The 56846-nt window shown below is 39.0% G+C and carries 61 protein-coding genes (2 of these 61 cut by a window edge); 39 read left to right on the top strand and 22 right to left on the bottom strand.

All coding sequences use genetic code 11. From position 1 onward, the window contains the following. On the top strand, nt 1-522 hold the 3' portion of the coding sequence (locus tag AOG27_RS15340; protein ID WP_419177739.1) for an endonuclease/exonuclease/phosphatase family protein. The gene continues 603 nt to the left of window position 1, outside the view; only the last 522 of its 1125 coding nucleotides appear in the window; its start codon lies beyond the left edge, outside the window; its stop codon occupies nt 520-522. A 105-nt stretch (nt 523-627) separates the two neighbouring features. Further along, a complete protein-coding gene (locus AOG27_RS15335; RefSeq protein ID WP_054553882.1) occupies nt 628-3120 on the top strand; it encodes a prolyl oligopeptidase family serine peptidase in 2493 nt (830 codons plus the stop codon). A gap of 71 nt (nt 3121-3191) precedes the next feature. Here the strand turns inward: AOG27_RS15335 and AOG27_RS15330 are convergent, their stop codons facing one another. Continuing rightward, nucleotides 3192-3785 (bottom strand): hypothetical protein, encoded by a 594-nt coding sequence (locus AOG27_RS15330; protein WP_054553881.1) that lies wholly within the window; start codon nt 3783-3785, stop codon nt 3192-3194. A 51-nt stretch (nt 3786-3836) separates the two neighbouring features. Continuing rightward, on the bottom strand, nt 3837-4421 hold the full coding sequence (rrtA, locus tag AOG27_RS15325) for a rhombosortase (protein ID WP_054553880.1): 585 nt from the start codon (nt 4419-4421) through the stop codon (nt 3837-3839). A gap of 85 nt (nt 4422-4506) precedes the next feature. Here rrtA and ggt point away from each other — a divergent pair, with 85 nt between their 5' ends. From ggt to AOG27_RS15310, 3 genes are all read left to right on the top strand, one after another. Then, nucleotides 4507-6264 carry a gamma-glutamyltransferase gene (gene ggt, locus AOG27_RS15320; protein WP_054553879.1) on the top strand — a complete coding sequence of 586 codons (1758 nt, stop codon included), beginning with the start codon at nt 4507-4509 and terminating at the stop codon, nt 6262-6264. Between the two features lie 174 nt (nt 6265-6438). Then, complete coding sequence (locus AOG27_RS15315; RefSeq protein WP_054553942.1) at nt 6439-8133, top strand: NAD-dependent malic enzyme; 1695 nt, start codon at nt 6439-6441, stop codon at nt 8131-8133. A gap of 133 nt (nt 8134-8266) precedes the next feature. Next, entirely contained in the window at nt 8267-8983 is a 717-nt protein-coding gene (locus AOG27_RS15310; protein ID WP_054553878.1) for an SIMPL domain-containing protein, read from the top strand. Nucleotides 8984-8989: 6 nt separating this feature from the next. Here the strand turns inward: AOG27_RS15310 and AOG27_RS15305 are convergent, their stop codons facing one another. Then, nucleotides 8990-10342, bottom strand: coding sequence for a DUF2254 domain-containing protein (locus AOG27_RS15305; protein WP_054553877.1), 1353 nt, complete (start codon nt 10340-10342; stop codon nt 8990-8992). 119 nt (nt 10343-10461) lie between these two features. On the opposite strand from AOG27_RS15305, the gene AOG27_RS15300 reads away from it, so the two are divergent. The 5 genes from AOG27_RS15300 to AOG27_RS15280 all read left to right on the top strand — a co-directional run bounded on the left by AOG27_RS15300 (nt 10462) and on the right by AOG27_RS15280 (nt 13558). After that, nucleotides 10462-10836, top strand: a complete 375-nt coding sequence (locus AOG27_RS15300) for an MAPEG family protein (protein WP_054553876.1) — start codon at nt 10462-10464, stop codon at nt 10834-10836. Between the two features lies 1 nt (nt 10837). Beyond that, nucleotides 10838-11743: a substrate-binding periplasmic protein gene (locus AOG27_RS15295; protein WP_054553875.1), complete on the top strand. Its 906-nt coding sequence runs from the start codon at nt 10838-10840 to the stop codon at nt 11741-11743. After that, entirely contained in the window at nt 11740-12372 is a 633-nt protein-coding gene (locus AOG27_RS15290; RefSeq protein WP_054553874.1) for a sulfotransferase, read from the top strand. The genes AOG27_RS15295 and AOG27_RS15290 overlap by 4 nt, the downstream gene beginning before the upstream one ends. A gap of 45 nt (nt 12373-12417) precedes the next feature. Then, on the top strand, nt 12418-12990 hold the full coding sequence (locus AOG27_RS15285; protein WP_054553873.1) for a tRNA-(ms[2]io[6]A)-hydroxylase: 573 nt from the start codon (nt 12418-12420) through the stop codon (nt 12988-12990). Between the two features lie 196 nt (nt 12991-13186). Beyond that, a complete protein-coding gene (locus AOG27_RS15280; RefSeq protein ID WP_054553872.1) occupies nt 13187-13558 on the top strand; it encodes a hypothetical protein in 372 nt (123 codons plus the stop codon). Here the strand turns inward: AOG27_RS15280 and AOG27_RS15275 are convergent. Next, nucleotides 13550-14257 carry a metallophosphoesterase gene (locus tag AOG27_RS15275; protein ID WP_054553871.1) on the bottom strand — a complete coding sequence of 236 codons (708 nt, stop codon included), beginning with the start codon at nt 14255-14257 and terminating at the stop codon, nt 13550-13552. The genes AOG27_RS15280 and AOG27_RS15275 overlap by 9 nt on opposite strands. A 245-nt stretch (nt 14258-14502) precedes the next feature. On the opposite strand from AOG27_RS15275, the gene AOG27_RS15270 reads away from it, so the two are divergent. Beyond that, entirely contained in the window at nt 14503-16080 is a 1578-nt protein-coding gene (locus AOG27_RS15270; RefSeq protein WP_054553870.1) for an ATP-binding cassette domain-containing protein, read from the top strand. Nucleotides 16081-16639: 559 nt separating this feature from the next. Here AOG27_RS15270 and AOG27_RS15260 read toward each other — a convergent pair. Together AOG27_RS15260 and AOG27_RS15255 are read right to left on the bottom strand one after the other, a co-directional pair. Next, a complete protein-coding gene (locus AOG27_RS15260; RefSeq protein WP_054553868.1) occupies nt 16640-17269 on the bottom strand; it encodes a hypothetical protein in 630 nt (209 codons plus the stop codon). Nucleotides 17270-17595: 326 nt separating this feature from the next. Further along, nucleotides 17596-17988 carry a hypothetical protein gene (locus tag AOG27_RS15255; protein ID WP_235523706.1) on the bottom strand — a complete coding sequence of 131 codons (393 nt, stop codon included), beginning with the start codon at nt 17986-17988 and terminating at the stop codon, nt 17596-17598. A gap of 135 nt (nt 17989-18123) precedes the next feature. On the opposite strand from AOG27_RS15255, the gene AOG27_RS15250 reads away from it, so the two are divergent. The 21 genes from AOG27_RS15250 (at nt 18124) to AOG27_RS15165 (ending at nt 30342) form a co-directional block, all read left to right on the top strand. After that, nucleotides 18124-18363 (top strand): hypothetical protein, encoded by a 240-nt coding sequence (locus AOG27_RS15250; RefSeq protein ID WP_054553866.1) that lies wholly within the window; start codon nt 18124-18126, stop codon nt 18361-18363. Continuing rightward, nucleotides 18360-18596: a hypothetical protein gene (locus AOG27_RS15245; protein WP_054553865.1), complete on the top strand. Its 237-nt coding sequence runs from the start codon at nt 18360-18362 to the stop codon at nt 18594-18596. The genes AOG27_RS15250 and AOG27_RS15245 overlap by 4 nt, the downstream gene beginning before the upstream one ends. Further along, nucleotides 18593-18826 (top strand): hypothetical protein, encoded by a 234-nt coding sequence (locus AOG27_RS15240; protein WP_054553864.1) that lies wholly within the window; start codon nt 18593-18595, stop codon nt 18824-18826. The genes AOG27_RS15245 and AOG27_RS15240 overlap by 4 nt, the downstream gene beginning before the upstream one ends. Then, complete coding sequence (locus AOG27_RS15235; RefSeq protein ID WP_054553863.1) at nt 18816-20942, top strand: hypothetical protein; 2127 nt, start codon at nt 18816-18818, stop codon at nt 20940-20942. Before AOG27_RS15240 ends, AOG27_RS15235 begins: the two co-directional genes overlap by 11 nt. Continuing rightward, nucleotides 20935-21123 (top strand): hypothetical protein, encoded by a 189-nt coding sequence (locus AOG27_RS15230; protein ID WP_054553862.1) that lies wholly within the window; start codon nt 20935-20937, stop codon nt 21121-21123. Before AOG27_RS15235 ends, AOG27_RS15230 begins: the two co-directional genes overlap by 8 nt. Then, on the top strand, nt 21113-21610 hold the full coding sequence (locus tag AOG27_RS15225; RefSeq protein WP_054553861.1) for a hypothetical protein: 498 nt from the start codon (nt 21113-21115) through the stop codon (nt 21608-21610). The genes AOG27_RS15230 and AOG27_RS15225 overlap by 11 nt, the downstream gene beginning before the upstream one ends. Next, the gene (locus AOG27_RS15220) at nt 21534-22046 is read left to right on the top strand and encodes a hypothetical protein (protein ID WP_161804358.1); all 513 of its coding nucleotides are present in this window, start codon (nt 21534-21536) and stop codon (nt 22044-22046) included. The genes AOG27_RS15225 and AOG27_RS15220 overlap by 77 nt, the downstream gene beginning before the upstream one ends. Further along, complete coding sequence (locus AOG27_RS15215) at nt 22046-22864, top strand: hypothetical protein (protein WP_054553859.1); 819 nt, start codon at nt 22046-22048, stop codon at nt 22862-22864. The genes AOG27_RS15220 and AOG27_RS15215 overlap by 1 nt, the downstream gene beginning before the upstream one ends. 31 nt (nt 22865-22895) lie before the next feature. Next, a complete protein-coding gene (locus AOG27_RS15210) occupies nt 22896-23081 on the top strand; it encodes a hypothetical protein (protein ID WP_054553858.1) in 186 nt (61 codons plus the stop codon). A gap of 265 nt (nt 23082-23346) precedes the next feature. Continuing rightward, nucleotides 23347-24156: a major capsid protein P2 gene (locus AOG27_RS15205; protein WP_054553857.1), complete on the top strand. Its 810-nt coding sequence runs from the start codon at nt 23347-23349 to the stop codon at nt 24154-24156. Between the two features lie 9 nt (nt 24157-24165). Then, complete coding sequence (locus tag AOG27_RS15200) at nt 24166-24558, top strand: hypothetical protein (protein ID WP_200909111.1); 393 nt, start codon at nt 24166-24168, stop codon at nt 24556-24558. A gap of 124 nt (nt 24559-24682) precedes the next feature. Further along, nucleotides 24683-24844, top strand: coding sequence for an LPXTG cell wall anchor domain-containing protein (locus tag AOG27_RS21630; protein WP_200909110.1), 162 nt, complete (start codon nt 24683-24685; stop codon nt 24842-24844). Beyond that, on the top strand, nt 24841-25203 hold the full coding sequence (locus AOG27_RS15195; protein WP_054553856.1) for a hypothetical protein: 363 nt from the start codon (nt 24841-24843) through the stop codon (nt 25201-25203). Before AOG27_RS21630 ends, AOG27_RS15195 begins: the two co-directional genes overlap by 4 nt. Continuing rightward, nucleotides 25196-26203, top strand: a complete 1008-nt coding sequence (locus tag AOG27_RS15190) for a hypothetical protein (protein WP_054553855.1) — start codon at nt 25196-25198, stop codon at nt 26201-26203. Before AOG27_RS15195 ends, AOG27_RS15190 begins: the two co-directional genes overlap by 8 nt. Then, on the top strand, nt 26203-27696 hold the full coding sequence (locus AOG27_RS15185) for a hypothetical protein (RefSeq protein ID WP_054553854.1): 1494 nt from the start codon (nt 26203-26205) through the stop codon (nt 27694-27696). The genes AOG27_RS15190 and AOG27_RS15185 overlap by 1 nt, the downstream gene beginning before the upstream one ends. Next, entirely contained in the window at nt 27696-28175 is a 480-nt protein-coding gene (locus tag AOG27_RS15180) for a virion protein (RefSeq protein WP_054553853.1), read from the top strand. The genes AOG27_RS15185 and AOG27_RS15180 overlap by 1 nt, the downstream gene beginning before the upstream one ends. Further along, complete coding sequence (locus AOG27_RS15175) at nt 28168-28560, top strand: hypothetical protein (protein ID WP_054553852.1); 393 nt, start codon at nt 28168-28170, stop codon at nt 28558-28560. The genes AOG27_RS15180 and AOG27_RS15175 overlap by 8 nt, the downstream gene beginning before the upstream one ends. 3 nt (nt 28561-28563) lie before the next feature. Continuing rightward, nucleotides 28564-28725: a hypothetical protein gene (locus AOG27_RS21625; RefSeq protein WP_180310834.1), complete on the top strand. Its 162-nt coding sequence runs from the start codon at nt 28564-28566 to the stop codon at nt 28723-28725. Then, nucleotides 28722-28877, top strand: a complete 156-nt coding sequence (locus AOG27_RS21620) for a hypothetical protein (protein WP_200909109.1) — start codon at nt 28722-28724, stop codon at nt 28875-28877. Before AOG27_RS21625 ends, AOG27_RS21620 begins: the two co-directional genes overlap by 4 nt. 105 nt (nt 28878-28982) lie before the next feature. Beyond that, entirely contained in the window at nt 28983-29891 is a 909-nt protein-coding gene (locus tag AOG27_RS15170; RefSeq protein ID WP_054553851.1) for a DUF6731 family protein, read from the top strand. Nucleotides 29892-29895: 4 nt separating this feature from the next. After that, nucleotides 29896-30342 carry a hypothetical protein gene (locus AOG27_RS15165; RefSeq protein WP_054553850.1) on the top strand — a complete coding sequence of 149 codons (447 nt, stop codon included), beginning with the start codon at nt 29896-29898 and terminating at the stop codon, nt 30340-30342. A gap of 20 nt (nt 30343-30362) precedes the next feature. On the opposite strand, the gene AOG27_RS15160 is transcribed toward AOG27_RS15165, so the two are convergent. Beyond that, nucleotides 30363-30836 (bottom strand): DUF3653 domain-containing protein, encoded by a 474-nt coding sequence (locus AOG27_RS15160; RefSeq protein WP_054553849.1) that lies wholly within the window; start codon nt 30834-30836, stop codon nt 30363-30365. Nucleotides 30837-31247: 411 nt separating this feature from the next. On the opposite strand from AOG27_RS15160, the gene AOG27_RS15155 reads away from it, so the two are divergent. The 5 genes from AOG27_RS15155 to AOG27_RS15135 are packed head-to-tail and all read left to right on the top strand — an operon-like array spanning nt 31248 to nt 36781. After that, nucleotides 31248-31643, top strand: coding sequence for a response regulator (locus tag AOG27_RS15155; RefSeq protein ID WP_054553848.1), 396 nt, complete (start codon nt 31248-31250; stop codon nt 31641-31643). A gap of 7 nt (nt 31644-31650) precedes the next feature. After that, nucleotides 31651-32544: an AAA family ATPase gene (locus tag AOG27_RS15150; protein WP_054553847.1), complete on the top strand. Its 894-nt coding sequence runs from the start codon at nt 31651-31653 to the stop codon at nt 32542-32544. Between the two features lie 3 nt (nt 32545-32547). Then, on the top strand, nt 32548-33507 hold the full coding sequence (locus AOG27_RS15145) for a DUF58 domain-containing protein (protein WP_054553846.1): 960 nt from the start codon (nt 32548-32550) through the stop codon (nt 33505-33507). Nucleotides 33508-33509: 2 nt separating this feature from the next. Then, nucleotides 33510-35450, top strand: coding sequence for a transglutaminaseTgpA domain-containing protein (locus AOG27_RS15140; RefSeq protein ID WP_054553845.1), 1941 nt, complete (start codon nt 33510-33512; stop codon nt 35448-35450). 8 nt (nt 35451-35458) lie between these two features. Beyond that, complete coding sequence (locus AOG27_RS15135) at nt 35459-36781, top strand: Na+/H+ antiporter family protein (RefSeq protein WP_054553844.1); 1323 nt, start codon at nt 35459-35461, stop codon at nt 36779-36781. A gap of 41 nt (nt 36782-36822) precedes the next feature. Here AOG27_RS15135 and AOG27_RS15130 read toward each other — a convergent pair whose 3' ends face one another. Further along, on the bottom strand, nt 36823-38796 hold the full coding sequence (locus AOG27_RS15130) for a response regulator (protein WP_054553843.1): 1974 nt from the start codon (nt 38794-38796) through the stop codon (nt 36823-36825). Nucleotides 38797-38962: 166 nt separating this feature from the next. On the opposite strand from AOG27_RS15130, the gene AOG27_RS15125 reads away from it, so the two are divergent. Beyond that, nucleotides 38963-39868: a gluconeogenesis factor YvcK family protein gene (locus AOG27_RS15125; RefSeq protein WP_054553842.1), complete on the top strand. Its 906-nt coding sequence runs from the start codon at nt 38963-38965 to the stop codon at nt 39866-39868. Here the strand turns inward: AOG27_RS15125 and AOG27_RS15120 are convergent. Further along, complete coding sequence (locus AOG27_RS15120; RefSeq protein WP_054553841.1) at nt 39833-40165, bottom strand: Hpt domain-containing protein; 333 nt, start codon at nt 40163-40165, stop codon at nt 39833-39835. The two genes, AOG27_RS15125 and AOG27_RS15120, sit on opposite strands and share 36 nt — an antisense overlap. 20 nt (nt 40166-40185) lie before the next feature. Here AOG27_RS15120 and AOG27_RS15115 point away from each other — a divergent pair, with 20 nt between their 5' ends. Further along, nucleotides 40186-41220: a glycosyltransferase family 4 protein gene (locus AOG27_RS15115; RefSeq protein ID WP_054553840.1), complete on the top strand. Its 1035-nt coding sequence runs from the start codon at nt 40186-40188 to the stop codon at nt 41218-41220. Here the strand turns inward: AOG27_RS15115 and AOG27_RS15110 are convergent. The 13 genes from AOG27_RS15110 to AOG27_RS15050 form a co-directional block, all read right to left on the bottom strand. Beyond that, entirely contained in the window at nt 41189-42637 is a 1449-nt protein-coding gene (locus AOG27_RS15110) for a sigma-54-dependent transcriptional regulator (RefSeq protein ID WP_054553839.1), read from the bottom strand. The genes AOG27_RS15115 and AOG27_RS15110 overlap by 32 nt on opposite strands. A 100-nt stretch (nt 42638-42737) precedes the next feature. Continuing rightward, nucleotides 42738-44195 (bottom strand): SpoIIE family protein phosphatase, encoded by a 1458-nt coding sequence (locus tag AOG27_RS15105; RefSeq protein WP_054553838.1) that lies wholly within the window; start codon nt 44193-44195, stop codon nt 42738-42740. Nucleotides 44196-44202: 7 nt separating this feature from the next. Further along, on the bottom strand, nt 44203-44907 hold the full coding sequence (locus tag AOG27_RS15100; RefSeq protein WP_054553837.1) for an AAA family ATPase: 705 nt from the start codon (nt 44905-44907) through the stop codon (nt 44203-44205). Further along, a complete protein-coding gene (locus AOG27_RS15095) occupies nt 44904-46970 on the bottom strand; it encodes an SLBB domain-containing protein (protein WP_054553836.1) in 2067 nt (688 codons plus the stop codon). Before AOG27_RS15095 ends, AOG27_RS15100 begins: the two co-directional genes overlap by 4 nt. 1 nt (nt 46971) lies before the next feature. Next, on the bottom strand, nt 46972-47829 hold the full coding sequence (locus AOG27_RS15090) for an OmpA family protein (protein WP_054553835.1): 858 nt from the start codon (nt 47827-47829) through the stop codon (nt 46972-46974). A gap of 8 nt (nt 47830-47837) precedes the next feature. After that, on the bottom strand, nt 47838-48158 hold the full coding sequence (locus tag AOG27_RS15085) for an STAS domain-containing protein (protein WP_054553834.1): 321 nt from the start codon (nt 48156-48158) through the stop codon (nt 47838-47840). A gap of 158 nt (nt 48159-48316) precedes the next feature. Beyond that, nucleotides 48317-50152 (bottom strand): sugar transferase, encoded by a 1836-nt coding sequence (locus AOG27_RS21915; protein WP_327077889.1) that lies wholly within the window; start codon nt 50150-50152, stop codon nt 48317-48319. A 9-nt stretch (nt 50153-50161) separates the two neighbouring features. Then, on the bottom strand, nt 50162-51238 hold the full coding sequence (locus AOG27_RS15075) for a glycosyltransferase (RefSeq protein ID WP_054553832.1): 1077 nt from the start codon (nt 51236-51238) through the stop codon (nt 50162-50164). Beyond that, complete coding sequence (locus AOG27_RS15070) at nt 51235-52710, bottom strand: GumC family protein (RefSeq protein WP_054553831.1); 1476 nt, start codon at nt 52708-52710, stop codon at nt 51235-51237. The genes AOG27_RS15075 and AOG27_RS15070 overlap by 4 nt, the downstream gene beginning before the upstream one ends. Before the next feature lie 153 nt (nt 52711-52863). Further along, nucleotides 52864-53988, bottom strand: a complete 1125-nt coding sequence (locus AOG27_RS15065) for a glycosyltransferase (RefSeq protein ID WP_054553830.1) — start codon at nt 53986-53988, stop codon at nt 52864-52866. Further along, on the bottom strand, nt 53985-54695 hold the full coding sequence (locus AOG27_RS15060) for an acyltransferase (protein WP_054553829.1): 711 nt from the start codon (nt 54693-54695) through the stop codon (nt 53985-53987). The genes AOG27_RS15065 and AOG27_RS15060 overlap by 4 nt, the downstream gene beginning before the upstream one ends. After that, nucleotides 54688-56052, bottom strand: a complete 1365-nt coding sequence (locus AOG27_RS15055) for an O-antigen ligase family protein (protein WP_054553828.1) — start codon at nt 56050-56052, stop codon at nt 54688-54690. Before AOG27_RS15055 ends, AOG27_RS15060 begins: the two co-directional genes overlap by 8 nt. Continuing rightward, nucleotides 56036-56846, bottom strand: partial view of a lipopolysaccharide biosynthesis protein gene (locus AOG27_RS15050; RefSeq protein WP_054553827.1) — the 3' portion only. Its footprint extends 605 nt past the window's final position; only the last 811 of its 1416 coding nucleotides appear in the window; its start codon lies off the right edge, out of view — the gene reads right to left on this strand; its stop codon occupies nt 56036-56038. The genes AOG27_RS15055 and AOG27_RS15050 overlap by 17 nt, the downstream gene beginning before the upstream one ends.

The following is a 56846-nucleotide window of genomic DNA, read 5'->3' as shown; positions in this document are numbered from 1 at the left end:
ATAGATGTAAAAGGTAAAACGTTTCACTTGCTTGCATCGCACCCAACGCCGCCTGTTTTTGATGGTGACGAAGACCGTAACGGTAAGCGTAACCACGATGAAGTACGCCTAGTTGCAGATTACATCAACAATGCTAACTACATTTACGATGATAAAGGTCAAAAAGGTGGCTTAAAAGCGAAAAGCCGTTTTGTTATTGTTGGTGACTTAAATGCTGCGCCAGAAGGAGGTAAGGCACGCCCGAATACAACAGACCAAATTTTAAAAAATCCATTAGTGAATACCTCTTTTACGCCAACAAGCAAAGGTGCAAAAGAATCGTATAAAGAAGATTACGCTAAAAACTATACCGCTTATTGGCAGGCTCGTGCTGATTACGTTTTACCTTCAAATTATGGTATTGAGATAAACGATGGTGGCGTTTTTTGGCCACAGAAAAACTCTGAACTGTTCCGTTTAATTAAAGATCGTAACGCATCATCTGATCACCGTATGGTATGGCTTGATATCAGCATAAAATAAGCTGTTATTAAACGGAAAAGTTTGGCTGTTTATCCTATAAAAATTGCTATTTCATCAGTGCTTCTGCTTAAATAGGGCGAATTATAATAACCCGTAAGAAGCACTATGAAATTCAAAACCACTGCTAATAAAACGTTAGTGGCTCTCGCAGTCGCATCTAGCTTCATGCTAGCAGGTTGTCAATCAACCGCCTCAACGCCTTCTGAAGAACAAGTTACCAATGTAGCACCAGTAGTTGCTACTCCTGCTGATACAGGTTCAGCTGAAATCACGTTAGAGCAAGCAATGGCTCACCCTGATTGGTTAGGCCGTCAACCTGAGCGTGCTTTCTGGAATGGTGATTCTAACAGCATCGTTTATGCACAAAAGCAACAAGGCAATGAGTTACGCGATTTATACGTTCAAGCGGTAAATAGCCAATCTGCATCACAATTAGCGTTAAACAAACTACACACTGTAGGCGCTAAAAATGCCGTTTACTCGGCAGATAAAAAACAACAGGCTTATGCATTTGAAGGTAATATCTTCGTTAAAAACCTAAGCAATGGGCAAATTACACAAATCACTCACGATAGCGCACAGCAATCAAAACCACAGTTTTTAACTGATGGTAGCCTTGCATATCGCCAAGGTAATGCATTTTATAAAGTTGATTTAGCAACGGGTCGTCAAGTTGAATTAGTTAACTTACACCTAGACGATGCACCTAAAGGTGTACAAGAGCCAGACACTTACATTGCAAAAGAGCAGCACAAACTAATTGATTACATTGCGCTTACGCACAAAAACAAAAAAGATAGTGAAGAGCGTAAAGCACAAATCAACGAGCAAAACGACAGCATTGCTAATGCACAATTTTATTTAGGTAAAGGTAAGCGTTTAGCAGATGTACAGCTTTCACCAAATGGCCAAGCACTTGTTGCAGTAACCACAGAAAGCCGTTCATGGCGCGATGAAGGCGATATCATGCCTAATTACATTGCCGATGATGCACGCGTAAAAGCAGAAAAAGTACGCCGTCGTGTTGCTGATGAAAAACCAATCAGCTCAGACGTTGTTTACATCGACCTTAAATCAGGCGAGCAAACAACGCTTGCATTCGATACCTTACCTGGTTTTGATGAAGACGTACTTGCAGCTGTTAAGAAAGAAAACTACGCCCGTGATGGCAAAACTTATAAGTCTGAAAAAGCACCACGTGCCATCAACTTAATGATGGATTGGGGTTGGGACCAAAGTGCAATCCAATGGAACACAGATGGTTCACAAGTGGCTCTTATGCTAGAAGCATGGGACAACAAAGACCGTTGGTTAGCGACTGTTGATACACAAAACAATAAACTTGTTTCACAACACCGTCTGCATGACGATGCGTGGGTTAACTATGCATACAATGATTTTGGTTGGTTGAACAACTCAGACACGCTTTACTTCTTATCTGAAGAGTCTGGTTACAGCCACATTTACAAAAAGCCTTTAAACGGTAAAGCAACGCAGCTTACTAAAGGCCAATTTGTTGTTTCTAACTTAACGTTAACAGCTGATAACTCAGCGATTTACTACAAAGCCAACGTTGAGCACCCAGGTCTTTACGAAATCTATCGTGTAAACCCTGCAAACGGTGAATCTGAGCAAGTAACCAACCTTGATGGTATGACTGATTACCAGTTAAGCCCAGATGAAAGCAAACTATTGCTAACTCATTCAAAAATTATGTCGCCGCCTGAGCTTTATGTTGCTGATGCAAAAGCAAACACCCAAGCAACTCAGTTAACGCATACAGTATCTAATGAGTTCTTAGCGAAGAAACTAATTGCACCTAAGATTGTTGCTGTGCCTTCAAGCCATACTGATCAGCCAATTTACGCAAAAGTATATTACCCAGCTGATTATAAAGAAGGCGAAACAGGTAAAAACCGTAAAGCAGTTATCTTTAACCACGGTGCTGGTTACCTACAAAACTCACACATGGGTTGGTCTGGTTACTTCCGCGAGTTTATGTTCCACTCACTACTGGCTTCAGAAGGCTACGTAGTAATGGACATGGACTACCGTGCATCAAAAGGTTACGGCCGTGATTGGCGTACAGCTATTTATCGTCAAATGGGTACACCTGAAATCCAAGATTTAGCAGACGGCGTAAGCTGGATGGCAGACAACGCAAACGTAGATACACAAGCTGTAGGCACTTATGGTGGCTCTTACGGTGGTTTCATGACGTTTATGGCGCTATTCACGCAACCTGATTTATTCAAAGCAGGTGCTGCACTTCGTCCGGTAACTGATTGGGCTCACTACAATGGTCCTTATACGTCTAACATCTTAAACCACCCAGATGTTGACCCAATTGCCTATGAAAAGAGCTCACCAATTTACTTTGCTGAAGGGCTTAAGAGTCGTTTATTAATTAATGCGCCTATGGTTGATGACAATGTATTCTTCCAAGACTCAGTTCGCTTAGTACAACGCTTAATTGAGCTTGAAAAAGAAAACTTTGAAACAGCGATCTTCCCAGTTGAGCCGCATGGTTTTGTACAACCATCAAGCTGGTTAGATGAATATCGCCGTATTTATAAGTTATTTAAAGAAACGCTTTAATTCAATAGCATAAATTAAAAACAGCCACTTTAAGTGGCTGTTTTTGTTTGCAATAGGATTTATATATAGGGTTATTTGCAGTAAAATTCACTCACATCGAGTACTGTCTTACCTTCTTTTGAGTCGTTTTCAAAAATTAAACTATCACCCTCTAAACTCATTTTATAGTCTTTCATCCATGATAGATTAGCTATTAACTCCAATTCATAGCGATTAAACGAAACAGGGCACTTTAAATACACATAATGGTGAGCAGTTCCAAAAGCTCCAGGGTCTGATGTGTAGACATAAAAGGTGCGATATTCAAATGCTTGTTCTTGGTGAACGTAATCAGTATTTGAGTTAAACATGATGTTGAATAATATAAGTAAACCAATGCCAAAGAACATTAAGCATGAATACAAAATACTAAGAATAAGGGTCAAATGAGCAATAATTTTATTCTTAAACGATTCTTTAACGATACTGTATTTTGCTAACAACAGACAAAACCCAATACAAAGTGAGCAAAATACTATGATGTAATAAATATTATCAAGGCTTGCCATAAACGTTGGTGAAACAAATTTTAAGTTTACCAACTGGCCAAATAGCCCAGCCAATAGAGGCCCGTAAAGGCAAAATAGGATAATGCGAAGGTAAATATCTCCTTTATTTTCATTCATCTAAAATTCCTTTTCTAGTTAACAAAGAGCAGTTGTAAATAGCGAGTAAGGTTACCCGCGCTTTTTTATTATTTTAATGAAGACAGGCAAAGTCAACAGTGTGCCGCCAACTGCGCCGATAAAGTGGGCGTCAATGGCAACATTAGACGCGATTAGTTGACTCACCGATTCACTTGGGCCTGCTATTTGCTCCCAAATCACTTTAGCCCAAGTACCAGCGAACAATAACCAGCCTGATAGCATGCCTGCTTGTACATCTTTAACTGCTCCCCAAATGATCACACCGTGTAGTAGGGCACTTAATCCGGTGTAAATTTGGATATCTGGGCAAAATAGCCACACACCTATGCCACACCATAATGCAAGAATGGCAATATTAAACGCATAGCGAGCAGGGCTTGTATGCTCAGCGTGTAGAGCCCAAACTAATAAAATTCCGGCGCAATTTAAGCCTAAATGTGGCCAATTAGCATGCACAAATTGGCTAGTGAAAATACGCCAAAATTCACCATTTGCAACTAACTCACGGTTAAATTCAAGATATTCATTTAAGTTAAACGTAGCAAATGAGGAACTTAGTATTACTAAACACAGTGGCGGCAGAATATATTCTAGTTTCAGGGGCAGGTTTATCATGTTATTTTTGGTGTATCTGAGATTGTCGCCTATTGTGCACGTTTAATTTTAAGATGCCAAATACACTACGGGATTAAGTTTATTTATGTTATTCAAAACCAAAGCGCTGTTAGCTCTGTCCACCTCATTAATTTATTCAACTGCTATTTTCGCAGCCCCTGCAAAAGTTGAAACTCGCGAACCTGAAGCTGCAACGGGCTTTGCTCATAAGCAGGTTGTTGAAGGCGATAAGTACATGGTCGCAGCAGCAAACCCTTATGCAGTAAAAGCAGGGCAAAAAATGCTTGAGCTAGGCGGCTCAGCGGTTGACGCTGCCATTGCAACGCAATTAGTACTGACACTGGTAGAGCCGCAATCGTCGGGGATCGGTGGCGGTACATTTATGATGTACTTCGACAACAAAACCAAAAGCCTAACTAGCTTTGATGGCCGTGAAACGGCTCCAAGCAATGCTGATGAAACACTATTTTTAGATAAGCACGGTAAAGCCGTAAAATGGATTGAAGCCGTTGTAGGTGGTCGTTCTGTTGGTGTACCGGGTATTTTAGATGCCTTTGCCACTGCCCATAAACGTTATGGCAAGTTAGAGTGGCAAACCTTGTTTGCCCCTGCCATTGAATTGGCTGATAAAGGCTTTATTGTGTCGCCGCGTTTACATCAATTATTGGCTAAAGAATTAAACCCAGGGGTTACTAAGCTACCTGTTATTCGTGACTACTTCTTCCCTGATGGTAAACCGCTTGCTGTAGGTACCGTGAAAAAGAATCCTGAACTAGCCGCGCTTTATAAAGATATAGCGAAACAGGGCATTGATGCATTTTACAAAGGTGAAAACGCTAAAGAGCTTGTGCATGCAGTGCAAAACTCAGTTGTTGCACCGGGTACATTAACGGTTGAAGACTTAGCCAATTACAAAAGCAAAGAGCGCGCACCTGTGTGTGTTGATTATCGCCAGTACGAAGTGTGCTCAATGGCACCACCTAGTAGCGGTGGTGTAGCTGTGTTACAGATTTTAGCCTTACTTGAACATAAAGATATGGCTAAACTTAAACCAAACTCTGTTCAAGCTCTACATTACTTTACCCAAGCATCACGTTTAGCGTTTGCTGATCGCAACGTGTATATGGGCGACCCAGATTTTATGACAATCCCGACACAAGGATTACTCGATAAAAACTACATTGCTGGTCGCGCAAAACTTATTTCTGAAAAAGATACTCACGCAGAAGCAGGCACACCGCCAAACTCAGTTGCATACGCGCAAGATGATGCATACGAGCTGCCATCAACGACCCATGTTTCGATTGTCGATAGCCAAGGTAACGCTGTGTCGATGACAAGTTCTATCGAAATGGCGTTTGGTTCAACAGTAATGGTGAACGGGTATATTTTAAACAATCAACTAACCGACTTTGCTTTATCGCCAACTAAAGATGGTAAGCCATTGGCTAATCGTGTTGAAGCAGGTAAACGTCCGCGTAGTTCCATGTCGCCAGTCATGGTGTTTAACAAAGACGGCAGCTTACGTTTAGTGGTTGGTTCGCCGGGTGGTAGCCGTATTATTGATTATGTAGCTCAAGTGGTTGTAGGAGTGCTTGATTGGAACCTAGATGCGCAAACAGCCATTAACTTACCGCGCATTACTAATCGTAATAATTACACAAGCCTCGAAAAGGGCACTGAACTTGCCAACGCCGAAGCTGATTTTGTTAACCGCGGACACACAGTTCGTATCCTAGATTTAAACTCTGGTTTACATGCTGTTGAAGTTAAAAACGGTAAACTTTATGGCGCAGCCGATCCGCGCCGCGAAGGCATCGCTTTAAGTGATAAAAGCCACTAAAAACAAGCTCAGCAGCCTTAAAGCTGCTGAGTTTTCATGTATACTATCTGCTATGCTATTTAGAGCATAAAATTCATTTTCTTCAATGGTCTGACAAGGTGAATTGTCATTGCAATTTCGCCTTCAAGAGTAATAATGTCAGGTCATAATTATGACGCATCAAAGCTTGGAAATATGACTACAAATACCGATCCAAATTATCTTTATATTCCTTATTCAGGCCCAGGTCTGATTGAAACGCCACTATTAAATAAAGGCAGTGCTTTTTCACAAAAAGAAAGGGAAAATTTCAACTTAGCCGGATTACTGCCACCGCGTTATGAAACGATCGAAGAACAAGTTGAGCGTTGTTACCAGCAGTATTCAAGCTTTAGCGATAATTTAAATAAGCACATCTACCTACGTGCTATTCAAGATAACAACGAAACACTTTACTACCGTTTAGTGCGTGATCATCTTGAAGAAATGATGCCTATTATCTACACGCCAACGGTAGGTGACGCTTGTGAAAAGTTCTCAGACATTTACCGCAGTGCCCGTGGTCTATTTATTTCTTATGAAGATCGTTTCCAAATTGATGATATTTTACGTAATGCCACTAAAGGCAAAGTAAAAGTAATCGTTGTGACTGACGGCGAGCGTATTCTTGGTCTAGGTGACCAAGGTATTGGTGGTATGGGTATTCCAATTGGTAAGTTATCACTTTATACAGCGTGTGGTGGTATTAGCCCTGCATATACGTTACCAGTGATGCTTGATGTTGGTACGAATAACGAAAAACTACTTAACGACCCTATGTACATGGGTGCTCGCCATAAGCGTATTTCGCAAGAAGAATATGACGAATTCTTAGATCTATTTATCAAAGCCGTTAAACGTCGTTGGCCAAGTGTTTTACTTCAGTTTGAAGACTTTGCACAACCAAATGCCATGCCATTACTAAAACGCTACCGTGATGAAATCTGTAGCTTTAACGATGACATTCAAGGAACTGCTGCGGTTACTGTAGGTTCTTTACTTGCTGCATGTCGTGTTAAAGGCGCGAAACTTTCTGAGCAAAAAGTTGTGTTTGTTGGTGCAGGCTCTGCAGGCTGTGGTATTGCTGAGCAAATTATCAGTACTATGGTTGCTGAAGGCATTAGCGATGAGCAAGCGCGTTCGCAAATTTTCATGGTTGACCGCTTTGGTCTACTTACTGAAGGTATGGAAGGCTTACGTGATTTCCAACAAGCACTTTGCCAATCTAAAGATGGCTTAAGTGAGTGGACTTACAGCGGTGAGTACGCATCACTATTAGATGTAATGCACTGTGCGCAACCAGACATTCTAATTGGTGTATCTGGCCAACCTGGTTTATTCACTGAACAGGTTATTCGTGCAATGCACGCATCTTGCCCACAACCGATTATCTTCCCGCTAAGTAATCCGTCTAAGCAAGTTGAAGCACTTCCTTCTGATGTTATTGAATGGACAAACGGCCAAGCGATTGTTGCTTCTGGTAGTCCATTTGATCCGGTTGAGTATAACGGCCAAACATTCCCAATCCCACAATGTAACAACAGTTATATTTTCCCGGGTATTGGTTTAGGCGTTATCGCTGCTAAAGCAACGCGCATCACTGATGCAATGCTAATTGTATCAAGTGAAACACTGGCTGAGTCTTCACCACGTGCAAACACTGGTAAAGGCAGCTTATTACCTGCACTGACTGAAATCCAAGCGTTAAGTAAACGTATTGCATTTGCGGTTGCGAAAAAAGCGATGGAAGAAGGTGTGGCACTTGAGCTGAGCGATGAAGCGCTATGGGCAGCAATCGAGAAAAACTACTGGCTTCCAGAATATCGCAACTACAAGCGCCGTAGTATCTAAGCTATAACGCTTTTAGTGAATGAAAAAACAGGCTTTTTATGCCTGTTTTTTTATATCTGTAAAATGGCTTGTTCATATTCAATTAACCCTTTAAGGTGATAATGAACGGAGTTTTAAATTAAGGAACAGTATTATGCGTAAGTTAGTTTTTACCGCTATGGCGGCAGCACTTAGTTTTAATGTGTTAGCACAAGCAACACCTGATGCGCCACATATTTATATACAAGGTAATGCAACGGTTAAAGCGATCCCTGATAACGTTAAACTGACAGTAGGTATTGTTGAAGTAGATAAAGATTTAATTGCCGCGAAAAACAAAGCCGATGCAACCATGGCGAAAGCGATTAAGCTCGCTAAAAACCAAGGCGTAGAAGAAAAGGGCATTTATGCGTCTAATATCTCGATTAATCGCCAAACAGAATATAACCGTGAAACGGGTAAGCAAGAGTTTGTAGGTTATAGAGTAACGCGTAGCCTGTCTGTAACTTTAACTGATATAAAAAAATACCCAATTATGCTTCAGCAACTAGTGAATTCGGGCATTAATGAAATTAATCAAACGCAATTTGTATCAAGCAAGTACGAAGAGCTACAAAAGCAAGCGCAAAAGCTAGCCATTAAAGATGCCCGTGCTGCAGCGAAAGAATTTGCCAATGACTATGGGGTAGAGCTTAAAGGTCTTTATACAGCTTCAAGTAGCCCACTTGATACAGGTAGCCAACCTTATATGCGTGCCAGCAAAATGGTTATGGCAGAAGCTGCACCAGATAACTATGTACCTGATGCATACAATGGTGGTGAGCTTACGATTACCGCAAGCAGCTATGCGGTTTATTTAATCGAAAACTAAGTTAACTTATTGATTGCTGGCAAACCTTGCCAGCAATTTTTCACCTTGTTGCTCTGAAATACGAGCAATCGCTTTTAGCATATTAATGATCTGCTCACGGTCGTACTCATTACTAATATGCTTATCTATATCTTCAATAATTGCCCCTAAATAAACAAATAGGCTATCAGTTGCTTTATTGTTATCAGATGCTCTAAACAATATGTTTTTAAATGCCTCAAGCACGTTAACCATTACATAGGCGTCATTTTTTGCGTAGTTACGAATTGGTGTGAAGTTATCATGCAGCAGCTCATCGAATGAGGTTTCGTGAATAAACAGGTGTGGTTGATTGTTCTCACAACGTTTAAGCGAGTAGTTCACATCGTAAATATCTAAGCGCAATATCAGTAAAATACTCAACATATCTATGGCTTTTACCGCAGTACCGGGATCGTTAATACCCGGGCTCATAGCTTTAACAGCGATTTCTGAAATTTGTGTCATACCGTAGCGGTAATGGTCACTAATATATTCTTCGATATAAAAGATAAAGCAGTCTAGTAATTGTTCTACCAGTTCAGGTTTGTCAGATAAGTCCGTATCACACTTTAAAAACGGGTATCCCTTTACTGTAAAGAAGCCTTGTTTAACCGAAATATAAATTTTAATACCGTGCTGTTGGCATAACGCACACAACTTATCGCTATGTGCCCCTTTAAAGTAACCTTCTGTTTTACTTTTAACACTATGCCAGTCATTAAACTCAGGAAAATGCTCAACAGGATTTTGTTGTTGCATGTCAATTATGCATTTAAGCTCGCCTTTGGTATTTTTAAATAAGTCGTTTAGTACATTATCGACTTGAATTGCTTTTGAAATTGAGTGAATAAAAAACACAAAAAAACCAAGCGAAATTAAACCAAACACCAATGAAAAGAAGATACCAAGTGATGGAATACCCATATCTCCATCACCAATGGTACGTATGTTTATCAGCATTAATATGGTGTAGATAATACTACCAAGATAAAACCCCAGTACTAATTGGTGCGACTTACGGGTAATAAGGCCCGGCAACACACGCGGCGAAAGACTGGCGCTAGCACTATTAAGCACCACCATAACCATAGAAAAACTAAAAACCGTTAATGATATAATGCTGCCGGCAAGCGTGCTGAGGATGGTACGGGCATTCTCTTCGCTATCGACCAATAACACACCAATCAGCTTTTTAAATTCCATTGATAATGACGAGTACTCGACCGCAGTAGTAATTAATCCAAAAACTAAAAACACCACAGAGAGCATTGATGGGTAAAATCCGATACTACTGATCATTTCGCGGTAGTTATCGGCGATTTTTCTTGGCGTAAACATGCACTTCCTTAAGAACTGTTAGACATTAAATATCATACTGAGCTAACCTAACTACTTACTTAACAGCCTAGCAATAAATTATGCTAAGCGTCTAACTTTAAATAAAAATTGGAAAAACTGTGATTGTTTCAACGTTTGCTGCCATCTTGGCCATTTTATACATTCAACTTAGCTTTCGCGTGATCAAACTACGTAGAGCAAAACGCATTTCACTTGGTGACGGGGGAGACGAAAGCCTACAAGCAGCTATACGAACTCATGCAAATTTCATTGAATATGTGCCTTTTTCGTTGATCCTGCTATTTTTATTAGAGTACCAAGGCCTCCCAAGCCATTATTGCTATATTTTAGGTGCAATGCTGGTTGCTGGTCGTTTTTGTCATAGTTACGCACTTGCTGATAATCTGATGAAATTACGTGTATTAGGTATGATGCTTACTTTCATTACTATTTTGATTAGCGCTGTGATGTTATTAGTTACACAGGTTTTCTGATATGCTAAAAATTGTTTTTCCATGTTTGTTGTTCTTATTTTCAACTTGTTTATTTGCCAATGTAAAAACAATTAATGCCAAGAAAAATCGCGTAACACCACCAACCACTTTACATGTTGTTTATCCTAAAACAATGGATAGCTTAGACGAAGAAGTACTTTATCCTTTAATACTTCTTCGTACAGCTTTAAAAAGAAGTGGTTATAAGTTTACCTTATCACCCGCACCTGAATTATTAAGCCAAAATCGTGTTTTAAAAGAAATTGAAACGACTGGATCTATCAATGTTACTTGGAGCATGACAAACCAAGAGCGTGAAAACACTTTGCTCCCTCTACGAGTTCCTATATTTAAAGGCTTGTTTGGTTGGCGATTAATGTTTACTACAGAAGATAAGTTACCGAGGTTGAAACAGCTAAAATCTCTTGATGATTTAAAATCGATTAACTTAGTTCAGGGTGCAGATTGGCCAGATACACGAATTCTAACAAGTAACGGTTTAACAGTGGCAACGGCAATGGACTTTGAATCATTGTTTGTAATGTTAGATAGAGGAAGGGGGGATTTATTTCCTCGTTCAGTATTAGAGATCCAAGATGAACTTGCGTATTTTAAAGAAGGAATGCCGTTGGTCGTTCTGCCGCATCTAATGCTCAAATACAAAAGCCCAATCTATTTCTTTTTTAATAAACATAATACTAATATTGCTAAAGCCGTTTCTCAGGGGATTAAGGTTATGCAGCAAAGTGGTGAATTTGACGAGTTATTTTTTAAGTACAACGGAAACTTTATAAAAAACGCCCACCTACACGACAAAATTGTTATAGAATTGCACAATTATGATTTACCAAGGTTAACCCCAGTCAACGACAAATCGCTGTGGTTAGCATTTGATCAGGTGCCATGAGCTCTAAAATTTTTATAATCGGTTTACCACGAACCGGCACAACTAGTATCTGTAACAGCTTTTTACAACTCGGTTATAAAACCGCCCACACAGCCTATACCCAACAAGCTATTACAAGTGCAGATGTTATTGCTGATACTCCAGTTTTTAGTGAATACGCCTTGCTTGATGAGCACTTTGCAAATAGCCGTTTTATCAACCTCGAGCGCGATTTAACTAAATGGTTGCCATCTATAAGGCAGTTATTAGCACGCATGCACACTAATTTAATGCGCCCTGATGGTGGTTTTAATAGCCATTTAAAGCGCTGTTATTTTGATGTGTTTGGTCAGTATAGCTTGGCTGAGTTAGAATCTGATGAATACTTAACAGCGTGTTATCAGCGTCACCAACAGCAAGTGGCAGACTACTTTAAACGGCGTACAAACCAGTTATTAACGCTTAATGTAGCAGACTCAAACAGCCCGCAATTACTTCAGCAGTTTTTAAACACTCAGCAGCCAATTAGCTTTAAACAGCTGAATATGGGTGGCAAAGTCACAGCGTGGAATGACATAAAACACCCAGATAAAGTGTCATCGACCCGAAGTGGTAAAATTGATAAATCTCTTGGTTATAATCACACGTAAAATACGTTAAAATCGCCGCAATCATAAGTTTAGTTGTTCCTCATCATGTTTGAATTGAAATACCACACGCCATTTGAATGGACAGAAGGTGTCTTAGCTGACTTCGATACCTTTTTACAAGATCATGCTGCAGCAGAGAAAAAAGCTTCTGGTATGGCTATGTCTATGCTTTCTCATTACCCAGATCGTCGTAAGCTTGTTAGAGCCATGACAGACTTAGCACTGGAAGAAATGATCCACTTTAAACAAGTTTTAAAGCTATTAATGGAACGTGATGTATCACTTGGCAATGACCAAAAAGATCCTTACATTAAACAAATTCGTGCGGTATTTAGAAATGGTCGTGATGAATTCTTGATGGACCGTTTATTAGTAGCAGGCGTTATTGAAGCACGCGGACACGAGCGCTTTTCGCTTGTTGCAGAAGCTTTACCTGCAGGCAAAGAAAAAGAGTTTTATGTCGCGATTGCAAAATCAGAAGAAAAACATAAAAACTTATTCGTTGAACTTGCTTACGAGTATTTCGATAAGCAAGAGGTTGATACACGCCTTGAAGAAATCCTTATCGCAGAAGCCGAAATCTGTAAAAATATTCCATTTACAGCAGCGCTTCATTAATTTGATGCTTGTGTATTAGACCTTTTAGCCTAATACACAAGTTTATGTTTAAACCCCAAAGCAGTAAATTAGGGACTAAAAACAATAATTAAGTATCCTGCAAATAGTTACGCTAATTCTAATTGATTAAATAAACAGCATACATTCATCTTTCTCTCCTATAGTTAAATTAGTACCTAACTGAGAGGAATAGAGCATGAAATGGATGATGACTCTTACGACGTTGTCGTTAATAGGGATTGTATTCACCGGTAATTCTATTTATACCGAAGTGAAGCTTTTTCGTTCAAACGATAAGCCAACCGAAATAACTGCTAGTATGTATCGCTCGCTTATTTGGCATAGTGATATTTATAAAGACGATGAATTTCTAAATACCGCACAAAGCTACTTTAGCGATGGTAAAATTGATACGCGTGAATACAGTAAACTAACTAGCCTGGCAAGCAAAACTGCTGGCCCAATCATCTACCTTCAAGAAACAGATGAGCAGTTGTGGCATGCAAGGCTAACCTACAAAAAATACCTTGAAGAGCAAACGGTCGAACGACTGGCAAGTTTACATTGAGGAAAACTGCTTTTTCAGCGTGCTAAGCTCAACAATGGTGGGCTTACCGCTGAGGTAATTAGTATCAAGGTGGTAACTATTGCCAAGCCAATAGGGCTTTTGGGTCGTGTTATGGCCATGCACAGAAAAATCGATACTTGGATTTATTAGCGCTTTTTTCTCTTTGGTTAAGCTTCTATCCCAAAGCAAAGCGCCAATCGCTTGTTGTATATCTTGAGTAGGATTTTGCCAATCCCAATCCGCATGTGTTGTATGTGATAAACCAACTTTAATTTTGCCGTATTCAACATAGTAAGAAAGCGGGCAGTTAAGTAGCTGCTTACAGACAAATGCGAGCTCTTCATCAGTTGCATCTAAATGCCAACGGCCGCCATTCTCAACCCATAATCGGTAGTAACTTTTATCGCCTGCAAGTAAAGACTCAAGCAACATATGCTCGTGGTTACCAAGGCACATGTTCACACCAAGCTCTTTAAAACGAGAAAGTAACGCAATGCTGTGCTCCCCCCGGTCAATCACATCACCCAGTGAAAACAAAATATCTTCGCTTGGATTAAAATTAACAGAGCAAAGCGCCTGTTCAAATTTAGTTAAATCTGCATCTAAATCGCCAATAACAAATACACGTTTACTTTCATTAATTTGCATCTTAACTTGAATTGGGTTTTGCGAGGCAAGAGGGCTTTTAACTAAATTCAAAATACATTCCTTTAAGCAGCTAATAATTTAAGACTATCATATCTTGTTGCTATTTGAGCACTGGGTGGTTATTATCTAGCCTCACTTTTTAGGAGTTACCGCCAACATGAACAACTAAACCTGTTATCCAATTTCATTTTTATCTTTTTGGACCAACAGGGTTAGTAGGCGTTGCTCACTATCACTTTTATACTATTACTTTTCGTGTGATCAAGCGCTTATGCCCCTGTAATACAGGAGGCACTATGCCACAACTTCAAGCTTTTAATTTATGTTACCAACATGGCAATGGCGATGTTGTATTTAACGACCTTTCATTTTCACTCACAGCAAAAGTCACCGCGTTAGTCGGCAGGAACGGTTGTGGTAAATCTATATTAGCGTCAATACTTGCTAAGCAAAAAGAGCCTAGCTCTGGTACGGTTGTATGTAATTCAACCCTCGGTTTATACCGACAAATGAACGATATAAATCAGGTTGAAAACCAAACTATTGCAGAGGCTATTGAGCTAGAGCCTGTGTTTAATGCCCTTGATGCTATAAACCAAGGGCATGTTACAGAGCAAAACTTAATGTTAGTTGAGGGTAATTGGGACTTAGCAGAGCGCTTTAATGCAGAACTTGTAAGGCTTGGCGTAAACAACAAAACCCCTTACTCCTTAAGCAAACATTTGAGTGGCGGTCAGCTTAGTAAATTAAAGCTTTGGGCACTATTTACCTGCATAAAGCCCGACATTTTAATACTGGATGAGCCATCAAACCACCTAGATGCAAAAGGCAAAAGCTGGCTTATAAAGCAAATACACAACTTTAAAGGGCAATTATTACTAATAAGTCACGACCAAGAATTATTAGAACAAGCCCATGAAGTTTGGGAGCTAACAACCCTTGGTTTAACACGATATGGTATGCGTTTTTCTGAGTACCAAGCACAAAAACAGCAGCAAGTTGCTGCCCTTGAAAATAAATTAAATCACGTTGTTAAGCAGCAAACAAATCTCAAAAAAACAGAGCAATTAGAAAAGCAAAAAGCACAAAAGCGAGCAAGTCATGGCGCAGCCCTAAGAAAATTAGGCAGCCAGCCTAAAGTGCTGATGGATGCTAAAAAAGATAAAGCCAGCGCTAATTTATCATCACAAAGTAAAAAAACGGCTAAACGAGAGGGTATGCTGACGAGTAATAAACATGAGCTTTCTAGCCAGCTTGAACAAACTAAAGCGCAGCAATTTTATTTGGCGCAATCAGATGAAGCTAAGCACCAAAAAACACTTAGCCTGGAGAACGTTGTATTAGCACACGGAACACAAAAGCCGATTAATTTTCAGGTGTTCAGTGATGATAAAATTCATTTAGCGGGTGCTAATGGCACTGGTAAATCAACCTTACTTAAAACTCTGACATACGACATACCAGTAAAAGCAGGGCAGTTACATTGCAATCAAGCACTTTATTATTTAGACCAACATTTTACATTAATAAACAACGAGCTAACCCTGCTTGAAAACGTGATGACTTACTGTAAAAGCCTAGATGAGAGCACCGCACGTACTCTACTTGCTAGTATCGGCTTTAGAAAAGACGCTGTTTTTAAACATGCCGCACTTTTAAGTGGCGGTGAAAAAATGAAGCTCGCCATGTGTATCGTCAGTAATATTGAAAGTACTGCATTCTTGTTACTCGATGAGCCCGATAATCATCTCGACCTTGAATCAAAACAGCTCTTGGCTCAGTCATTACAGGGCTTTAAAGGCGGGTTTATACTCGTAAGCCATGATAAATACTTTGTAGAAAGTGTCGGCTGTAATAGGCAAATTGGTTTATAAAATAGTCATTTATAAATAAGCGTGCTAGGGTGGTTGTAGGTAAATTACATTTGATGATATTGAATCTACCCATGGCTTACAAATTACCAAGAAGTCGCCGTTTCGTCATCCACCTCAACACTCGATTTTATCATCATCCCAGTTTGGGCCACTCTCTACGGCGTGGGTTTTGTGGTATAGCATGAAATTGGGTTAGGTGTTGCTAGGGCGTTTAATTGGGGGAGGTGAAATCGTAGGCTGGCTTAAAGATAGCGGGGCGGCTTTAGGTTTGAATCTATTCCATTAAATTAACTAATTATAACTACTAATGATTTGAAACTTAGTTCAAACATTTAAAGTAATATGCTCTTTTCTCTCATCAAAGTGCTTGTCTGTAAATTCACTAAATTTTTTATTTAACTCGTTTGTAAGTTGAATGCTGTTAGTAGCACCATGAAAATTTACCAACATTAAGATTAAATCGTGACAATTTTGAATATGTATAAAGATTTCACGTTCTTGTGAGATTTTTGTCGAAACAATCAAACAGGGATTTCTAATGTACAAAGGAACTCTTTTTTTAAAAAAATAGTTTAAGGCCTTCGGTTGGTTCACTGTATTCATTCATTTCGGTGAAGACTCCATTTAAACCAACGTTCTTTTCATGCTTTATGAAGTTATAAAAGTTACTAACGTAACTCTTAAAAGCTTCGTCAATTATTGAAATATCAACTTCGTTCACATTCTTGTTTATTGAAGAATGAGGAAACATCTTTTTGTACAAAACTTCAGGTTTAACAGTAATTTCTCTTGATGCAAATCGAGCATTAATTGCTTCACAATGCTCGATGAAATATTTGTAGTGGTTATAAAAATTATTTGCCATATTATTTTGTTCAACTAACCGGTTGCTCTTGGCTTTTTGCTTCGATGAATGAAATCTATTGATCATAACAGCTAAGGTAACTGGTATTGTAAGAAGAGTAATTGGGAATGCGTAATAATTAATAAAAGAAGCAAGTGACTCTGATGATACGTGAGGATTGTAAAGGCCATCTAAAATGAGGTCTTGAGTTAAAGAAAAAAACAACCAAAAAATAAAACCAAATGGAACTAGTACAACAATCCAGAAAATTCGGATTTCATGAAGGGCAATATCTTCATCAATACGAATAGAATCTAATATCCAATCCCAAAACTTTTTTAACATACGAGCTTTAAATCCTTTAAAGTATTATTACTCCTTACTATATTCAAAAATATACAAACAACCAAGGTGCGGTAGTGAAATTAAAATGTTTAGATTGCCACGTTTAGAAATGACCATTTCATAAAAAGCTATAAAACCGTGAAAACCCATATTAAACAAAAAGGGGCTAAAAAACCTTAAAATCTAACGACTAATGAACCTGCTTATAAAGATAAATATACTATTTAACATAATATAAATCGTAAGTGTAGCTGTCACTTACAGCCCGCGAGGGACGGGCATTTTTGACAAATTGACACGACAAAAGATCGGAGTCGGTTTTAAGACTATGCAACGCTTTTACGCCAAATTTCTGCATCTGATTCATTACCCTTTCTTTCCGCCTTGTAAGCCTCTAAAAGAGCCATAGTTTCAAGGGGTTGGGGATGCTCGCCAACTAAAAGTAACTTTAATGCAGTAAGGTCTGAAAACTCAGCGTTCTTCGTTCTTACAGTGCTTAAGGTCTGTTTTGGAATACCTGTTAATTTGCTGACCATGTAGTCAGAGTCAATATCTGCAACGCTTTTAAACCAATCTAGTAGTTCTAACGAAGAGGTTATTTTCATATCTTTTAGTGTCCGTCTTGGCGTGTCGGTTATTTGATTATAGACATAGTCAATGGCTATTGCATCAGTCCGACGCCATTGACGTAGTACGATGTTAGTGACTAATATCTCCACCGAAGCAGTCGCCCGACTGTGGAAGGTGTTTGTACATTGGCGTGTATCAGGCGGCTACCGGTTAAAGGTAGTCGCCCATCACTTAGCCAAAGATGAACAGAACCGAAAAGTTAAACCACACGCCAAGGTGAGATTATGTGTCAATTAAAAGCTGGTACTCATTTCAAACACAAACGAAAGAAAGTTGAAGAATTAAAAGAGCTATTTGTACTTATCCGTATTTTTAGCAACGCCCCTGTTAGTGTAAAAAATAAAACTTATATGGCTGTTCTTATGTCAGTTCGCCTTGGTATGGCGGTTCAAGCACAATCTGGAAATTTAGCGGCTGCAAGCTTAATTCAGCAACGCGCTATAAAAGCAGGGGTTTTAGCATGAGCCAATACCGTACAGAAATTCACGAATTAAAAACCGACTTGGATCACTGGGATTATGCCAGGGGAAAAGCATCACAATTAAAGCTCGAATTTAAAAGCAAACTGGCAGCTATGCGCCGTGAAAAAGAAATTCAAATTCAAGCTGAGCGTGAAAGAAATTACAAAGATGGTTCATGTATTCGCTACGACGCGCTTAGGTCAGCGGCTTATGCTGCAAAGGCTGGTGTACTATGAAAACTTTGCAATCTATCGTTAGTGAACGTATCGACGGTTATTACAATTCACTTAAAACTATTGCTGAATCTGGTAGCTGCATTACTCAAACTGAGAGTGATTTTTTAAAAAACGATATTGATTACCTAGAAGCAATAGACTTTTACAACGATGCAAATAATTTACGTGCTTTATTAGCATCAGTAAAAGTAAGAGACGAAATTTATAAGGGGATTTGTAATGTCAATTAATATCCCCGAACACATTATTAATGATTCTATTCAAAGCGCCAAAGACGGCGCTTTTTTTCGTGATTCAATTCGCCCAGCTACAGAACAAGAAATCGAAGAATCTTTTATTTGGTTGGATTATTTAGAGTCAGGAAGAAAAACAAACCAGACTACTCAAATCGAACAAAAAGATCTTTGGGACGATAAATTAGGTTACCGCGTAGCGGCTGCGCAAGCAGGAAAAGCTAGGCTTGTCAAAAGGCGCAAAAGTCAGACACAGCAAAAAAGAGACGAAAATCCACGTTCTAAACAGTCTCTTTTAGCTGCTAAGGCTTCAAGCCTTGATAGTTTATACAGTCATGCCCTTAAAAACTTAACGCCTGAACAGCGTTCAGAGCGTCTTGGCATCAATCACGATGAAATTCTTTGTCTTGAAACAGGTGAAATTAAACCGAAACAGGTAGCAGAAATCGACAAAGGCAACTTTGCCAGCACTGTTACACAGGCTGATGAAACAGCCCGCGCCCATTTCCAGAGTCGCAATTGGTGTGATGGTTTTCGCATTGTTTGCACTCAAAATACCCGCGCAAGTGATGCGCCGGACGCGAATACAGGTGACCGGATTACACAAACAGTCAGTAGTCGCGCTCGCGGAAAAATCATAGACAGCGGTTTATACATGCAAGCCGTTAAAGGCGGGTTTAATGCGTTTTTAACTGTGACGCTAGATGAAAAAGCCCGTAAAAAATTAAATGAAAAACACTTAAAAAAAGCGAGCGGCGGCAAAGCTGGCGACATCATCAAACCATGGTATGACGCAAGCGGCGAAAAGCTTGTTTTTGAAATGGCAGATAACAACCCAATTGTAGCAAGTGGGCGTTTTTCCTTGCTTAAGTATGACTTTGCAACCATCGGCGAGCAACTAAGCCCATTTTTCGACAAGCTTGGAAAAATGCACAAGCGCGGTTTTATCGCAACGGGGAATATCTCAAAAACACCTAAATGCAAAAAATACCCATGGGGCAAAGTTGAATGTATAGGGCGAAATGACCGTTTATATCCATGGGGTAAGGTGCAAAGCGTTGGCGCAAGCGGTCGTGTTGAATCTGACTTAATGCACGACAACGAAAGGCTTTACTCATGGGGTATTGTTGAATGTATAGAGCAATGCGAAAAACGCGCAATCACAAATGAGCGAATGGAAGTAACCGCAATCGAATGTGAGCAATCAGCCACAAAAAAACCTGTATTTGATTATCTTTGGGTAGCCGAAGCGCCTGCAAAAAAACATGGCTCTAAAACATATGAATGGAACGGTGAAAAGCATGTAATTGAATGTGTTGGTGAACAAAACTATCACGCTCATGTACTTATGCGTTGGAATGTAGAGCCTGTTTATTTTCACGAGTGGGCAGCGAATATTGAGCGCCACTGGGGGCAAGGCTTTGTGACGATTGAGCGTATTAAAAACGCCAAGGCAGCAGCCACCTATTTATTAAAAGCGCTTGGTTATATGACCAAAGGCACAGAAGGCTCGCAAGGCGAAATTCGCGGTAATCGTTACAATATTTCGAAGTATGCCCGCGCTGAAGCGTGGGAAAACTGCGCTACTCATGAAGCACAACACATGTACGGCCTAATACAAGAATACATGCAAGGGTTAGAAGAAAAAGCCCGCCGTAGAGCATCAAAACAATACGAATTAAAAGCAACGATTGGCTTTATCGAAAAGCAAAAAAACATCAACAAACAAACGTTTAGCGAAAAACGATTACATCTAATTGAAAAGCTTGAACAAAAGCTCGAAACCATTAGCGAAAAAGTCACCGAAATTTCAAACGAAATTAACGGCAATTTCGCTCGCGGTGGTGTCGCTAAGTTCGCAGACAAAACAGCATTTTTAGGCTTTATGGATTGGGCTATTGGGGTTCGTGGTTGGCAGTTGAAAACCGCTTTCACAAAGTTAACTAACCCAGATATAGACAAAGAGATAGAAGCGGAAAAACAGGAGGAAAACATCGTTAATAAATTACTCAGAAAAACACGCCAATGTTACGACGATTCAATATCAGCGCTTTGTGATTTTTATTCACGCTATGAGCGCGTTGACGACTACGGAATAAGTTTTAATGAGTAAGCAATTAGATAAGGCCAAGGCCAAAATTGAGCAAGCAAAATCAATGAACGCTTTGCAGGCGGGCAAAAAAGCCAAGTTAGCGGAGCAAGTAATTGATGATGTGATGGTTTGGGCGTATGACTTAGAACTGCGCGTTTCTAACATTGAGACTCAATTAAATGGTGGTGACTATGGCGACTAAGGGGAAATCAGCTAACCCCGATTTAGGCGCTATCAGATGTGAAGCTTGTGACGGTTTCGCAGCAATTCGCCGTCAAAAAACGGGGCAACAATACCTGTATTTGCATTGCCCGAACTGCGGAATGGATAAGCGAAGCGGGGCAAAACTGCAAGCGAAATGGGAAAAAGCGATTAGCGAACCAAACGCGAATTTATCCGCTATTGATAGCGAACTTTCGCCCACTGTAGCAAATGTAAATCAACCACCGAAAATGCAGCACGAATTAAAGCCTGATGAATGGCATCCAGAGCACGTAATTCAAGCTGTTCAGAGTAATAACAATGATATTAAAGAGACCGAAACAAATGACGAATCAAGCAGAACTAAACACGAAACCAACCGTTCTATCACAAGCAATGGCGAACCTTCAAATGGGTTCAAATACTTCATCGCAGGCACAATCACAGGCCTTTTCGCCATCGCAGGAATCAGAGCAAGCACAAGCTGAAACTAACGCTGATGCGGCTGAAACTTTTCACTATTCAGAGTTAGATGCGTTTATGGCTCAATCGAATGAACCTGAAAGCAGAAGCGATGAAGAACCAGACAATGAAGATGTAACAGTCGCGGAAGAAATGACAGATGAAGATGCGCAGTTCACAGCGGGTTTTTTAGTTGATAGCGCTGCAAGCTTTACTGAATCATTGTTTAGTGTTCCTGTCACTATCGACAACGACACGCGCCAAGTTATTGCGCAAAAAACAGTACCCGTTGTGATCAAGTATGCAAAAGATGCGAAGCTCCCGCCGTGGGTTGTTAAGTACCGTGAAGAACTTGAATTAATTGGTGTTGTTGCAATGGCTGGTTTGTCTATCTACAAACAAATTAAACTTGCCAAAGCAAGCGAACAGCAAGAAGAACCAGAGCAAAAACAGGCGGCATAATGGCAGTAAATTTTAACAACGCGGCAGAAGCAAAGCACGTTTGTTATTTGGCTGGCACTGGCGGTGGTAAAACTACCGCCGTTAAGCTGTTAAACCTCGTTGGTGACCAAGTAGCAATATTTGATTTGTACGGCGATTATCAATTTGATGGACGTAAAAAATCCCCTTTTAATGGGTTAGGTGGTCGTACTGTTTACCACTTCAATAAACGTTCGGACTTTGCCAGAGCTTTTACCCAAGCGTGGAGTAGCGGCAAAAAATTTGTACTGGCCTATCAGCCAACGTTCAGCCCAATCCTTAAAGGCTCACAACTTAAAGATGCACGGGTAGCAGAATTGCACTGGTTCGGGCAATTAATGTGGACTGCGGCTGATGGTAATAGAGAGTTACACGTAATCATTGAAGAGCTGGCAAAACTGGCGAGCACAGCGGGTAAAGACGAAACCATAATTGGCGAACTGGCTACAGGTGGTCGTAAATTTGGTTTGGTGCTTCACACCATTTTTCAGCGTTCGCAGGAAGTACCAAAAACCATTTGGAACAACTCACCGCGCAAAGTCTTAGGCGCTCAAGAATCAACGCATGATGCAAAATTGATAGCGAATGAACTAGATGCTGAATTATCTGACGTTAAGCGATTGAGTCAGTTAAACGAACGGTTCAAAAAACAACGCCTCTACTACCTGTTTAAATCTGGAGGTGGTATCGGAAATATTGCCCCATATTACATTTGCACTGATAATAAGAACAAATACTTCGGTCATAAGTATGAAATAACTTTCGATGAACTAAGAAAAATAGAGGTTAATACTCTATAGTACTCATATACGTTTTATAAAGGAGATAGTTTTGTACGAAGCACTTGGTTTAACATTAATCGCAATTGGAATACTTTTATTTTATGTTTTTGTATTGACTGACATGTTTGAAATTACAGGGTTAATGGAAAATATAGTAATAATTTTATCCGCAACTTTAATGGGAGCAGGTGTTACTTTCTTGCTTGGGCTTCACGAGTACATTCTCACGTATTAGTTTAATGTAACTTAGCACACGAAAAGAGCGAAATTTTCGCTCTTTTCGCTATAGGGGGAGCGAAACCAAATCGACCGTGGAGCGAAACGCCTGATTTATTGAAAACGAATTTTAAACCTCGTTTCAATAGATTAGGAATTTTCCACATGGTAAATAAACAAACTCTTATCGCTGTAGGCATTACGCTAGGCTTTTTAACTGCTATCAGCAGCGTTCGCGCATTGCGCCCTGTTAAACGTATTGTTTTAGGTTAAGGGGGTAGCAAATGCGCAATATTGCCCCACTTAATAAAATCACAGGCGTAGCGGCTGGCGGTACAGTTTCACTTACTCTGCCTGTTAACCTTACGTATGACAAAGTTCACTTTGAATACTCAGGTGTAACACCTGCACAAATCAAAAACCTTAAAGTTGAATTAAACGGTCGAACTCTGACTGAATACGCAACTTTACAAGACCTTCTAAACGAAAACACATACTACAACCGTGAAGTAGTTGCAGGCTTTGCGACAATGCATTTTACCCGTTCAGAGATTAAAAGCTCTAAACAGCCGCAGCTTGTTGAACAGCGTTTCTTTGGTCTGGGTACGGCTGGCTTATCACTATGTCAAATCAAGTTTGATATTGATGAAAGCGCGGCTTCACCAGCAATTAAAGCTTACGCCGAAAAGTCTGCATCTACCGCACCGGGCTGGTTATTCAAGCGCCGCTCATTCCGCTATAACTTTTCTGCAGGTGTGAATGAAGTTGAAAACATCCCGCGCCCAAATGGTGCTTACATTGCGTTAATTGAAATCAAGAAAGCGGGCGTTAAATCGGCTGAGTTCTTAATCAATAACGTTAAATGGCGTGAGCACATTCCAAAAGCGCTACACAACGCAATTCTTGAACAAAATGAGCGTATTGTTATTAGCAATACTCACTCAATCGACCTGATGTTAGACGGCGATGTGTTCGGCTGTTTAATGCTTGACCCTGCGATTAACGATATGCGTTTACGTGTTGATTGTGACGTTGAAGGCCAAGCCGAAATCGTTGTTCACTACTTCGATAACTTCGCGCAAAGCTCGTTCTAAGGGGGTTCTATGGTACTTGGCTTTGGAAGTGCGGCATCGGGCGCAGTAAATGCCGCAGCACTACCGAACAGGCAAGTAACTTACCCTGAAGGTGCTCCCACGCAAAGCGCGTGGGGCAACTTTGGCGGGTTTGTTAACTCTGCCCTTGGTAATGCAATGAACATCTACGCCCAATACGAGAATATTCAGGCCGCTAAAAACTCGGCTGGTGTAGCTCGTCAGGAACAGCAAAACACAACCGAGCTAGACAATGGTGCGGCTGTTCTTGTAGACGCCCCGAAAACAACAACGGTACAGCAACCCGCTGAAACGATGGTTTTCGGATTCCCACAAAAACAGGTAATTATGGCCTTTGGTGGCTTACTTGTTTTAGGTCTTGTTTTAAAGGTGGCTAAGTCATGACAAGCAAAAACCTAAAAGCCTTTGCATATGGTGTGCTCGTTGCTGCCGCTGGCTCAGTAGCAGCTGAGTTTGTCAAAGGTTACATTCGCAAACAAAAGGCGGCTAAGTAATGGGTGGCGGCGGCATGAGTGCCAGCAACTCAAGCGCCGCCAGTTCAGGAACTGGCGACCAAGCGGCTAATATTGGTTTTCAAGGTGGTTCTATCAACTTTGGAAGCAGCAACAACAATCAATTAATGATTATTGGTGCAGTCGCTCTCTTAGCATTGTTTTTATTCAAAAAATGATTGCTTTTTTAGAGTCAAAAGACCTTCACAAAATCAGCACTGCGGCAGGTTCGCAGGCTGATTTTGATTACATCAAAGACGAAGTAAAAAAAGGTCGGTCACGGTTCGTCAATATCTTAGGTGTGTACTTTGTATTGCGCGTAGACGGTAACGCTTTAACCGTTGTATGTGCAGAGGGCAAAAACCTAAAAGCGGCGTCTTATTGGGTGGTAAGGCTTGCTGAAAAACTCAATTTAAAGTCAATCCTATTTCATACCAAACGCCCCGCATTACAGCGCTTATTAAAGCATTGCAATTTTAATTTTTTTGAAACCGCGCCGAGTGGGTATGCGGTTTATAGGATGGTGCTAAATGGGTAGTAAGTCACGCTCAAGTAGTTCACAACAAACTAATAACTCCAGTACGTCTTTAGGTGTTCAAGGCGATAACACGGGGTTTATGACTGTCGGTAACGGCAATTCTTACAATATCACCACCACGGACGCGGGGCTAGTTGATGGCCTTGTTGATATTTGGGGCGATATGGCAGGCAATCAGCGTGAAATGATGACGTTAACGGGCGATATGGCAGTTGAAAACGCACGTATGACCGAATCAGTAACAGGCAATGCGTTTGATTATGCGCGCGATGTTAACAGCGATTCACTTGATTTTGCTGCAAGCTCTATGGGGGCAGTGGGTGACGCATTGGGTGACGTTATCCAGTTCGGCACAAATGCACAAGATTCAGCGTTTGATTTTGGTCGTGATGCTTTGGACGCTAATAGACGCTCACAAGATTCAGCATTTTCTTTTAGTCGCGATGCACTTGATGTAGCGGAACGTTCACAAGAACGCGCATATTCATTGGTTGGCAATGTAACTGACGATGCAATGAGCCTTAGCCGTGATGCAATGCTAACCACGGGTAATTTAGCCGCTGACAGCATTAATGCGCAAAATTATCTCGCTGAAAAGTCGATGACTGAAAACGCTGATTTGGCGCGTGGTGTTGCGGAACTGGCAGAAACAATGCACGGCAACAACACGGCCTTTGCTAACAACGCGCTATTAACTACAACGGAAGCAATCACCAGCGCGAATAAGGGTATGGCTGATCTCGCGTATTACTCAATAGAAAACAACAGCAATCTTGCAGCAGACCTTGCGGCGGGTGCAACACAGGAAGTAAGCGAAGCATATAGCGATGCAGGCGACCAAACAATATTGGCTCACAAGCAAGCGCTGCAATTTGCTGAAAACTCAATGCGTTCAGATGGTCAACAACTGGCTATCAGTACGAATAAAACAATGATGTATATCGTCGTTGGCCTTGGTGCTGTCACGGCGTTAGCTTTAATTATGGGGCGCAGTAAATAATGTTTATTACTAAATTTTTAAAACCACATGAAGTAACAGAAATTAATACGTTGGGTAACTGTATTAAGGTGATGAACTGTGAAGGTAAATTTCGCATAAAAGCAACTTTGCAAGGGCAACCAGTTTTAGAAACTGATGCCCGCGCGGGCTTTGATGTTCAAACAGGTAAACCGTTTGACCTTCTTGTTATTACTTCTGAGACTGACCAAAAATTAGAGCTTTGGGCATCACAGCACAAATTGAGCTATGACGCATTAAGCACTAAAGCCAGCCGTGCAACGTCATTTTTGGCTGAGCACTACGGACACGGACAACAAATCATTGGTTATGATACGGCGCAATCACGCGTAACGGTTGTATGTGATAAGCCTTGGTGGTTAGGCGGTGAAGGTGTTAGCAAGAAAAATGGCATTCCAATGGCGGCAAATGAAAAATATATTCATGAAAGCGCCGCGCCTTTAAGCGCATACATTGACGAAGCGCCAGCCAAAACCTTAAACACTAATGATATGAACATTATCGAACAGCCTGTTCACTATGACCAGCATACTATTCGTAAAATCAATGACCACTTAGTGTATTTTGGTGGTAATACAGGTACTCGAATTTATGACGCAAAAACAAATGATCACACGACAGTTTCATTAACTCAAGGCGAAAACATAGTAGGTCGCATGTTTGAAATAGACGATGTGATTTATTCTGTAATGCACGAAGGTATCACCGAACATGAAACGCGATTATGTAAAATTGATAATGGTGAGGTGTTTTATATGCCTATGCAAACACCAAATACCTTTATTGCTCTTGGCTGCGATGAATACAAAGGTAAGGTTTATATCGTGGGTGCAGATAGAGCAGAAGGTACAAAACGAGGCAAAATTTACACGGCTGATTCTGGCTTCCCTTATGAAAATTTCACCGAAGTTGACACGAATATCAAAGCAGGCGAACCACTAAAACTAGATAAAATCTTTATTGACCAAAACACAGGCGCGGTTTGGGTTATCGAGGATAGCAACGTCTATAAAGGTTCTATAGCTCTAACTGATTTTGTGTTAATGGGTGAAGTTGAAGGAATTGTAAATACTGACCCTAGTTTTATGGGTGATTGGGCTGTATTCACTGCAAAACCTACCGCAGCCCCGATTTGCTCTAGCCACATGGTACACACAGAATACGGTGTGCTTTCAGCTGCTGAGTTTTTCAATGATGGCAGTCAGTACGATATTACTTATTTTAAAGACCGTTTAGCCGTTGCTTATAACGTTAATGGTGTTTATTGGGCTTTGGGTGAAACAGACCCGACCAAATTTACATCATTCAATAATGACGTTGATATTAGTGAGCTTGCAACCATCTTAGAGCTTAATAACAAGCTATATGTGTTTTCAGTCAACGATAGAGGAGTGCGCAACGCGCTTGTTGTTGGTCTCGAAATTGATAGAGATGTCCACCGTGCGATTTTCCGCGCTTATAAGGAATCGTACTAATGAAAGGCTTTAAATTACCATTGATGTTTGCTGCACTGGCGGGTTTTTTGTTTATCCCGTCTAGCGCTGCGCTTAAACCAAAAGGCATCCGAAACAACAACCCGTTAAACATCGAAGCCCGCGAAAATTGGGTTGGTCAGGTTGGTGATGATGGGCGCTTTGTTATTTTTGAAACTGCATTGCACGGGTTCAGGGCTGCGGGGCGTATTATGCGCACTAAAGCCCGCCGTGGTGTCCGTACGATTGAAAGCATTATCACTGAATGGGCACCGCCATTGAATGACCGTGGTGAGCACGAAAATCACACGGAAAGTTACATCAATTTTGTTGCTGATGAAACAGGTATCCCGCGTGATGCTGTTTTAGCTGATAGCGCTTATCCGTCTGTCATTTCTGCAATGGTTCAAATGGAAAACGGACAAAACCCGTATTCAATGGATGAAATTTCACAGGGCTTTGAGTGGGGGTTCTATGGCTAAGTTCTTAGACCGTAATTGGTCAACAATTCTGTTATTACTTGGCGGTTACTATGCGTATTCACAAATCGTTTTGCGTGGTCGTGAAGCTATTGCACCAGTAACGCGGCCTATTAGCAAAATACTGGCTGAAATCCAATTTGCTGTTAATGGGAGCAATTATATTCGCTACCCAAATGCGGGCTTTTACCTTGACCCGTCAAAGCTTGATTACACCTATAAAGTCGTTGATATGCAGTGGTTGAAAGCTATGTCATTAACTCATGATGACCATGAGGACTATTTAAACGAAATCTTTGACGCTGATTTGCGATTAAAACCGCAATACCGCGTTTTAATTGATGGTTTAGTTGATGCTGAAACCATAACGATAGCGGCTAAGGGGTAGGGCATGACAGTCGATGCAAACTCAATTAACTTACTTTTCATTGTTATTGTGCAAATTGGTGGCGCGTTCGCCACCGTTGCCGCAGTGAAAACAGACATTACTTGGATAAAGCGTGTAATTGAAAAACACGGTGAAGATATAACTAAACTACAGGATAAATTATGATTGCTACATTAGGTAAATATTTAGCAGCCAAATTACTTACAGAAGCATTTATAAAGCGTGTCTGTTTGGCGACAGCTAGACACTTAGCAAGAAAGTCAGAAAATAAGCTTGATGATGAATTGGTTAGTGCTCTCAGTGATGCTCTAAAATAAACATTAAAATGCCGCTAGTTAGCGGCATTTTAAGTCAAACTACATATAAATTTTTTTGAGTTCAGCTATAATAATTTAAATTAATATAATAACTAAAGGGAATTTATGGCTAAGTTCTACAATTTCGATTTTTACCAAACTGCAACTCTCAATTCAGTTCACAATGCTGTAGCACAGACTACTGGAGATATATTCCAACAATTTAAAGCTAAATTAGAAGCTGATGAATATGTAATAAAAGAAATAGGCTCGTACATTTATGAGCTAAGGCTTTTAGAAGAAACTGATTTTGGTTATAGGGGGGTTATAGGTAAACATAGAACTAGTGACCTACCACATGCTGCAACAGTAGGAGGTGAGGAAAGGGAATTAGAGCTTGAACAAAATGAAAATTTGTTAGAAAAAACTTTTTTTCATTATTATCACGAAAACTCTTTACTTATAGTACAGAGAAACCATTTATGTATTCACTTCTCAAACTTCGCTCGATTCTTATCTGTTGGGAGTTATGTATCAACTCTCGCTCCAGTTATAGCAACAGAGGATATACGATGGTTGACTGATAATAATGTTCAGATCAGAACCGCTGACTTTCAAGTCGCTAAACCAACAAATCCAGATATTTTTGAAGACGTTGAACATGACTTTACTAACGGTATAATCAAATCCCTTCAAACCTCCGGCACTGCTGTTCTTAATATAACTATGCGAGGTAATGGCAGAACTGATGTGAAAGAAGAACGCTACCTTGCAGGGACAGTAAAAGGGGCCTTAAGAGAACTTCAAACAAAATTTGATGTCAAAAGGTGTAAGCTTTTATTGGAAAATCAAGAAACACTTGTAACGCATCCAGTAGATTTAGTAGCAGATAGGCTTTTTTATTCAGAATTACTTCATGTTAATGGGCGATATCCGTCTAATGTTGCGATGTGGGAAGCTTTAGAAAATGCTAAAGATACAAAGGAGGATGATTTGATTGCTTACTTTGGAACAATTGAGAATAGGTTGGAATAATTAAATGCTACTGCTATTAGAGAAAAAGACAACTATTTTGGTTATCTCTTTGATTACTAGCATTTTTATGTGGCCTGTAATTGATGGATTAAAAGAAAACCAAATTCAGCCGATTGCTTCAGCAGTTTCTACAGTTGCTGGTATTTTGGTGGGTTTTGTTATGGCATCAATTTCTCTTTTTGCGTCTGCAAAAGATAATACTCTCGTGAAAAATACTACTAAAACAGGGTACTTACCAAAACTGGTAAATAGGCTTCATTACACAATGGGCTTACTTCTTTCTGTTTGCTTTGTTTTCTTAATTGTACTTTTCATACCTTCTGGGGTAGCGATATCGGATTTTAAAATTATTAGCTTAGTTATTAATATAGGTATATTTTTAGCGCTTAACTCATTTTTTAATTTCTTTGTATCTTGGAAGCGTTTTAAAGACTTTTCTCAACATATGTAAAGGCCGCTATGCGGCCTTGTTTATGCAGTTTTCTTATCTCCATACTTCAAAACAATATCTTTTAGAGCAAGCTGATCACTCATTTTGATTAAGTCATTACCAATGATTTTAAGGGTTTCACTGGCTTCAACTAGGTCATACAAGTGTTCAATTTGAGCTTGTAGGGCATCTACGTGGCTTTCGTTATAACGAACAGAGCGTTGTAAAAACTCAATCTTGTTGATGAAATTAGAGTCATAACGTTTACCGTGTGGTGTCCAGAGATAACCATCACGACAAATATAAAAACCATCCCACGATTTATGATTAGACACAGCGCCGTCGATTCGTTGCTGTAGCAATTTAACAGCCCTTGGGCATGGGTTGTCATTTGCAATCCAACGTTCAAGAGTGCGTTCCGTATTTATAGATAAAAATTCCATTGCGGCGCGGCGGTCTAATCGCCCGAAACTCATAAAACCAGCTCTAAAAAGTAATTGCTTAAAATTAGTCATTATTTCCTTAATCCTTGACGAATGTGTGTAGGCGATGCCTGCGCGGAAAAATTAACGATGATTTTTTTAGATTGCTAAATAGGGTTTCAATCAAATTATTTGATTGATAGCTAAAAGTGGAAAACTTATGAAAATAACGGGTACAAACGATTTTAACATTGAACGGGGAATTGGCGACAAAATGACGGGAACAATACGATTTAACATAATATAAATTATGGGTGATTATCTATCTATACATAGCTATACCTATTCTCTGTGCATGCTAAGTCCAATACTAGACGGTATCGGACATTGCGGCGGTGTTTTATCATATTATTCATTTTATTAGTGCTTGTTTCTTGAGCTTAGTTATCTCATGACTTATATTAAAACTATCAACTTGAGATGTAACGATAAGATGTAAACGATATGGAATTTGTGAAGCCGTTAGAACCTATTCTGATAATCGATGATATGCAAGATATCCGCGACTATCTAAATCAAATTTTAACTGGTCTTGGTTTTGACGATATTTTAGAAAGTCGAGATTTTGAATCAGCTAAAACCGTAATTGAAGAAAAGTCGCCTAACGTAATCTTTCTTGATATTGAACTACCTAACACTGACGGTACGGAAATTCTTGAATACTTAAATGACCGCCATCCTCATACTCATGTTGTTATGTGCTCTGGTCATAATAGTCTTGAGAATGTGCAAAACACCTGGGAATTAGGTGCTAAAGGTTTTATCGCCAAACCATTCAACGCAAAAAAAGTCGACTCTGTTATGAAACGTCTAGAATTGATGGAAACCATAACAAATTAAGTAGTTTATGAATTCGACAATCCAACTCATTATCGATGACCTATCAACGGTTATTTTTGGTAAGCAACAACAAATCAAACTCGCCCTTACGTGTTTATTTAGTGAAGGCCACCTGTTAATTGAAGATTTACCAGGCATGGGAAAAACCACTTTATCTCATGCACTTGCCGCAGTTCTTGGCTTGTCGTATCAACGTATTCAATTTACTAGCGATTTATTGCCTTCTGATATTCTGGGTACAAACATCTTTGATGCTAAAGAACATAGTTTTTCATTTCATCAAGGCCCAGTATTTAGCCAAGTTGTATTAGGAGATGAAATTAATCGTGCAGGTCCTAAAACACAAAGTGCACTGTTAGAAGCAATGGAAGAAAAACAAGTGACGGTAGATTCAGTTAAACACGCCCTACCATCACCATTTTTTGTGATTGCTACGCAAAATCCAGTGCATCAATCTGGTACTTATCCGTTACCTGAGTCACAATTAGACCGCTTTTTCATGCGTATTAGTTTAGGTTTTCCTGATAAACACGCTGAGAAAAACCTCATTTTAGGCTTAAACAACCGAAATTATGACGACTTGCCTGTTCGTATTAATCCTGTGCAACTTGCTGTTATTCAAAAAGAAATTAATAAAGTAACGATCAGCAACTCGGTGGTTGATTATATCCTTGAGCTCGTTGCGTTTACTCGCCAAGATAACCATTTTGTAAACCCATTATCACCAAGAGCCAGTATTGCGCTTGCCCGCGCTGCTAAATCATGGGCGTATATTGAAGGTCGTGATTTTGTAATGCCCGAAGATGTACAAGCGGTTTTTCCAAGTGTCACTGATCACCGACTTGGCTTAAACACTGGTGACAGTGGCTATGCACTTAAACATGTGCCTGTAAGCTTATAAAACATGTTTAAGCGCCCTGCTTTTGTTAATCAATTTCGTCAGTCCGTTTTTAATAAGTTATTAAAAAACAAGCATAAAACCAACGAAATTGAGCTTCAACATAAAACGATTTATGTATTACCCTCAAAACTTGGTGGGCAGTTTTTACTAATTGCCTTACTAAACTTTGTGATGGGCATTAACTATCAAAATAACCTGATTTTAGCCATGGCCTATTTAATGGTGGTTGTTTTAGTATTTGCGATACTCACCGGCTATAAAAATGTGCGAGGTTTGTCGGTTAAATACCAGTCAATAAACGAAAGTTATGCGCCAAAAGCCCCTTTTGCGCGTTTTCAAATTCACGCACGATCACACTGTGAGCTTATAAAACTGGTTAATGACAACCTTGAGTCTGAAACTTTATCACTGCAAAACAACGAGAAAAAGACCGTTGAGATAGCACTTAAATGCAGTGAACGTGGTACTTATGGCTTTGATAGAATTAAAATCATTAGCCACTTTCCATTTGGTTTAGTGTCTGTGTGGAGTTACATTGAACCAACCGAAACCGTGTATGTTTACCCACAACCTATCACCGCTGAAAAGCTTGATACTCAGCTCCATGACAATGACGAACACGACGTTGATAACGCTCAAGTTAAAGCCGGAAGTGATGACTTTTATCAACTTACCCCTTTTGTACAAGGTACAGCACTTAATAAGGTATCGTGGAAACACTACGCTAAAACTCAGCAACTATTAACGAAAGAATTTACCAGTGATGCATCACAAGAGTTAGCGCTTAATTTCAATATGTTGAGTGGCAATAATGAGCATAGATTAAGCCAGTTATGTTTTTTGGTGAACCAATTAACCGACCAACAAATGGCGTTTTCGTTAACCTTACCCAATAAACACATTTCGAAAGGTCAAGGGATCTATCATCAAACAACCTGCTTGCAAGCATTAGCGGAGTTTTAAGTATGAATACGCCGCTTATAAATACTGTTTTATCACTGCTGTTTATTGTTACCAGTGGCCTTTTGTTTACTGAAGTAGCGACTCCATTCTTAGCCATATTGGCAGGCCTGAGTTTTTTAAACCTGTTTTTAGGTAAGTTTTATAAAAAACTAAATGGACTGGTGGCAAATATTTTGGCTGCGGTTTGCTTAGTAGCCTTATTTGTTCTGGTTGGAGTGAGCGATACTGTCAAGTTATTTGTATCCATGATGCTACTTGCTAGCAGTTTTAAATTGCTACAAGCGAAAACCGTTAAACAGTATCAAACCGTGTGTTTACTGGTGTTTTTTAACCTTTCAACGGTGTATTTGTTCCATCAAGGCTTGTTCGAAACCTTGGTGGTGAGTGTACTTTATATTGTTAACTTTGCTGTACTTGGCTATTTAACTAGCCCACAAAGCTTTAAGGCTGCTAACAAACAAAGTTTTAAAACCATATTATTGGCCTTACCCATAGCAGCATTTTTGATTTTATTTTTACCTAAGCTACCCGCATTTTGGCAGCTACCGGGGCCAAAACTTGCTAAAACGGGGTTATCAGAGCAGGTTAACCCCTTTTCTATTGCGAAATTAGCGGAATCTGATGACTTAGTTTTTCGGGTAGAACAACAGCCAGAGCAAGCTTTACAAGCCCCCTATTACTGGCGCAGCCTTATTCATGATGAGTTTAATGGCAGTGAATGGTTAATATCGGACATTTTGAAATCGCAACAATATAACCCAATTCGCCGTACAATTACTCAAAGTAATGGTGTTAATTATCAGGTTATTGCAGAGCCTTCATCTTCAAATTGGCTTTTTGCAGTTGGCTTTGCGCAAAGTGATAATTCTGATGTGCACTCAACCTACAATGGTTTGTTAAAACGCAAAGGTAACTTAAACAAAAACATTAAATACGCGGTAACGAGTAGCCAAGCCTCGCTGAGCCTAAATGAATTTGAAAAACGCTTATACACCCGCTTACCGAAAGCAACTAATCCACAAACAACAGCTTTGGCAAAAGAGCTGGCTGCTGAGCATATGAATGCCCAAGGTTACTTTAATTCGCTACTTGATTACTTTAATCAGCAGCAGTTTGCTTACACATTAACACCTACACCCATGTATGGTGATAATACGTTAGACCAGTTTGTGTTTGATACCAAACGTGGCTTTTGTGGCCACTATGCCAGCACCGCTGCATTTATGTTTCGTGTTGCCGGTTACCCTGCCCGTGTTGTGTCGGGTTATTTAGGCGGAGAACAAACTAAAGCCGCTACGCTTAACATTTACCAATATGATGCACATGCTTGGGTCGAAGTGTTCTTTGATGAAAAGTGGCATATTTTTGATGCTACCGCTGTTGTTGCCCCGGAGCGTTTAAACGGTTCGTTATCACAACTGGGGGATTTAAACGAAATCTTTAACGACAATCTTAACTTTGGCCTAAAGCGCTGGAGTCATTTTAAAGCAATAAACTGTCTTAGAATTCACCTTGAAGAGCTCGACTATAAATGGACTAACTGGGTGCTTACGTTTGACCAAGAATCACAACAAAGTTTATTTGATTCTCTGTTTGGCAATAAGTCAGCATGGCTAACACCTTTAATTGTGTTAGGTACATTATTACTAAGCTTTACTGGCTATTTCTTATATAACAAACGCCCTATTCGAAGTAGAGAGCCGCTGGTTGATGACATCACTAAGCTATACCTGTGGGCAAAAAAGCAAGGCATTGAGCCAGTTGATACCAACACGCCACTGCAAAATATTGCTTTAATTAAACAGCAAAAGCCTAGAACAGAGGCATATTTAAGTGAGTTTGAGCAAATAATCATCGAAGTACGTTATCAACAGCAATCATATAACCAAAATCGCAAAAACCGCGTACGAGTTCTGTTAAACTCTCTCAAAACAGCCAAATAGAGAACAATATGAATGCAGTAATTGTCGGCGTTATGTTGATGCTGATCCTGACTCTTTGTCGAATTAATGTCATTGTGGCGATGACGGTAAGCGCAATTGTTGCGGGTTTGACCGCAGGCCTTGGTTTATCACAAACCGTTAATGCATTTAATGATGGATTATCTGGCGGCGCTGAAATAGCACTTAGCTATGCGATGTTAGGTGCATTTGCGGTTGCTATTTCTAAGTCAGGTTTAACACGTATTTTAGCGTCTAAGTTACTAAAGCAAGTAAACGAGAATAGCCACAAAGGCGAAACGACGCTTAGTTATCTTATATTGAGTATTATTTTGCTGTGTGCGATCTCGTCGCAAAATTTGATACCTGTACATATAGCTTTTATCCCAATTCTAATACCGCCCCTACTTGTTGTTTTTAACAAGTTACGCCTTGATAGACGTGCCATTGCGTGTATCTTAACCTTCGGCTTAGCCACCTCTTATATGGTGCTACCTTATGGTTTTGGTGGCATCTACTTATATTCAATCTTACACAAAAACCTCACTGAAAATGGCTTAGAGATTGTTAATACTCAAGTGCCGATAGCAATGATCATTCCAGCCATTGGCATGTTATTTGGTTTATTGGTTGCGGTGTTTATATCTTATCGAAAACGCCGTAGTTACGAGTCCCACAGCCTAACAGAGCAACAGCAAGAGGTTGTCATTGAACAGCCTAAAAAGGTGTTAGCAGTGGGAATTACCGCCGTACTTTGTTCATTAGTGGCACAAAATATTAGTGGCTCTATGATCCTAGGTGGTCTTGTTGGGGTAGCTATATTTACCTTATTTGGTGTTGTAAAACTTGAGCAAAACGGCGATGTATTTAGTAAAGGCATTGCTATGATGGCGATGATTGGCTTTATTATGATTTCGGCGCAAGGTTTTGCTTCAGTGATGAAAGCAACCGGTGATGTAGCTTCATTAGTTAGCTCTGCCGCAGGAATGATTGAGGGTAACAAACCCCTTGCCGCTGCGTTAATTTTACTCGTTGGCTTATTAATCACCATGGGCATTGGTAGCTCGTTTTCGACAGTGCCAATTATAGCCACCCTGTTTGTACCACTTTGTATGGAACTAAACTTTTCTGTTATGGCTACTGCGGCACTGGTTGGAACTGCTGGTGCGCTAGGTGATGCAGGCTCCCCTGCCTCTGATTCAACACTTGGCCCAACATCTGGCCTAAATGCAGATGGGCAACACGACCATATTTGGGACTCTGTCGTGCCTACTTTTATCCATTTTAATATTCCACTACTGATTGCTGGCTGGGTTGCGGCAATGGTGTTGTAAAATTAGCATTGTTTATTTTAAAGCCCCAATTTGGGGCTTTCTTATTGGCTGAATAAAATACGTAAAGCACGATTTAAATCATGAAATCTGATTGGTTTAGTAAGCACTTTGTCCATTCCGGCTTCTAAGCAAGCGCTCTTATCTTGTTTAGAAGCATTTGCAGTTAATGCCACAATAGGTATGGTGAGGTTTAGTTTCTCGCGCATGTACTTAGTTGCACTTATTCCATCCATAACCGGCATCATCATATCCATAAGAACCAAATCAAAAGTACTTGCTTGCACTTTTTCAATTGCCTGCTGGCCGTTATCTGCAAGTGTTACATGATGGTTAAGTTTTTCTAGGAATGTCTTAATTAATACTTGATTCGTTTTATTATCCTCTGTTACTAAAATAGAAATCGGCTCAAGTGACTGTTCTTGTTCCTGTGTGTGAGTGGTCTCTTTTACCAAGGTAAAGGGTATCACTATCGTAAATTTAGTGCCTACGTTAGGCTCACTAACAACAGTGATAGTTCCTTTCATAAGATCGACCAGACTTTTTGTAATACTCAGCCCAAGACCTATCCCTTCAGCTTGCCTGTTGACGCCATCATCATGTTGTTTGAAAGCGTCATAGATTGTCTCAAGTTGAGACTGAGACATACCTTGCCCTGTATCTGAGATCTCAAAAATAAGTTCTTTTTCGGTACTATCAACTTTAAAATTAACAGTACCAACTTTAGTAAATTTAATCGCATTATCTAAAATATTAAATAGGATCTGTCCAACGCGAACACTATCTATATCGATAGTTTTAGGTAATTCCGTTTTTATTTCAGATGAAAAAATAACGCCCGTGCTTTGGCTTGTTTCTAAGAATTGAGAAGCGATATTTTTAACCAATGTGTAAATGTCTGTCGCTTTGACATCAAGTTGCAGTGAACCACTTTCGATTTTTGAAAAATCTAAAACATCGCTTATCAGATCTAGAAGAAGGTCTGCACTAGTATTAGCGTAATTTAACCACCTACTCTGTTTTTCATTTAACTCAGAGTCAGCGAGTAGTTCTAACATGCCAACAATGGCGTTCATTGGGGTTCTTATTTCATGCGACATAACAGTTAAAAATTGCGATTTTGCAAGACTGGCTTCTTCAGCCCTGTTCTTCGCTAGATTAAGTGCATACTCTCTATCTTTATTTACTGTTATATCTTTTGCAATACCCATATAACCTTTGAAATGGCCATTTGCATCATATTGCGGTTTACCACTAAAAGACACCCAAGCTTGAGGTGATGAATTTATCTCAAATTCAAAATCTATAAATTCATTTTGTTCTGACAATAAGTGTTTAAATTGAGACCACTTTTTTAGCTGCGTTTGTTCATGTTCAGTTATTACATCGTCAAATGTTTTATTCAGGAAATGCCTTTTGTATAGATTATTTGCTTCGTTTGAGGTTAATACGTTTGTAAACAGATTATTTTCTGTGGTTTTCCAAAACCATTCACTGGCAAAGTCATTAAATAGATTTGAAAGCTCAGCTAAACGGCTTAATAGTGAAGTCGAATGAAATTTTTGCCTGTTAAGCCTCGTTTGATGTTCTAATTGATGTGCAACTTGTTGAAGTAAAATTTGTAATGGCATTGATTCAAGTTCGTTAAAACAAGCTCCTGGTTCAATAGATAAAAATACCAGGCATTGAGCTTTACCAAATCCTGTTTTTACTTGAAAGACTAAAGCACTCTCTACATTGCTTGGGGTTCTAAACATGCTGCTATTGTTAATCTCAACCCATAACATTGAGTCATCAATCAAAGCATCAATAAACAATGTTTCTTCAAAATCGAAATACTTCATAGTACGCATTTCGACTGATGCTTTATTGTTTTCAATATTAATTAAACAAAGCTCATTAAAACTAAAATAAGGATTCAGTAAAACTTGAAGTTCTTTCTTAACAGTTTGATTTTCTGTTATTCCATTAAACTGTCTTAGCACAATTGGTAATTGCTCTAAGTTAATACCCGCCATGGCTTTTCCTATCAAAAATTGCATCGCATAATGCAAATATAGAAAAAAGAATTAGATTCATCCATATATTTTTTAAAAAATTATCGATATTTCATCATATTAGCTAAATCTTAAAAATGGTATGCCTTATGCTTTTAATTGGTATGAACTAATTAGGGTGAATCAAATGAAAATTGTATGTATTGGTGGTGGCCACGGCTTATCTCATATGCTTAGTGCAATTAGACCACATTGCGCAGAACTCACTGCAATTGTCGCAACAACTGATAATGGTGGTAGTACAGGAAAACTAAGAAATAGTCAGGGGGGCGTTGCTTTAGGTGATATAAGACGTTGTTGCCTACAACTTGCCGATGATGACTCATTAGTACATAAAGTATTTCACCATCGCTTTGAAGGCGGTGAGTTAGATGGTCATAGTTTAGGTAATTTAACACTGCTAGGATTATCACAACAAACTAACTCTGCGACTCAGGCAATTGCTTGGTTCAATGCGATGTTGGGCAATTCTGAAACCATTTTGCCAATGTCTGATGAGCCAACCGATTTATTAGCTGTTTTACCAAACGGTGAAAAAATTATTGGTGAATGCCAGATAGACTCGCTAACTCAGTTACCTGAATATGTCACTCTATCTCAAAATGTAAATGCGGCTCCAGGTGCTGTTGAAGCAATACATAATGCTGACTTAATTTTAATTGGTCCTGGTAGCCTAATAACCAGTGTTATGCCAGCTATGCTTGTAGAAGATATCACTCAAGCAATTAACATGACTTCAGCGTGTCGAGTGTTTATAGAAAATATTGCAAAAGAAACAAGTGTAATTAAATCATTAGATTTAAAACCCGTTGATTGGCTTGAAAGTATGCTGGGATATTCATTTTGTGATTTAAGTATTTCACACGACGCACTTAGCGAAATTGTTTCACATTTTGATGATGTGATTAGAACACCAAATCAGCAACATGATATTGAACAACTTAGTACAGTTTTTGGTGAGATACTTAAAATGCCATTAATTTTGGAGGCTGATAAATCAAGCCGAACTGATCAAGCTATTTCCATGCTTTAGTGTTAGTGAAAATTGGTCTTGCAGTGTCTCGATTAAATCATGCAATTCATGATCGAATTGTTCAGCTTTGGCTTTGTGCTCAATTTGTTCAGCAATAGAACCTACAGAAAGCGCGCCATAGCTTCGGCTACTGCTTTTCAGACTATGAGCATTTAAAGAAATAGTTGCTTGTTTTGTTGTATCAGCAATATCGTTAACAATTTGTGTGGATTCAGTGAGGTACACTTGTAGTAGCTGTTTTGCTAGGTCTTCACCAACATCCTGTTGCAATTGTGCAAATGTAGCAGTATCTATCATGTTTTTTCCTTGGAGTAGATATGAAGTACAGTGTTATTTTATTTGTAGATTCAAGTATCATTGGCGGCATCGAAAGCCATATCATCGCCCTATGCAATTTGCTTGAACAATATAATATTAAAAGCTCAGTTTTGTTTTATCAAGATCATAATAACATCGCATTTTACAATCGTTTAGATAATGCAAATATTGACTACCAATTTGCGGGCGGATGTTTTTTAGATTTATACAAAATTATCAAAGAGTTACCATCTAGCTCGTTACTTCATACTCATGGTTATAAAGCAAGTATATTAGGCAAGCTCGCTTGCTTAATGCAAAATCGCCGTTGTATATCTACTTACCATGCCGGTGAGCAAGGTCAGGGACTCGTTTATTTATATAACAGGCTTGATAAGCTTTTAAGCTACTTTTCATTTAATTTTGCCGTTTCAGATATTCTTTCAAAACAGATTTACAAAGCAGAACTACTGGAAAACTTTATCAGTTTGAATAATAAATCTAAGCACTCAATAAACATTGAGAGAGAGCCAATTAACGTTGGCTTTGTTGGCCGCTTATCTTACGAGAAAGCCCCTGATATATTTATTGAGACTGCTAAACAGTTTTCATCTGAATATCTTAATTTTCATATGTTTGGTGATGGACCAATGGCAAGTGAATTAGATTTAACAGCAATAACTTATCATGGGCAATGTGAGCCAGAACAAATATGGCCACATTTAGATGTATTGGTTGTTTGTTCAAGGGCTGAAGGTTTACCTATGGTTGTTCTTGAAGCAATGTCTAATGGTGTACTAGTGATTTCTGCACCTGTTGGCCAACTTGTTAAAATCATTGAGCATTTAAAAAATGGCTTACTAATGTCTGATTCAAGCACTGATGCATTAGTAAACCAATTAAATTACTTACGATCACTCAGTGCTGAGCAAAAGCGCAATATGCTCAAAAATGCTAAGCAATTAGTTGAGCAACGCTTTTCAGGTAAACAGCAATTTGAACAATTAAATAAGGCTTATACCGCTAGCTTACCTGCATTTCCTCCCAACTCTTGATTTTTCTGTAAAGTGTTGAAGGACTCACATCTAACAAGGCCGCTGCTTTTGGAATATTGTTATCACAAGCATCGATAGACTGTTCTATATAGCGTTTTTCAACTAACCAAAGGGGTTCTATATCTGACTGAGAAAACTCTGCTGGTTTTTCATCAATTGAAATTATTTCTGAAGATATAGGCGTACTATCCTCAAATTGTGTTTTAACCCTATGACTTGGTTCAGAAGCTGCCGTTTCGACTGACTGGTTTTGGCTATGAGGTAAAGCAGGGATCATATTTGTTTCTATATAATCCTCATTGTGAAGTACGAGAATATTTCTAATTGTATTTTCTAGCTGTCGAACATTACCCGGCCAACTGTATTTTAAAAACATGTTTTTAACAGCATCAGACATGCCCCTGTAACTACGCCCTTCCTCTTTACTAATTTTTTTGAATAAGGCATCTGCTATCTCAATAACGTCTCTGCCACGTTGATTAAGAGGTGGTAAAGTGATAGGAATGACATGTAAACGATAATATAGATCCTCGCGGAAACGCCCTTCTTTAACCTCAAGCAAAGGATCACGATTTGTTGCACAAACAAAGCGTACATCAACTTTAACCTCTTTTTCACTCCCTACTTGCTGATAACAACCAGTTTGAATAAAGCGCAAGAGTTTACTCTGAAGATTAATATCCATTTCGCAGAGCTCATCTAAAAATAAAGTTCCTCCATCAGCTTGGCCGGCAGCCCCTTCACGGTTTGCAATGGCCCCTGTAAATGCGCCTTTTAAATGTCCAAAAATCTCACTTTCAATTAAATCTTTAGGAATTGCGGCACAATTCAAAGCAACAAAGGGTTTATTTGCACGCGGAGATGCCAGGTGCACTGCACGGGCACATAATTCTTTTCCTGTACCACTTTCACCAGTAATAAAAACGGTTGCTTTGCTTGCTGAGGCAGATTTAATAATTTGGTAAACAGATTGCATTTCAGCAGAGCTGCCAATCAAATCAAAGTACTGTCCATTCTCATAGGTACTTTTGTATGTTTTTACGGTTTGCTTTAAGTCTTTTAGTTTTAATCCGTTATTTACAGTGATCCGAAAACGATCCGCTTCAATGGGTTTTTCTAAAAAGTCACTCGCACCTAATTTAATTGCTTTAATGGCCATTTCTTTTGTTGCATGGCCTGTTAAGACAATTACCTGCGGAGAGTTATCAGCATTTAATGATGATAAAATATCAAGGCCATTCATATCCGGCAGCATGACATCTAATATGATCAGGTCTGGTTGAAATTCTTCTAAAGCAGCTATCGCCTGCTCGCCGGTGTAAGCGATGCGCGTATTTACACCCGTGGGTATTAAGTATGACTGGTACATTAAAGCCAGTGACTCAGTATCTTCAACAATGAGAATTTTAGGTGGCATTGGTATGTCCTTATTTTAATAGCTGTTGAGATAAAGTGATTATGATACAAAACCTTACTAATAGCTTAGTGTGAAATCGCTCAGTTTGTAAACTCAAACTTTAGTGTTTGTTGATCACAATGAGTGATGCATCATCAACTTCTTCAGATAACTTCACTTGACTGGCTTGCCATAAACCATATGCAAAATCTTCATTGTAGAGTTTGTTTGCGTTTAATTTCGATACTATTTGATCCACTTCATCTAAGTGCTGGTTATCTAACCAACCATCTGTAAAGATTAATATGTGCTCAACCTCAGCTAGTTCATATTGGTAATGCTTAAATTGATGTTGATCATTAAGGCCAAGCAAAGGATCTGTGCCAACTAGCTGCTCTAAACGGCCTTGTTTATTAATAACACAAGGCGCAGGATGACCCGCATTGAACCAATGTAAACGGTTATCTTCGATATAAATTATCAACAAGGTTACTAAGCTTGATTTACATAAGCGCTGCTCAGAAAGGGCTCTATTCAACATAGGTAGTACGGTCTCTAAAGGGATCTCTGTTGCTAAACAACCACTTAAAAAACCTTTAATAGCAAAGCTCTCTTTTAAAGCGACTAGACCATGTCCCATCATATCGCCAATTACCACGGCGTTGCTATGCTGGTGGGGATACAAACAAAAATCTCCCCCCATTTGGCTTATAATTGAGCCAAAATTATAAGCGTTATACGTTTCTAACTCGCGTTTGGTTGGTGCTCGGTCCTCATTAACAAAGTACTTTAAAGCAGAGAACCGATGAACAATTCTTTCAATACTTTGCAGTAATCTAGTTTTGGTAACAGGTTTAACTAGATAATCATCAACGCCGAGCATATTAATTCTTTTTATCAACTCTTCACTGTCATCCCCCGTGAGCATAACAACTGATAAATTAATTTTTAGATTTGACTGGTTTAGTCGTTTTAATAGCGGCTCACTCGTACCATTTTTAAGCTTGTGGTCTAACAGTAAAATCGTCGCACCTGAGGTAAGGATCTCTTGCCAACCTGATTCAATGTCTTCGCAACAAATTACTTGAAAATGTTCAGATAAATAGGCTTTAAGCAGAGCCAATTGTGACTTATCATCATCAATGTATATCAATGTTGGCCGCTTATCGATATTGTTTAAACAGAAAGAAAATGTATTAAATTGATGATGAGTATTATAGCTAGCATTAGGAAAATAATGCTTGATAAGCGCAACCCCCATCCCCCCTTCAACAAGCTCACCGCTGTCTATTTCCCAATTTGATGAGTGATTATTAAAAATATCATAACTTTTAAATGAATCTTTAAATTCAATTCGTAACTGCTGGTTTGATACTTTAAATATACTAAATAACAAAGGCTTATCATTTTTCTTTGTGTGGCGTAGTAAATTAGTTAAATACTCGGTTGCTACAAGGCCTGCAGCATCAATGTCTTGGTGCTTGACACTAATTGCAGTAAGGATATGTTTTAAAACATGCCGTATCTCACTCACTATCGGCCAATCTAGCGTATAACTCTTTTGATAAAGGCAGTCCATTTGTCTCTCAATATGCAGTAAACAACCAACGTTGTTTAATTATTTTATTTATTAGGTAATTAGAAAGTTTAGGCCATTTATGTTGGCGCGTTTTAAGTGACTCAATCAAACGTGTACCCAGTGGAGCAAAGTTATGCTGTGCGACTACAATTTTAATCTCAGTCAATCCTGCTTGCTCTAGATTTGTAATGCCATGGCACAGTGCTTCTTCATCATTTAAACCTAATGAAACAGTCAAAAATGTCATGTCAGTACATAAGCTTAGCGCATGTAATGGTACATTGCCTCGATTACACTTAAGTGCTGGGCTCATATCAATAAACACATAGTCATATTCTTGTTTTATTCGTTCAATTGCATCGTTTAGGATTGATTTGTTTTTAACTGATTCCAGCTCATTTAGATGCTGCATAGTTAAAATATCAACGTGATCTGTGCTAATAATATTCAATTGACAACTTATATCACTAAAGCACCATGGCCCAACGTCAGTACTTTGGTTCTGATCAAGTTTAAAAGGCGAAATTGGGTTCAAATCAATGATCAAAACTTTTTTTGATTGATTGCATAGTCTTGTTGCAACGCTAGTACATAAGGAAGTTGAACCCTCACTTCCTGTTAAAGATATAAAACAAATACAGCGAGCTTTAAGGTTATCAATTTCATTACAAACTGCTTCAAGCTCTTGGTATTGAGAAGGTATCATTTTCATAGGCCCACCACTAAAGCGATTACTGTTATGAAGTCGAGAAAGTTAGATTTAAATTGGCTAATTAAATCCTGACCTTTATCTGGCACATAAAGCGTATCGCCGGCACGTAACACAGGGATATACGCTGAATTCGGATTCTTAACAAACTCTTCTAAATCAAATACACGAGACTGCTCTTTACAGCATGAATGATTAACCACCACAATTTTGTCTATGAGTGCAGAGCTTGATGGACCGCCTGCTTCTGCTAGTACGTCAAGTACCGTCATAGTGTCATCAAAGCTGTAACGACCAGGCTTTTCAACAGCCCCCATAATACGCACTACTTGCTCTTTAGGGGTACGTAACCAATCTTTATCTTTTTCAGGAATGTAGATGGTATCGCCTGGTAAAACGTGTGGAAACAGTGTTTCATCGCCTGTTTCAAAATAAAGTGCGAGGTTTAACTTACTAACCTTTGCAGTGTTTCCATTACGATGGGTAATACGAATATTACGTAAATCTGCATTATCTGTAGGACCATCAGCCGCGGCTAAAATATCAATAAAATGCATATTGGTATTAAATGCATAGCGGCCAGGAGAACCAACTTGCCCCATTATATAAATAGATTTACTTGATTCTTGGCGGATCCATTGCGATTTATTATCAGCAGGATCAACTGGCAGTTCCTCAACAATGATAGTGTCGCCAGCAATCAAGTTGGGTAATTCATAGTTTCCTGCATCATTAATTGTATACTGCTCTAAATCGAAACGTTTAGTGACTTCACCGTTACGAACGATCTTTATATCATTGATATTTGCGCCTTTAGTTGGCCCGCCTGCATGCGCAAGTAAATCTGTGAAATCCATTTCGGGACTCCATTCATAACGGCCCGGTGATTGGATTGCGCCGATAATTTTAATTGCGCGTTTTGGTGGCACTTTCAACCAACTTTTTTCATTTTGGTCAGTCTTTTCTGGAACAAAAATCACATCTCCTGGGTTTAAGTTAGGCACTTTTACAGTCACAATTCCTTCACTGTAGCCTTGCAGATCGAATAAAATACTTTCGCCCGATGGCGTTAAAATCTTAATCTGGCGAGTTTCTGCAAAGCGAGTCGGCCCGCCGGCATTCGCAAGAATATCTAAAAAGCTGGTACTATCGCCGGCCTCATAAGCACCCGGCTTTTGTACTTCACCCATGATGTAGACGGTACGTGATGTAGTGTTTACATCATCAACCATGATAGGCACGTAAATCGTAGAACCAGCTTTTAATGCAGGCATTGTATCGTTGTTAGGTTTATCCAAATACGCTTTTAGGTCAAAAACAACAGGTGTTTTGTCTACGATAACGCGAATTTTGGTTACATCTGCGTAGCGAGTTACGCCTTCAGCTCGCATCAATGCATCTAATACACTCATATTTTCTTTGAATGAAAAACTACCTGGATTGTGGACTTCACCAAGTAAGGTGATTGCACTATTATCGCTGGCATCACCGGATGCACTTAATGTTTGCGCATCAAAATCGATTTGTACATTGCCTAATAGTGGTGATACAGGTACGAATACTGTGTCGGCACTTTGTAATTGGGGTAATAAGTCAATGTTGCCTGAATCTAAATAGGCTTTGTAATTGAATTCTATTACATCGTTACCGCGACGAATTTGTAGTCTGTCTAGCTGTGCCCCTGGTTTCAAGCCACCTGCACGTGCAATGACCATTTGGATATTACCATCACGGGGAATACTGACTTGAGATGGGTCGTTCACATAACCCATAACATTAATAAAAATATCTCTAGAACGAATTTCGACATAAAAATCGTCCATCGCAACATAGACTTCGCTTAATGCAGCACGTAGTTGCTGTTCAATTTCAGCAAGTTCAGCGCCAGTTACTTTAATCTTACCAAGCTCAGGTAAAGTGATGGTGCCATCTTTGGCAACTTCAAATGGTTCATCAAACTCTACTTCACCCGGTAAGTATAAATATATTTTGTTTCCGACTTGAACTTGCTCTGCAACAGCGAGTGTTGAGAACATAAGTAAGCATATTAAAATTAATTGTTTCATATTATTGCCCCTTAGGACCATTTAAAACTTTGGTCCAACTGGATAATGCATGTACTTTTTTGTTCGTATCTTTGTCAGTAATATCAATAACTATCGCTTCTACACGTCTATCTGAGTGGCGTTTAGCATTTGAGTCGAGCTCATTGCTATAAGGTGATAAACTACCTTGTGTGAGCGTTGTAATCGTAGCTGGATTAACCCCGTAAATTCCTAACCAATGTTTAACCGTCTCTGCACGTTTCAATGCTAATTCATAGTTATTGGTTTGTTGCCCGCTAATATCTGTATGCCCTACTAGTAATAAGTTGATTTTATCTACTTGTTTTATTAAGTCAGCCGCTTGTGATAATCGAGAGATGTATTTAGGTGTTACTTGAAAGTCATTAAAAGAGAATTGATTGTCACTATTTAGCAGCTCAGTGATCTGCTCTTTCAATGATGCAGTCATCACCTGCTCATTTTCCGTTGGGCCAGCACATTGCGTCATCGCATTAACTGTTTCAAAGTGTTTTGATAACTGGTTTAGGCCGTGGTAATGGATCAAAAGATCATGCTCTGCGTCTTCCCACATTTGGGCTGCGATTAAACGACGTATACGATTTTCATAAATTTGAGCTTTAAGCAATTGAGCGGGCATACATTGTTTGATGCCTTGAGCTTTCAACAAATCTAATTTCAAAACGTGATGTTCGAACTCACTCAAAACCACTGTTTCTTGTGTATCGTAAATAAGCTCATTTTGTTCATCGGTTAATGGGTAATTTTGGTATTTTTCGGCCCAGCCTCCTTGTCCTTCATCAGGCCAAGAAGCACATCCGCCAATTATAATCAGTAAAACTGTTATTAGTATGTGCTTCATAACTCACCTCACGCGATGTCAGCTTGCTCAATGAATGGGATGGTTTTATCTACTCTTAGTAAACTCATTAATTTATGTGGTTGACCTGAAACGTTCAGTAAAGAAAGCTTTTGGCCTTTTTTCTCAATTCGTTTATATAAAAATACCATCGCACCAATACCTGAGGAGTCGATGAAGGTGGTGTCACTAAAATCCAGAACCACATTTAATTGTTCACTCGTGGCTACCGTTTCGAACTGATCTTTGAAGCTATCGACTGCTAAGCCAGAGAAATCATTTGGTAAAGTGATGAATGTGGTATTTGCATCAGATTTAGTTGTATTAGTCATGATTTTCTACCTTTAAGATGGTTTGGTTAATCTTACTGTTACAACTTAAATGCCAGAATATAAGATATTGATAATTTTAAGTTTTTATTTACTTTGTGCATAATGCAATTAATTTATAAGAATTAATTTGCATTATGCAACTGATTTTGACCATAAAACTATTGGCCTTTTCCTGTAAAAACAACCATTAGCGTTTTGACAATTATTGAGCATTCTAATTTTAGCCATGCTAATGGCGTAGACATACTAAGTGAATAAGCATAATCCCAACCAATTTTACTGCGAGCATCTTCTATTGATTCGTCGTAGCCATTCATTACTTGGGCAAGACCCGAAATACCAGGTTTTACGCCATAAGTTCGTTGACAAAAATAGGGGATATTTTTTTCTAATTTTGCATAGAAAACTGGACGCTCTGGTCTTGGACCAATTAATGACATATCCCCTTTAAGAACGTTTATTAATTGCGGTAACTCATCAATACGCGTTTTTCTCATAAATCTGCCAATAGGAGTAATTCGTGGATCATCCTTACTCGCCCATACGGCACCTGATTTTAATTCAGCATCAACAACCATAGAGCGAAACTTATATACATTAAATAATTTGACAAAGTCATCTGAGCTTTCACCGACACGAAGTTGGCTAAAAATAATCGGGCCTTTAGAAGTTAATTTAATTGCGATAGCGGCAAATAAACAAATGGGCCAAACGAGAGCGATTGCAACTAATGCACCGATAACATCACAGCCACGCTTTATAACCTTCACAAGCGACTTACCAGATATCTCACAAGAAGAACGATTCACATTGTTATCCCTCACACGTCGCCAAGGGGCATTAAAGTACCCTAGCTCGTAGCGTATAATTCCATATAAAGACAGAAAATAACTGTTTAAAATATAGTTTACTTTATCCAAAATGGGTACGCGTATTTTAATATTAAAAACACTCTTTAACAGCTCAACACCGTGTAAGCTTAAAATGCCTATGGCTAAAAACACTGCCCATGTGGTTTTCATGAATGCAGCTTCGAATAAAATACACAAGTAGATACACGCTAAGATAATCGGCATCACGCCGCGCAGTACTTTATGCGAAAAAAAGTTTAAACTCGTCCAACCAAGTTGAGGCTTTAGAAGCTGTTTTAGGGACTTAATTTGTTGCCAATTCCCTGCTCCAAGGCGGATACGACGTTTGTAGTCTTCTTGTTGTAAATCGCATTCACGCTCATAAATAACAACGTCTTCATCTAATACTGCCTTACCACCTTGTGCAAGCGCATTCATAGATAAAATAAAGTCATCATTAATAGTGTTATCATCAAGCTCTATTGCCGATGTTGAACGCATCGCAAACATGGCACCAGGCACACCAATTACTGCACCTAGCTCGGACTCAGATAGTTTTACCTGATTTTGATACTTCCAATATGCTTTTTGTGCATCTGGAGCCCTATCATCAAGTGTGTACACTCCCGTAGAAATTGCAACTTTTGGATTACTAAATTTATCGGCGACCTTATTTAAAGCATCAATGCTCAATAGCGCGCTCACGTCAGTGAACAATAAAATATCATTTTGAAATTTAGCTAACCCCATTAATGTATTTAATCCATGCACTTTACCTTTGTTCTCTTCCCTAACATGGAAAAAACATTGCACACCATGGCTCAGTAAAACACGTTGAGCCTCATAAGCTCTGTTCACCGTCGCATCTGTGCAACCATCAAAATAGACATGTATGCTGTAATGATCATTGTCATATAACAATGAGGCTAAGTTATGTAACTTTTCTGCTATGTGGTCTTGTTCGTTATACGCGCACATTAAAATACCAATATTTGGCTGATAGGTTTTAGGGTCAGCCTTGCTATTTTTGTGTTTAGATTTGTGACTTTTTGCAGCCCAATTAACCATGATTGGATATCCAACATGGTGGTAAATTGCAACGAATACTAATACTAAAAATACGATACTGAAAATTGTCATCATAGCCTCCCATCACGCTAACGCTGTGTATAAATTGTCATATTGACTACTCATGGTCCGTGCATCAGCAACAGCAATAGCATGATGACGAATAGGATTTCCGTTTGGTAATTGCAAAGTACGTAATATTGCAGGGGCAATTAGCTTGTAGTTATTTGCTGCAATCAATTCCCCCTCTTTATCAGTTACAACTTCGTGAATACCACCTACATCAGATGCGACAATAGGTACTCCACATGACATCGCTTCAATGATAGACAGGGGCAGACCTTCTCGTTTCGAATATAGACACATAACATCGATGCTAGAGTAAAAAACTCTCATGTCGTGTATATTTCCTAAGAAATGTACTCGCGATTTTAAATCATAGCTTTCAACAGCTTTGTGGAGTAAATCTCTCTGGTCACCATCGCCTGCAAATACAAGGTGATAATTCTCAGGCAAATAAATGAGAGCATGTATTAAGTCTTTATGCCCTTTACCTTCAATTAGTCGGGCTGCACACCCGATCAACTGAACATTTTCTGGTAAGTTTAACTGCTGGCGTGCACATGATTTATCTATTGCTTTAAATTGCTCGCAATCAATACCATTTAAAATTGTCTGTTGAGGTATGATTGACGTTTTTGATTGAAACTCATTGGCTACGATGTTTGCATCTGCTACCCAATGAATATGTGTTAATAAGTTAAGAGCTCTGGTGAAAAAACGTTGCTTAATATTGTTTAAATACCAAGCATCATGAATAGTCGAAACATGGCGAATACGCTTAGTTGTTAATGAACACACAATACCAGCGTACAGTAATGGACCTATATGATGACTATGAATAATATCTATTTGCTGCTCTTTTATAAGCGCCTTTAATTTTTTTATAACCGAACCTTTAAAGCCAGGTGCTTTATTTAAACAAAAAACACTGCTTTTATAATTGCTAAGTTCCGGCCATTGTTTGATTGCGGACTCCTTATCACCTTCTAACGAGACGATGATGGTTGTTTGGCTATATTGACTATTCTTTAATAGCGTAATTGCCATTTTTTCTAGGCCGCCAACTTCTAAATGCTGTACTAAGTGCATTACCTTCATAAAGGTTCTCCTTCAATATGCTTGTTAGATGCACTGCTGTTTATAATTGGCAGGACAGTTACTACGTGTGCATTACTAAGCTTTTCAATAGTTTGAATATCTTTTAGATGGCTGTCGCAAAGTGAAGCAACAAATACACTTGCTCCACCTGTAAACATTCCAAGCACAACTCCAATCACGATTGTCATGACTAAAGAGGTATTGATTGGTTGCGTTGGGCTATAGGCGCGTTCAATTGTTTTTACTTTGTCTGGGCCTTCATATTTAACAAGTTTTCCTGTTACTTTTGCCATTTCGTATCGGCTTAACATATCTTTGTACAACGATTGTTTAACTTCGTAATCTCGTTCTAATTTTCTTAGCTGTTTTTCTACATCGCTGGTAATTAACAATCTCTCGCTTACCTCTTTTACCTGTTCTTCTAGCATTGCAAATTCTTGTTCCTGTTGAAGCAGGTTATTTTTAGCCTCTTCTAAGGCAAGCAGCTGAGAAACCAATACACTGGATTCTTTATTTTCACCCGAAGGCAAGGTATTAACCATTTGCCAAAGTTGATCTAAATTCGAGGTATCTAAATCTTCGCTTGATTCAAGTAATGACTGCTGACGCGCTTTTAAGTTTTTTAAAGTACGTGTTTTTTCAATAACTTTACTGTGCTTATCTGTATAACGAGTGCGCAGTAGACTTAATTCAGATTCTGTACGAATAATTTTTTCTTCTAACTTCCCTAGGATTGGATTAGCTTGCCCTACTTTATTTTTTAGTGCATTGAGCTTTGCTTTAGCACCAGAAAGAGCAATTAATTTCTGCTGTTTTTCCGATAATAATTTATCGAATGTTTCGCGGTTGCTATGTAAAACCGTTGGTAATGTATTGCTATTTTGGCTTTTAAATTTAGCAAGAGATTCTTCAGATACTTCTAACTCTTGGCGTAACCCTTCAAGTTGTTGAAAGAAAAATTGTTCTGACGTATCTAAAGAGGCTTTAGTTGGCGCAAGTAAGCGTTCAATAAATTTCTCTACCACTTTTTCAAGTACAGGTTTCATTTGACTTTGGTCGTGCCATATAAAGTTTATACGCACTAATTCATCGCCGATTAATGACAAAGAGAGAGCTTTAGAGAGCTTTTGATGAATTTCTTCAACTTGTTTTGGCGTTGCATCTTCTGCGATTAAATTAGTTTCCTTAGCGACAGCAATAAGTACTTTTCTGCTTATAACTAAAGTTCTAAGTGCTGCCATACGATCTGATAACTGAAATGAAAAAGACAGATCATCTAAGTACGGATTTAAAAGTGCAGATTCTTCAATCAAAATGGTTGCGTGGTTGGTATATTGTTTTTGAGCAGTCAGCCCCATGAAAATAACAACAAGAGGCACAATGCAAAACGGAATAATAAAAAGCTTAATACGCGTGTAAAGCGCATAAAGCCCTAAATATATTAATCGTTTGATCTGCTCTTTAACTAACATGGAGTTACCTATTGCTTTGCAATTTGCAAAAAAATGCAGTTATATTTGCATTTTGAAAAAAATAAATTGCGATAATTTCAATTAGTTATTCTGTTGCAGATCTTGTTCCAAAAATAAAAAAAGCTGCGTTAATGCAGCTTTTAATAGATGAAGTTAACCAAGCCCTAGCTCATCACTTATTTGTAGCGCCTTAACTTGCCAACTGTGATTTTTTGCGTATTCAGCTTGAGTTTGTCGCCAATTAAGCTTTTGCTCATCGCTTATGCTAATGGCATAGTCCACACGCTCAATGAAGGCATTCATAGAGTCTGCGATCAGCACAGCCTCTTGATAGGGTCTCACTGCAGCAAAATTAGTTGAAACAATGGGGGTTCCTGTCGCTAGATATTCCTTAAGTTTAAGCGGATCGCATGCTCTAATTTGCGCATTATCAACAAATGGGAGAATCGAGACATGCCAATGTTGAGAAAAAGTAGCAAGTTTATGGTGCTCTACTGCGGGTACATGGGACACATTGTTAAGGGATAATAATGAATCAAAGTCTTCAATAATGTTACCAATTAACATTATTTGGTATTGAGGCCGTTCAAGTGCCAGTTTTTGCAAAAGTTCTTTGTCGAGCCACGCATTTAAAGAACCATAAAAGCCAATAACCGGTTTATTTATATTACTAAGTTCAACTGCCTTCTGCTTTTTATTATTAAATAAATCAAAGTCAACACCATGAGATAACAGCTTAACTTTATGCTTTGGCATTTTGCTAGAAAGAAATTCACTTACTACATAAATGAGGTCGGCTTTAAGAATAAGCTCTCTCTCTAGTGGAGCAACCATTAAATGATCAACACCCGCTAAGGCCGAAAAGTCATCGCCACAATAATAAACGATCTTGTCTATGGGACGTAAATTAATAAGGTATATGGCAGTAGGTACACTAACCCAATAGATGATAGGTTCATTATCAACAAAAGACTTTTTATTAAAAATCCAATTATTAAATGCTTTTACAAGCTTATTGTCATGCCAAGGTAAAATCGGCAAAGTATGATCTTTAAGTTTGCTGTGCTTGTCTGCAGATTCTTCAGTATGCCTCTTTTTCAACACTAACGATTTTAGTTTGTAAAAAACTCTTTTTACATCAAGCAACTTTATTGTTGGCTTTCGCATACCGATTGAATTTATCCATACAATATCATAGCTTTTCGCTAATTCTTTAAAGATATGTTGAGTACTGCTTGGATGGCTTTGCCAATCTTCACCAAAAACGATAAATTTCATGACTCTGACTCCAGCTTCTTAACAACTTTTGCAGGGTTTCCAGCCACGATCGTATTTGCAGGTACATCTTTTGTAACAACACTACTTGCAGCAACTATTGCGCCCTTTCCTACTGTTACACCAGCAAGGATTGTCGCCCCCGTTCCAACCCAAGCCCCTTGCTCTATAATGATGTCTCCGACTTGCGAATCATCATCAGGCTCACCTAAAGCACGCCTTTGCGAGTTTAAAGGGTGGCCTGGAAAACCAGCTAAAAAAACCCGTCCAGCAAGCCTAACATCATCTTGCAGAACAATTTTACCAGCCACAGAGAATGAGTTTTGCCAACCAATATCGACATTGTTACCAATGATAAGTTGCGATTTGTTTAACCCATGACTACGACCACAAAAAGTGCTAATACCACTAATACGAGAATTATCTTGGCACGTTATATCTAGCTGCCCTAAAATTTGTGGCATACCAGAATAAAGATATAAATTACGTTTTGAACCTTTAATTTGGCTTTTAAAAATTGGCGTATAATAGAAGATACGTAATAGTTCACTGAAAATTGTTTTAACAAGTAAATGCAGTTTGTATAGGCATGCATGGAAACCTGGTATTACAAACATTTGCGGATTGCGAATGAGTTTTGCAAATTGAAAAAGTGACTTTGCAAAAGGACTGTCACTTGATTTTAACCACTGTTTTAAATTCTCAGTCATAATGCCTTTCCTTTTGTTTATCTATAACAAGCTTTTCAAGAGCAATAGTTAACGCCAAGATGATGTATATAGGCCAAGTAAAAGCTTGAGTTAAAAAGGTTCCTGACACCATAAAGCCTATCAGCCCGCCTTTAAGTGCTTTCGCATTCACTGCTATTTTTTCATCGTTAAGCTGTTTATTTATCAAGAAAACACGGTTTAAACTTCTGTAAATACATGTGATCAGGGCAATGAATATGAACATCCCAACAATGCCTGTTTCGCCAAGTACTTGAAACCATGTACTGTGTACTGCATGATTCTTGCCATCCCAATGTGGACTATAGAAAAAATAATTCGCGACAAAATTATTTACACCTACCCCAGTCAATGGATTAGACAGCGCCATGTTAATTGCCGCATGCCAAGCATAGATACGGCCCATTGCAGACTCATCGACACCATCTTCATGAGCACCACCACTTTGTCTATCTGATATCCCTGCAAAAACAATCATCGCGAGCATTCCGACAGCACCTATACAACCAACAATGATTGGATTTTTAATTTTTTGATAGATAAAAAAGCTTAATACTGCTGCAATCCCCAGTAATCCCCCACGACTTTGAGTAGCAATAACGCCACTAATCGCAACTATTAGACAGATGAGTGCTATAAAACGTCTTATTTTATGGGCGCTACTATCAAAAACTTCAGCTGCAAGAAAAGACACTGGGAACATCATGACAAGTGATAAATCATTCGGGTCACCGAGTTGTGAGCGAAGCTCTCGCGAAATAGTCACACGAGTTCCTTCAACAAGACCGATCCCATTCATTTTATTACTTAAGGCTACAAGCGCGATGGCTGAGCCTGAAATCATAATACCAATGCGGATAACATTAAAATGTTGTAGAGAAGTCATCCACCATGAAATTGCAAACACCATTATGAGCACTTTAATCAACACACCTGACCAATACTCAAGCGCTAAACCACGGTTAGCCGCACTGAATACGCAAATAGTTAACCAAATAAACCAAGCAAAAAATATAAGGTGATTTGTATGCCAATGAGGCTTTAATTTCTGCGAAATAAATAGATGCCATGCAATCCCTAAAAGAGATGCTAATGCCAAGAGCTTAGGAATTTTTAATGGCATCAAAACAGGAAATGCTTCGTGTAGCCTAAAATAACTAAAAAGAATAAATAAGATAATAAATGCAACACTGACTTTCACTGCTGTAAACGCTGCAAAAGGAAGTAGTAATAAAGCAAAAACGGCGATAGGACCTAGTAGCGAGTAAGTCGAAATAACCAGTACGGTGACAACAATACCATTTATTACAAGTTGATTTTGCTTATAGTAATTGAGCATATTTACGCTCCTCTACCGTTTTTTTGATAACTCGTAAAATGATGCTCTTGTACTGATTAATAAATACAAAAATGTACGTTAACAGGACACCTACTTGTAGAATTAAATTGCCAGGCATAAACGAAATACCCGCTATGATCAATAAAGCAAGCCAACTAGGAGCAAGTGAAGATAGTTTAAAAGTTAGCGGAACAAATTTTTGGCTAGTTAAGTAAAAACATAACAGTTTAAAGCTCTGCATAATAATTAAAGATAAGATCGCTCCTTCTACTGCAAACATTGGCACCAGAAGATATAAAAGGCTCAGACCGACTAATGCAGTTAAAAAATTAATAATGGGTACCCAGATCCCATTCTTATGCGTATAACAACCAATATTCAAAATATCGCTATGGAGCCTAATAGCAACCACAACAATTAACAATACTAACCAGTGCTCGTTGCCGTGGTAATTATCAGGTAACACTAAATTTAAAGTGATTGGAGCAAGAACAGACATCACTACGCAAAGCGCTAAACCAACACTCAAACAGAGAATGGCTTTACTTTCGTATTCAGATTTATTGTTTTTAACTAGGCTAAAACGTTTAGCAAACCACCAAAGGCGTATAGGCTCAAACGTAAACGAAGTTAATACTGCAAACTGCGCCGCCACGTAGTAATTCGCTAACAATGTCTCATCAAAGTTTGCAACTATAAACCAATTTTCAGCGCCGTTTCCGGCATAAATAAATAAACTAGAGATAACAATAGAAATGATAAAAACAGTCTGTTTCCCTTGTATTCGCCAAGAA

Source organism: Pseudoalteromonas lipolytica (assembly GCF_001306915.1).
GTDB lineage: Bacteria > Pseudomonadota > Gammaproteobacteria > Enterobacterales > Alteromonadaceae > Pseudoalteromonas > Pseudoalteromonas simplex.
The sequence above is the reverse complement of the archived record's forward strand: the minus strand, read 5'-3'. Positions and strand labels throughout refer to the sequence as shown.

What these genes read in the sequence shown, in the direction of transcription:
- AOG27_RS15335 (WP_054553882.1), top strand. Translation starts at nt 628, where the DNA reads ATGAAATTCAAAACCACTGCTAATAAAACGTTAGTGGCTCTCGCAGTC.
- AOG27_RS15330 (WP_054553881.1), bottom strand. Translation starts at nt 3,785, where the DNA reads ATGAATGAAAATAAAGGAGATATTTACCTTCGCATTATCCTATTTTGC.
- rrtA (WP_054553880.1), bottom strand. Translation starts at nt 4,421, where the DNA reads ATGATAAACCTGCCCCTGAAACTAGAATATATTCTGCCGCCACTGTGT.
- ggt (WP_054553879.1), top strand. Translation starts at nt 4,507, where the DNA reads ATGTTATTCAAAACCAAAGCGCTGTTAGCTCTGTCCACCTCATTAATT.
- AOG27_RS15315 (WP_054553942.1), top strand. Translation starts at nt 6,439, where the DNA reads ATGACTACAAATACCGATCCAAATTATCTTTATATTCCTTATTCAGGC.
- AOG27_RS15310 (WP_054553878.1), top strand. Translation starts at nt 8,267, where the DNA reads ATGCGTAAGTTAGTTTTTACCGCTATGGCGGCAGCACTTAGTTTTAAT.
- AOG27_RS15305 (WP_054553877.1), bottom strand. Translation starts at nt 10,342, where the DNA reads ATGTTTACGCCAAGAAAAATCGCCGATAACTACCGCGAAATGATCAGT.
- AOG27_RS15295 (WP_054553875.1), top strand. Translation starts at nt 10,838, where the DNA reads ATGCTAAAAATTGTTTTTCCATGTTTGTTGTTCTTATTTTCAACTTGT.
- AOG27_RS15290 (WP_054553874.1), top strand. Translation starts at nt 11,740, where the DNA reads ATGAGCTCTAAAATTTTTATAATCGGTTTACCACGAACCGGCACAACT.
- AOG27_RS15285 (WP_054553873.1), top strand. Translation starts at nt 12,418, where the DNA reads ATGTTTGAATTGAAATACCACACGCCATTTGAATGGACAGAAGGTGTC.
- AOG27_RS15280 (WP_054553872.1), top strand. Translation starts at nt 13,187, where the DNA reads ATGAAATGGATGATGACTCTTACGACGTTGTCGTTAATAGGGATTGTA.
- AOG27_RS15270 (WP_054553870.1), top strand. Translation starts at nt 14,503, where the DNA reads ATGCCACAACTTCAAGCTTTTAATTTATGTTACCAACATGGCAATGGC.
- AOG27_RS15260 (WP_054553868.1), bottom strand. Translation starts at nt 17,269, where the DNA reads ATGTTAAAAAAGTTTTGGGATTGGATATTAGATTCTATTCGTATTGAT.
- AOG27_RS15250 (WP_054553866.1), top strand. Translation starts at nt 18,124, where the DNA reads ATGTGTCAATTAAAAGCTGGTACTCATTTCAAACACAAACGAAAGAAA.
- AOG27_RS15245 (WP_054553865.1), top strand. Translation starts at nt 18,360, where the DNA reads ATGAGCCAATACCGTACAGAAATTCACGAATTAAAAACCGACTTGGAT.
- AOG27_RS15240 (WP_054553864.1), top strand. Translation starts at nt 18,593, where the DNA reads ATGAAAACTTTGCAATCTATCGTTAGTGAACGTATCGACGGTTATTAC.
- AOG27_RS15235 (WP_054553863.1), top strand. Translation starts at nt 18,816, where the DNA reads ATGTCAATTAATATCCCCGAACACATTATTAATGATTCTATTCAAAGC.
- AOG27_RS15230 (WP_054553862.1), top strand. Translation starts at nt 20,935, where the DNA reads ATGAGTAAGCAATTAGATAAGGCCAAGGCCAAAATTGAGCAAGCAAAA.
- AOG27_RS15225 (WP_054553861.1), top strand. Translation starts at nt 21,113, where the DNA reads ATGGCGACTAAGGGGAAATCAGCTAACCCCGATTTAGGCGCTATCAGA.
- AOG27_RS15220 (WP_161804358.1), top strand. Translation starts at nt 21,534, where the DNA reads ATGGGTTCAAATACTTCATCGCAGGCACAATCACAGGCCTTTTCGCCA.
- AOG27_RS15215 (WP_054553859.1), top strand. Translation starts at nt 22,046, where the DNA reads ATGGCAGTAAATTTTAACAACGCGGCAGAAGCAAAGCACGTTTGTTAT.
- AOG27_RS15205 (WP_054553857.1), top strand. Translation starts at nt 23,347, where the DNA reads ATGCGCAATATTGCCCCACTTAATAAAATCACAGGCGTAGCGGCTGGC.
- AOG27_RS15200 (WP_200909111.1), top strand. Translation starts at nt 24,166, where the DNA reads ATGGTACTTGGCTTTGGAAGTGCGGCATCGGGCGCAGTAAATGCCGCA.
- AOG27_RS21630 (WP_200909110.1), top strand. Translation starts at nt 24,683, where the DNA reads ATGAGTGCCAGCAACTCAAGCGCCGCCAGTTCAGGAACTGGCGACCAA.
- AOG27_RS15195 (WP_054553856.1), top strand. Translation starts at nt 24,841, where the DNA reads ATGATTGCTTTTTTAGAGTCAAAAGACCTTCACAAAATCAGCACTGCG.
- AOG27_RS15190 (WP_054553855.1), top strand. Translation starts at nt 25,196, where the DNA reads ATGGGTAGTAAGTCACGCTCAAGTAGTTCACAACAAACTAATAACTCC.
- AOG27_RS15185 (WP_054553854.1), top strand. Translation starts at nt 26,203, where the DNA reads ATGTTTATTACTAAATTTTTAAAACCACATGAAGTAACAGAAATTAAT.
- AOG27_RS15180 (WP_054553853.1), top strand. Translation starts at nt 27,696, where the DNA reads ATGAAAGGCTTTAAATTACCATTGATGTTTGCTGCACTGGCGGGTTTT.
- AOG27_RS15175 (WP_054553852.1), top strand. Translation starts at nt 28,168, where the DNA reads ATGGCTAAGTTCTTAGACCGTAATTGGTCAACAATTCTGTTATTACTT.
- AOG27_RS21625 (WP_180310834.1), top strand. Translation starts at nt 28,564, where the DNA reads ATGACAGTCGATGCAAACTCAATTAACTTACTTTTCATTGTTATTGTG.
- AOG27_RS21620 (WP_200909109.1), top strand. Translation starts at nt 28,722, where the DNA reads ATGATTGCTACATTAGGTAAATATTTAGCAGCCAAATTACTTACAGAA.
- AOG27_RS15170 (WP_054553851.1), top strand. Translation starts at nt 28,983, where the DNA reads ATGGCTAAGTTCTACAATTTCGATTTTTACCAAACTGCAACTCTCAAT.
- AOG27_RS15165 (WP_054553850.1), top strand. Translation starts at nt 29,896, where the DNA reads ATGCTACTGCTATTAGAGAAAAAGACAACTATTTTGGTTATCTCTTTG.
- AOG27_RS15160 (WP_054553849.1), bottom strand. Translation starts at nt 30,836, where the DNA reads ATGACTAATTTTAAGCAATTACTTTTTAGAGCTGGTTTTATGAGTTTC.
- AOG27_RS15155 (WP_054553848.1), top strand. Translation starts at nt 31,248, where the DNA reads ATGGAATTTGTGAAGCCGTTAGAACCTATTCTGATAATCGATGATATG.
- AOG27_RS15150 (WP_054553847.1), top strand. Translation starts at nt 31,651, where the DNA reads ATGAATTCGACAATCCAACTCATTATCGATGACCTATCAACGGTTATT.
- AOG27_RS15145 (WP_054553846.1), top strand. Translation starts at nt 32,548, where the DNA reads ATGTTTAAGCGCCCTGCTTTTGTTAATCAATTTCGTCAGTCCGTTTTT.
- AOG27_RS15140 (WP_054553845.1), top strand. Translation starts at nt 33,510, where the DNA reads ATGAATACGCCGCTTATAAATACTGTTTTATCACTGCTGTTTATTGTT.
- AOG27_RS15135 (WP_054553844.1), top strand. Translation starts at nt 35,459, where the DNA reads ATGAATGCAGTAATTGTCGGCGTTATGTTGATGCTGATCCTGACTCTT.
- AOG27_RS15130 (WP_054553843.1), bottom strand. Translation starts at nt 38,796, where the DNA reads ATGGCGGGTATTAACTTAGAGCAATTACCAATTGTGCTAAGACAGTTT.
- AOG27_RS15125 (WP_054553842.1), top strand. Translation starts at nt 38,963, where the DNA reads ATGAAAATTGTATGTATTGGTGGTGGCCACGGCTTATCTCATATGCTT.
- AOG27_RS15120 (WP_054553841.1), bottom strand. Translation starts at nt 40,165, where the DNA reads ATGATAGATACTGCTACATTTGCACAATTGCAACAGGATGTTGGTGAA.
- AOG27_RS15115 (WP_054553840.1), top strand. Translation starts at nt 40,186, where the DNA reads ATGAAGTACAGTGTTATTTTATTTGTAGATTCAAGTATCATTGGCGGC.
- AOG27_RS15110 (WP_054553839.1), bottom strand. Translation starts at nt 42,637, where the DNA reads ATGCCACCTAAAATTCTCATTGTTGAAGATACTGAGTCACTGGCTTTA.
- AOG27_RS15105 (WP_054553838.1), bottom strand. Translation starts at nt 44,195, where the DNA reads ATGGACTGCCTTTATCAAAAGAGTTATACGCTAGATTGGCCGATAGTG.
- AOG27_RS15100 (WP_054553837.1), bottom strand. Translation starts at nt 44,907, where the DNA reads ATGAAAATGATACCTTCTCAATACCAAGAGCTTGAAGCAGTTTGTAAT.
- AOG27_RS15095 (WP_054553836.1), bottom strand. Translation starts at nt 46,970, where the DNA reads ATGAAACAATTAATTTTAATATGCTTACTTATGTTCTCAACACTCGCT.
- AOG27_RS15090 (WP_054553835.1), bottom strand. Translation starts at nt 47,829, where the DNA reads ATGAAGCACATACTAATAACAGTTTTACTGATTATAATTGGCGGATGT.
- AOG27_RS15085 (WP_054553834.1), bottom strand. Translation starts at nt 48,158, where the DNA reads ATGACTAATACAACTAAATCTGATGCAAATACCACATTCATCACTTTA.
- AOG27_RS21915 (WP_327077889.1), bottom strand. Translation starts at nt 50,152, where the DNA reads ATGATGACAATTTTCAGTATCGTATTTTTAGTATTAGTATTCGTTGCA.
- AOG27_RS15075 (WP_054553832.1), bottom strand. Translation starts at nt 51,238, where the DNA reads ATGAAGGTAATGCACTTAGTACAGCATTTAGAAGTTGGCGGCCTAGAA.
- AOG27_RS15070 (WP_054553831.1), bottom strand. Translation starts at nt 52,710, where the DNA reads ATGTTAGTTAAAGAGCAGATCAAACGATTAATATATTTAGGGCTTTAT.
- AOG27_RS15065 (WP_054553830.1), bottom strand. Translation starts at nt 53,988, where the DNA reads ATGAAATTTATCGTTTTTGGTGAAGATTGGCAAAGCCATCCAAGCAGT.
- AOG27_RS15060 (WP_054553829.1), bottom strand. Translation starts at nt 54,695, where the DNA reads ATGACTGAGAATTTAAAACAGTGGTTAAAATCAAGTGACAGTCCTTTT.
- AOG27_RS15055 (WP_054553828.1), bottom strand. Translation starts at nt 56,052, where the DNA reads ATGCTCAATTACTATAAGCAAAATCAACTTGTAATAAATGGTATTGTT.